At 58.3% G+C, this 56701-nt stretch carries 55 protein-coding genes and 1 other RNA gene (1 of these 56 only partly in view); 32 read left to right on the forward strand and 24 right to left on the reverse strand.

Going from position 1 to position 56701, the window contains the following annotated elements; genetic code table 11:
• The first annotated feature begins 152 nt into the window (after positions 1–152).
• Entirely contained in the window at positions 153–1262 is a 1110-nt protein-coding gene (locus K5R89_RS06750; RefSeq protein ID WP_023288632.1) for an ABC transporter ATP-binding protein, read from the forward strand.
• A gap of 235 nt (positions 1263–1497) precedes the next feature.
• Entirely contained in the window at positions 1498–3057 is a 1560-nt protein-coding gene (locus K5R89_RS06755) for an EAL domain-containing protein (RefSeq protein ID WP_217259259.1), read from the forward strand.
• Between the two features lie 62 nt (positions 3058–3119).
• Here K5R89_RS06755 and K5R89_RS06760 read toward each other — a convergent pair whose 3' ends face one another.
• A complete protein-coding gene (locus K5R89_RS06760; protein ID WP_004204767.1) occupies positions 3120–3392 on the reverse strand; it encodes a metal-sensing transcriptional repressor in 273 nt (90 codons plus the stop codon).
• 164 nt (positions 3393–3556) lie between these two features.
• Here K5R89_RS06760 and K5R89_RS06765 point away from each other — a divergent pair, with 164 nt between their 5' ends.
• A complete protein-coding gene (locus K5R89_RS06765) occupies positions 3557–4405 on the forward strand; it encodes a nickel/cobalt efflux protein RcnA (protein WP_072420846.1) in 849 nt (282 codons plus the stop codon).
• Positions 4406–4449: 44 nt separating this feature from the next.
• On the opposite strand, the gene K5R89_RS06770 is transcribed toward K5R89_RS06765, so the two are convergent.
• Positions 4450–5064: a YitT family protein gene (locus K5R89_RS06770; protein WP_032453862.1), complete on the reverse strand. Its 615-nt coding sequence runs from the start codon at positions 5062–5064 to the stop codon at positions 4450–4452.
• A gap of 88 nt (positions 5065–5152) precedes the next feature.
• Between K5R89_RS06770 and K5R89_RS06775 the strand changes: the two genes are divergently transcribed.
• Positions 5153–6580: a PLP-dependent aminotransferase family protein gene (locus K5R89_RS06775; protein ID WP_217259260.1), complete on the forward strand. Its 1428-nt coding sequence runs from the start codon at positions 5153–5155 to the stop codon at positions 6578–6580.
• 134 nt (positions 6581–6714) lie between these two features.
• Here the strand turns inward: K5R89_RS06775 and K5R89_RS06780 are convergent, their stop codons facing one another.
• The 3 genes from K5R89_RS06780 to ffs all read right to left on the reverse strand — a co-directional run bounded on the left by K5R89_RS06780 (position 6715) and on the right by ffs (position 7590).
• Positions 6715–6930: a hypothetical protein gene (locus K5R89_RS06780; protein ID WP_004142688.1), complete on the reverse strand. Its 216-nt coding sequence runs from the start codon at positions 6928–6930 to the stop codon at positions 6715–6717.
• On the reverse strand, positions 6927–7184 hold the full coding sequence (locus K5R89_RS06785; RefSeq protein ID WP_023288627.1) for a hypothetical protein: 258 nt from the start codon (positions 7182–7184) through the stop codon (positions 6927–6929). Before K5R89_RS06785 ends, K5R89_RS06780 begins: the two co-directional genes overlap by 4 nt.
• A gap of 309 nt (positions 7185–7493) precedes the next feature.
• An RNA gene (gene ffs / locus K5R89_RS06790) (signal recognition particle sRNA small type) lies at positions 7494–7590 on the reverse strand.
• Between the two features lie 241 nt (positions 7591–7831).
• Here ffs and K5R89_RS06795 point away from each other — a divergent pair.
• Positions 7832–8239, forward strand: a complete 408-nt coding sequence (locus K5R89_RS06795) for a hypothetical protein (RefSeq protein ID WP_017898905.1) — start codon at positions 7832–7834, stop codon at positions 8237–8239.
• Between the two features lie 65 nt (positions 8240–8304).
• Entirely contained in the window at positions 8305–8616 is a 312-nt protein-coding gene (locus tag K5R89_RS06800; protein WP_049013787.1) for an MGMT family protein, read from the forward strand.
• Between the two features lie 38 nt (positions 8617–8654).
• Here the strand turns inward: K5R89_RS06800 and K5R89_RS06805 are convergent, their stop codons facing one another.
• Entirely contained in the window at positions 8655–9146 is a 492-nt protein-coding gene (locus K5R89_RS06805) for a YbaY family lipoprotein (RefSeq protein WP_023288625.1), read from the reverse strand.
• Positions 9147–9362: 216 nt separating this feature from the next.
• Here K5R89_RS06805 and tesB point away from each other — a divergent pair, with 216 nt between their 5' ends.
• Positions 9363–10226, forward strand: a complete 864-nt coding sequence (gene tesB / locus K5R89_RS06810; protein WP_023288624.1) for an acyl-CoA thioesterase II — start codon at positions 9363–9365, stop codon at positions 10224–10226.
• Between the two features lie 51 nt (positions 10227–10277).
• Here tesB and amtB read toward each other — a convergent pair whose 3' ends face one another.
• The 5 genes from amtB to K5R89_RS06835 form a co-directional block, all read right to left on the reverse strand.
• Positions 10278–11564 carry an ammonium transporter AmtB gene (gene amtB / locus K5R89_RS06815; protein ID WP_004204781.1) on the reverse strand — a complete coding sequence of 429 codons (1287 nt, stop codon included), beginning with the start codon at positions 11562–11564 and terminating at the stop codon, positions 10278–10280.
• 33 nt (positions 11565–11597) lie between these two features.
• Entirely contained in the window at positions 11598–11936 is a 339-nt protein-coding gene (glnK, locus tag K5R89_RS06820) for a P-II family nitrogen regulator (protein WP_002891893.1), read from the reverse strand.
• A 243-nt stretch (positions 11937–12179) separates the two neighbouring features.
• Entirely contained in the window at positions 12180–13958 is a 1779-nt protein-coding gene (locus K5R89_RS06825; RefSeq protein WP_217259261.1) for a SmdB family multidrug efflux ABC transporter permease/ATP-binding protein, read from the reverse strand.
• On the reverse strand, positions 13951–15723 hold the full coding sequence (locus tag K5R89_RS06830) for a SmdA family multidrug ABC transporter permease/ATP-binding protein (protein WP_023288622.1): 1773 nt from the start codon (positions 15721–15723) through the stop codon (positions 13951–13953). Before K5R89_RS06830 ends, K5R89_RS06825 begins: the two co-directional genes overlap by 8 nt.
• 43 nt (positions 15724–15766) lie before the next feature.
• Complete coding sequence (locus K5R89_RS06835; protein WP_004204786.1) at positions 15767–16225, reverse strand: Lrp/AsnC family transcriptional regulator; 459 nt, start codon at positions 16223–16225, stop codon at positions 15767–15769.
• A 115-nt stretch (positions 16226–16340) separates the two neighbouring features.
• Here K5R89_RS06835 and K5R89_RS06840 point away from each other — a divergent pair, with 115 nt between their 5' ends.
• Entirely contained in the window at positions 16341–17393 is a 1053-nt protein-coding gene (locus tag K5R89_RS06840) for a PLP-dependent cysteine synthase family protein (RefSeq protein WP_023288621.1), read from the forward strand.
• A 44-nt stretch (positions 17394–17437) separates the two neighbouring features.
• Here K5R89_RS06840 and cof read toward each other — a convergent pair whose 3' ends face one another.
• Positions 17438–18256, reverse strand: a complete 819-nt coding sequence (gene cof / locus K5R89_RS06845) for an HMP-PP phosphatase (RefSeq protein WP_044521268.1) — start codon at positions 18254–18256, stop codon at positions 17438–17440.
• A 127-nt stretch (positions 18257–18383) separates the two neighbouring features.
• Between cof and K5R89_RS06850 the strand changes: the two genes are divergently transcribed.
• Together K5R89_RS06850 and queC are read left to right on the forward strand one after the other, a co-directional pair.
• Positions 18384–20081 carry an SgrR family transcriptional regulator gene (locus tag K5R89_RS06850; RefSeq protein ID WP_217259262.1) on the forward strand — a complete coding sequence of 566 codons (1698 nt, stop codon included), beginning with the start codon at positions 18384–18386 and terminating at the stop codon, positions 20079–20081.
• 66 nt (positions 20082–20147) lie between these two features.
• Positions 20148–20849 (forward strand): 7-cyano-7-deazaguanine synthase QueC, encoded by a 702-nt coding sequence (gene queC, locus K5R89_RS06855; protein WP_023288618.1) that lies wholly within the window; start codon positions 20148–20150, stop codon positions 20847–20849.
• A gap of 127 nt (positions 20850–20976) precedes the next feature.
• Here queC and K5R89_RS06860 read toward each other — a convergent pair whose 3' ends face one another.
• The 9 genes from K5R89_RS06860 to bolA form a co-directional block, all read right to left on the reverse strand.
• Entirely contained in the window at positions 20977–21378 is a 402-nt protein-coding gene (locus K5R89_RS06860; protein WP_023288617.1) for a YbgC/FadM family acyl-CoA thioesterase, read from the reverse strand.
• 111 nt (positions 21379–21489) lie between these two features.
• Complete coding sequence (locus K5R89_RS06865) at positions 21490–21858, reverse strand: helix-hairpin-helix domain-containing protein (protein WP_023288616.1); 369 nt, start codon at positions 21856–21858, stop codon at positions 21490–21492.
• Positions 21859–22006: 148 nt separating this feature from the next.
• Entirely contained in the window at positions 22007–23881 is a 1875-nt protein-coding gene (gene ppiD, locus K5R89_RS06870; RefSeq protein ID WP_217259263.1) for a peptidylprolyl isomerase, read from the reverse strand.
• Positions 23882–24095: 214 nt separating this feature from the next.
• Positions 24096–24368 carry a nucleoid-associated protein HU-beta gene (gene hupB / locus K5R89_RS06875; RefSeq protein WP_002444653.1) on the reverse strand — a complete coding sequence of 91 codons (273 nt, stop codon included), beginning with the start codon at positions 24366–24368 and terminating at the stop codon, positions 24096–24098.
• A 209-nt stretch (positions 24369–24577) separates the two neighbouring features.
• Entirely contained in the window at positions 24578–26932 is a 2355-nt protein-coding gene (lon, locus tag K5R89_RS06880; RefSeq protein ID WP_023288614.1) for an endopeptidase La, read from the reverse strand.
• Positions 26933–27115: 183 nt separating this feature from the next.
• Positions 27116–28390 (reverse strand): ATP-dependent protease ATP-binding subunit ClpX, encoded by a 1275-nt coding sequence (clpX, locus tag K5R89_RS06885; protein ID WP_002891807.1) that lies wholly within the window; start codon positions 28388–28390, stop codon positions 27116–27118.
• Positions 28391–28639: 249 nt separating this feature from the next.
• Complete coding sequence (gene clpP, locus K5R89_RS06890) at positions 28640–29263, reverse strand: ATP-dependent Clp endopeptidase proteolytic subunit ClpP (protein WP_002891804.1); 624 nt, start codon at positions 29261–29263, stop codon at positions 28640–28642.
• A 309-nt stretch (positions 29264–29572) separates the two neighbouring features.
• A complete protein-coding gene (gene tig, locus K5R89_RS06895) occupies positions 29573–30871 on the reverse strand; it encodes a trigger factor (RefSeq protein ID WP_049013792.1) in 1299 nt (432 codons plus the stop codon).
• Positions 30872–31216: 345 nt separating this feature from the next.
• Positions 31217–31534 (reverse strand): transcriptional regulator BolA, encoded by a 318-nt coding sequence (gene bolA / locus K5R89_RS06900; protein WP_002891649.1) that lies wholly within the window; start codon positions 31532–31534, stop codon positions 31217–31219.
• 302 nt (positions 31535–31836) lie between these two features.
• Here bolA and K5R89_RS06905 point away from each other — a divergent pair, with 302 nt between their 5' ends.
• The 8 genes from K5R89_RS06905 to K5R89_RS06940 all read left to right on the forward strand — a co-directional run bounded on the left by K5R89_RS06905 (position 31837) and on the right by K5R89_RS06940 (position 39780).
• On the forward strand, positions 31837–32415 hold the full coding sequence (locus K5R89_RS06905; RefSeq protein ID WP_004204800.1) for a lipoprotein: 579 nt from the start codon (positions 31837–31839) through the stop codon (positions 32413–32415).
• 43 nt (positions 32416–32458) lie between these two features.
• A complete protein-coding gene (gene ampG, locus K5R89_RS06910) occupies positions 32459–33934 on the forward strand; it encodes a muropeptide MFS transporter AmpG (RefSeq protein ID WP_032453853.1) in 1476 nt (491 codons plus the stop codon).
• Positions 33935–34413: 479 nt separating this feature from the next.
• Entirely contained in the window at positions 34414–35358 is a 945-nt protein-coding gene (gene cyoA / locus K5R89_RS06915) for a cytochrome o ubiquinol oxidase subunit II (RefSeq protein ID WP_004204802.1), read from the forward strand.
• A 19-nt stretch (positions 35359–35377) separates the two neighbouring features.
• Positions 35378–37369: a cytochrome o ubiquinol oxidase subunit I gene (cyoB, locus tag K5R89_RS06920; RefSeq protein WP_004204804.1), complete on the forward strand. Its 1992-nt coding sequence runs from the start codon at positions 35378–35380 to the stop codon at positions 37367–37369.
• Complete coding sequence (locus K5R89_RS06925) at positions 37359–37970, forward strand: cytochrome o ubiquinol oxidase subunit III (RefSeq protein ID WP_002891635.1); 612 nt, start codon at positions 37359–37361, stop codon at positions 37968–37970. The genes cyoB and K5R89_RS06925 overlap by 11 nt, the downstream gene beginning before the upstream one ends.
• Positions 37970–38299 (forward strand): cytochrome o ubiquinol oxidase subunit IV, encoded by a 330-nt coding sequence (locus tag K5R89_RS06930; RefSeq protein WP_002891634.1) that lies wholly within the window; start codon positions 37970–37972, stop codon positions 38297–38299. The genes K5R89_RS06925 and K5R89_RS06930 overlap by 1 nt, the downstream gene beginning before the upstream one ends.
• Positions 38300–38310: 11 nt before the next feature.
• Entirely contained in the window at positions 38311–39198 is an 888-nt protein-coding gene (cyoE, locus tag K5R89_RS06935; RefSeq protein ID WP_002891629.1) for a heme o synthase, read from the forward strand.
• 249 nt (positions 39199–39447) lie between these two features.
• On the forward strand, positions 39448–39780 hold the full coding sequence (locus K5R89_RS06940; protein WP_023288611.1) for a hypothetical protein: 333 nt from the start codon (positions 39448–39450) through the stop codon (positions 39778–39780).
• A gap of 38 nt (positions 39781–39818) precedes the next feature.
• Here the strand turns inward: K5R89_RS06940 and K5R89_RS06945 are convergent, their stop codons facing one another.
• Positions 39819–40577: an IclR family transcriptional regulator C-terminal domain-containing protein gene (locus tag K5R89_RS06945; RefSeq protein ID WP_217220203.1), complete on the reverse strand. Its 759-nt coding sequence runs from the start codon at positions 40575–40577 to the stop codon at positions 39819–39821.
• Positions 40578–40729: 152 nt separating this feature from the next.
• On the opposite strand from K5R89_RS06945, the gene K5R89_RS06950 reads away from it, so the two are divergent.
• From K5R89_RS06950 to K5R89_RS06985, 8 genes are all read left to right on the forward strand, one after another.
• On the forward strand, positions 40730–41551 hold the full coding sequence (locus K5R89_RS06950; protein ID WP_044521259.1) for a shikimate dehydrogenase: 822 nt from the start codon (positions 40730–40732) through the stop codon (positions 41549–41551).
• Positions 41548–43224: an FAD-dependent oxidoreductase gene (locus K5R89_RS06955; RefSeq protein WP_217220207.1), complete on the forward strand. Its 1677-nt coding sequence runs from the start codon at positions 41548–41550 to the stop codon at positions 43222–43224. The genes K5R89_RS06950 and K5R89_RS06955 overlap by 4 nt, the downstream gene beginning before the upstream one ends.
• 13 nt (positions 43225–43237) lie before the next feature.
• Complete coding sequence (locus K5R89_RS06960; RefSeq protein ID WP_004204812.1) at positions 43238–43558, forward strand: NIPSNAP family protein; 321 nt, start codon at positions 43238–43240, stop codon at positions 43556–43558.
• Between the two features lie 10 nt (positions 43559–43568).
• The gene (locus K5R89_RS06965; protein WP_217220209.1) at positions 43569–45260 is read left to right on the forward strand and encodes an FAD-dependent oxidoreductase; all 1692 of its coding nucleotides are present in this window, start codon (positions 43569–43571) and stop codon (positions 45258–45260) included.
• Positions 45261–45318: 58 nt separating this feature from the next.
• Positions 45319–46137: a sugar phosphate isomerase/epimerase gene (locus tag K5R89_RS06970; protein WP_217220211.1), complete on the forward strand. Its 819-nt coding sequence runs from the start codon at positions 45319–45321 to the stop codon at positions 46135–46137.
• A 10-nt stretch (positions 46138–46147) separates the two neighbouring features.
• A complete protein-coding gene (locus K5R89_RS06975; protein WP_017898923.1) occupies positions 46148–47509 on the forward strand; it encodes an aromatic acid/H+ symport family MFS transporter in 1362 nt (453 codons plus the stop codon).
• Between the two features lie 333 nt (positions 47510–47842).
• Positions 47843–49021, forward strand: a complete 1179-nt coding sequence (locus tag K5R89_RS06980) for a Gfo/Idh/MocA family protein (protein WP_023288604.1) — start codon at positions 47843–47845, stop codon at positions 49019–49021.
• Between the two features lie 159 nt (positions 49022–49180).
• On the forward strand, positions 49181–50545 hold the full coding sequence (locus K5R89_RS06985; protein WP_023288603.1) for an MFS transporter: 1365 nt from the start codon (positions 49181–49183) through the stop codon (positions 50543–50545).
• Between the two features lie 43 nt (positions 50546–50588).
• On the opposite strand, the gene K5R89_RS06990 is transcribed toward K5R89_RS06985, so the two are convergent.
• The gene (locus K5R89_RS06990; protein ID WP_002891465.1) at positions 50589–51080 is read right to left on the reverse strand and encodes a YajQ family cyclic di-GMP-binding protein; all 492 of its coding nucleotides are present in this window, start codon (positions 51078–51080) and stop codon (positions 50589–50591) included.
• 218 nt (positions 51081–51298) lie between these two features.
• On the opposite strand from K5R89_RS06990, the gene panE reads away from it, so the two are divergent.
• Genes panE through K5R89_RS07005 form a run of 3 tightly spaced genes read left to right on the forward strand, consistent with a single transcriptional unit; the run spans position 51299 to position 53294 of the window.
• Complete coding sequence (panE, locus tag K5R89_RS06995) at positions 51299–52210, forward strand: 2-dehydropantoate 2-reductase (protein ID WP_064155202.1); 912 nt, start codon at positions 51299–51301, stop codon at positions 52208–52210.
• Entirely contained in the window at positions 52173–52766 is a 594-nt protein-coding gene (gene yajL, locus K5R89_RS07000) for a protein deglycase YajL (protein ID WP_023288601.1), read from the forward strand. Before panE ends, yajL begins: the two co-directional genes overlap by 38 nt.
• A 51-nt stretch (positions 52767–52817) precedes the next feature.
• Positions 52818–53294: an SRPBCC family protein gene (locus tag K5R89_RS07005; RefSeq protein ID WP_060591754.1), complete on the forward strand. Its 477-nt coding sequence runs from the start codon at positions 52818–52820 to the stop codon at positions 53292–53294.
• Positions 53295–53360: 66 nt separating this feature from the next.
• Here K5R89_RS07005 and thiI read toward each other — a convergent pair whose 3' ends face one another.
• Positions 53361–54809 (reverse strand): tRNA uracil 4-sulfurtransferase ThiI, encoded by a 1449-nt coding sequence (gene thiI / locus K5R89_RS07010; RefSeq protein WP_004151340.1) that lies wholly within the window; start codon positions 54807–54809, stop codon positions 53361–53363.
• A 181-nt stretch (positions 54810–54990) separates the two neighbouring features.
• Here thiI and xseB point away from each other — a divergent pair, with 181 nt between their 5' ends.
• The 3 genes in view from xseB to dxs are tightly spaced (at most 18 nt apart) and all read left to right on the forward strand, a layout consistent with a single transcriptional unit that may run on beyond the window.
• Positions 54991–55233 (forward strand): exodeoxyribonuclease VII small subunit, encoded by a 243-nt coding sequence (xseB, locus tag K5R89_RS07015; RefSeq protein ID WP_004204824.1) that lies wholly within the window; start codon positions 54991–54993, stop codon positions 55231–55233.
• The gene (gene ispA / locus K5R89_RS07020) at positions 55234–56133 is read left to right on the forward strand and encodes a (2E,6E)-farnesyl diphosphate synthase (RefSeq protein WP_004204826.1); all 900 of its coding nucleotides are present in this window, start codon (positions 55234–55236) and stop codon (positions 56131–56133) included.
• Positions 56134–56151: 18 nt separating this feature from the next.
• Positions 56152–56701: the 5' portion of a 1-deoxy-D-xylulose-5-phosphate synthase gene (gene dxs, locus K5R89_RS07025; RefSeq protein WP_217220213.1), read on the forward strand. It continues 1313 nt past the right edge of the window; the window shows 550 of its 1863 coding nt (coding positions 1–550); it begins with the start codon at positions 56152–56154; the stop codon falls past the right edge of the window.

Here is a 56701-nt window from a genome sequence, read left to right on the forward strand (position 1 = left end):
CTGTATGGCGCAAATTCCGCGGAAGTTATAGTCAGGACATGATTTTAGCGCTGTTGAATATCGTCACGCTGTTTTGTTACACGTAATACAATTTCACTCAACTCAGCGACACGCCAACGGCAAACAACGGCTACTCACTTCGGGGAATGTGGATGTCCAATATACGACTGAGGAATGTCACCAAAAGGTTCGGCAGCACGGTGACGCTGCACCAGGTCAATCTCGATATTGAAGATGGCGAGTTTGCGGTCTTCGTCGGCCCTTCCGGCTGTGGAAAATCGACGCTGTTACGTATGATTGCCGGGCTGGAAGAGGTTAGCGACGGGGAAGTGCTGATCGGCGATGAGGTGATGAACGATGTGGTCCCCGCCCGCCGCGGCGTGGCGATGGTTTTTCAGTCCTATGCGCTCTACCCGCACATGACGGTGGCGGAGAATATGGGCTACGGGCTGAAGGTGAATAAAGTGCCGAAAGCGGAGATCCGTCGCCAGGTGGAAATGGTGGCCAAAACGCTGCAGCTCTCTCACCTGCTGGACCGTAAACCGAAGCAGCTCTCCGGCGGCCAGCGGCAGCGCGTGGCCATTGGCCGCGCTATCGTGCGTAATCCCCGGGTGTTTATGTTCGATGAGCCGCTTTCTAACCTCGACGCGGAACTGCGCGTCGATATGCGCCTGCATATTGCCCGCCTGCACCAGGAGCTGAAGACCACCATGGTGTATGTCACGCACGATCAGGTGGAGGCGATGACTCTCGCTGATAAAATCGTGGTCATGAACTACGGAAAGGTTGAACAAATGGGTTCGCCGATGGCGCTTTACTACAATCCGGTCAACAAATTCGTCGCCGGTTTTATCGGCTCGCCAAAGATGAACTTTTTACCCGCCACCGTCAGCGACTGGCAGCCAGAGCGTTTAACGGTCACCCTCGCCCAGGACCATCAGCTCACCCTGAACGTTGCCACCCAACCGCTTAACCCCGGCGCCGCGGTAACGCTGGGGATCCGGCCAGAGCACCTCACGCCTGAAGTCTCCACCGGTACCGTGGTGGAGTTTCAATGTGAAGTGGTGGAACGTCTGGGCAACAATACCTACCTGTTCGGCCAGTGCTATGGTCACGATAACGTCAAGGTTCTGCTGCCCGGCGACGTCCATTTCCGCCCGTGGCAGAAGATTAATCTGGCCTTCGATGACCGCTTCTGCATGGTGTTTGATGAGAACGATCTGCGCATCAGCGCCGATATCACGGCGCCAGACGCGCACTAAGCCAACATATTGCTGTCATCTGCGCAGCGTATGCTGCGACTGAATGCCGGAATACATCCTGCCCGGCATTCACACCCTCATTTTTATTCTGCTGCATCGGAATCATCCTTCTCTCCCGGCATCGCAGGCTATTGTGATGCCGGTTTTTTTCCCCGCACAGCGCGATTTCTCCCACTGCGCCCGGTTTATCTTTCGCATATACTGATGACACCCGGCGAACGATAAGGACACAGGCATGAGGACCCGGCATCTGATGGCGCTGTTTACAGGGGTGCTGATACTGGCCATCATCCTGCCCATCTCGCTCAGCATCTGGCAGGCGGCGCGGCAGGCCAAAATGCAGTTCTATCGTGAACTGGATGATTATTCCAACCGCATCGTCGTCCGCACGCTGCAGGTCGCCGATCAGGCCCGGGAAGCGCTGCGGGAGGCCGATGCACATACAGCCTCGTCCTGTAGCCCTGAACATCTGCTCATGCTCCGCCGGATCGCCTATACCCACCGCTACGTTCAGGAAGTGCTCTGGCTGCGGGATTCCGTGCCGCAATGCTCCTCCCTGGAAGACCACAGCGTCGCGGTGACCTTCCCGCCACCGGACCACATTGCCTCCGACGGCTATCGCACCTGGCTGACCTCGATTAACGATCTTGGCCTCAATCACCAGATGACGGCCATGGCCAGCCAGCAGCATATGGTAATGATCGATCCCATCTCCTTCATTGATGTGGCGCCCGTCAGCGAGGAGAAGATCCATAGCATGCTGTTTGGTTTGGACCATCTGAAAATGGTGATCAGCAGCCAGCCGCTGCCGGCGAAGGCCTGGCAACGGATTAAAGACCCGCACCTGAATATGCTTACCCTGGATAATACGGTCTACCGGATCCAGCGCATTCCCGAGCTGGGATCCGGCATTGTGACCTGGTCATCCACCCTGCCCCTGCAGCAGCACATACGGCAGCAGTTGATCTTCTGGCTCCCGGCCGGCATCTTCACCAGCCTGCTTGCCACCTGGCTGCTGCTGCGCCTGCTGAGACACCTGCGTTCACCGCGTAACAGTATGCTGGACGCCCTCCATTCCCAGGCGATTCAGGTTCACTATCAACCGATTATTTCATTGCAGGACGGGAAAATCGCCGGAGCCGAAGCGCTGGCGCGCTGGCAGCAACCCGACGGTACCTATTTATCGCCGAATATCTTTATTCCCCTGGCCGAGCAGACCGGGCTGATCACCCAGCTGACGGAAGATATCGTCAGGAAAATTTTCGCCGATCTGGGCCCCTGGCTGAGGCAGCGGCCGGAAGTGCATATCTCCATCAACCTGTCGGTGGATGACTTACGCTCTCCCACCCTGCCCACGCTGTTACACGATCAGCTGCAGCACTGGGGGATCGCCGCCGAACAGATCATCCTTGAGATCACCGAGCGCGGGTTTGTCGACCCGGAGACCACCATGCCGGTGATCGCTCACTACCGTCAGGCTGGCCATCGGATCTCGATTGACGATTTCGGTACCGGCTACTCCAGTCTGAGCTATCTGCAGAAGCTGGACGTCGACACGCTGAAAATCGATAAATCCTTTGTCGATACCCTCGAGTACCGGCCGCTGACGCCGCACATTATTGAAATGGCCAAGGCGCTCAATCTGACCACCGTCGCCGAAGGGGTGGAAACCGAAAGCCAGCGCGACTGGCTGCGACAGCATGGCGTTCAGTACGCCCAGGGATGGCTGTACAGCAAAGCGCTGCCAAAAGAGTCATTTATTCAGTGGGCGGAAGATAATCTCCATGCGCATTAAGCGGCAGGCAGCCTGCGCAGAAGGTCAGCGGGCGCAGCCTCTTCGCCGCCCTCTGCCGGAGGCTACTTCAGATAGGATTTAATCACCTGCATCACCGTCTCCAGATCCGCTTCACGCTGCGTCTCATCTGGCTCTTTCACCACATGGTCGGTCAAATGCCCCTGGATAACCTGCAGCATCATGCCATTGACCGCGCCGCGGATCGCCGCCAGCTGCTGTAGCACCTCAGCGCACTCATGCTCGCGATTAAGCATTTTCTCTAATGCGGTACTCTGCCCCTGAATTTTCTTCAGCCGGGTCAGTAACTTCTTTTTGTCTCTCACTGTGTGTGACATTGCGCGATCCACCGTTTTATTCTGCCGTCATTGCCCGACCTTCGACGCCGGCAACGCTTGCCAGCATAGCATGATCCCTTTTATCAGCCTCTTTTTCTACTGGGGGGTAGTATTTTACTACTGGGGGGGAGTAGCATAGAGCCACTTTTGGCAAGGATCCCGATATGAACGATTTCACTTCCCTTCTGCAGCAGGGCAATGCCTGGCTGTTTATTCCCAGCGCGATACTGCTCGGCGCGCTGCACGGCCTCGAACCCGGCCACTCAAAAACGATGATGGCCGCCTTTATCGTGGCGGTACGGGGAACCTTAAAGCAGGCGGTTCTGTTAGGGCTGGCGGCGACGGTCTCGCATACCGCGGTGGTCTGGCTGATCGCCATGGCCGGCCTGTGGTTTGGCCGCGGCTGGAACGCCCAGACTTCTGAGCCCTGGTTTCAGCTGATCTCGGGGATTGTCATTGTGTTGATTGCCTGCTGGATGCTCTGGCGCACCTGGCGCGAATCGCGGCCCCACGCCCACCACCATCATCCTCAGCACGGGCACGACCATGACCATGACCATGACCATGACCATCATCATCATGAACATCATGACCACCATCATTCTCACTCCCCTGGCGCGCCGCTGGTGGCGGAGGAGTGGCAGGACGCGCATCAGCGGGCCCATGCTCAGGAGATTAACCGGCGCTTCGATGGCCGCCAGGTGACGACCGGGCAGATTGTGATGTTTGGCCTGACCGGCGGGCTGATCCCCTGCCCGGCGTCCATTACCGTACTGCTTATCTGTTTACAGCTGAAGAAATTCTCGCTGGGCGCCACGCTGGTACTCGGCTTTAGCGTCGGTCTGGCGCTGACGCTGGTGGCTTCCGGGGCTATCGCCGCCCTGAGCATGAAACATGCCACCCGCCGCTGGCCGTGGCTTAACGACATCTCGCGCAAAGCGCCCTGGATCTCAGGCTTACTGATTATTGTGGTAGGGATCTACATGATGCTTCATGGCCTGAGCGGCCTGTAAACCACAATGCGCCCTCTTCTTGACGACGAGGGCGCGGGTTCCCTTCAGGAGACGCTCTCCCGGGGAGTGCTGACCGCCCGGCGGCGGACGGGCTGGCTGAACCACGGCAGGCACAGCTGGATCAGCGGCCCAATCGACAGCGCGTAAATGACGGTTCCGACGCCAAACTTGCCCCCCAGCAGACAGCCAATCAGCAGCACGGAGAGCTCGATCGCCGTACGGATACCGCGCAATGACCAGCCGGTGCGAGCGTGCAGGCCGGTCATCAGGCCATCGCGCGGACCCGGGCCAAAGCCCGCGCCAATGTACATCCCGGTGGCGATAGCGTTCATCACAATCGCCACCACCAGCAGCGCACTGCGCGCCACCAGCGACTCCAGCGGAGGCAGGACGGCCAGCGTGGCGTCCGCCGCCAGCCCCAGCACGATAACATTACTCACCGTGCCGAGCCCCGGCATCTGCCGAATCGGGATCCATAGCAGCAGCACCGCGGCGCCGGTCAGGATAATCACGGTCCCGAAACTGATCCCCAGCTGTTTAGCCACCCCAAGATGAAAAACGTCCCACGGATCGGCGCCGAGATTAGCATGCACGAAGAGCGCCGTGGACACGCCGTAGAGCACCAGACCGATATATAACTGCAGCAGGCGACGAAGCATATTTTTTCCTCAACATCATTGCGAATGCCCTCATCATCAGCAAAAATGGACTGATAATTAATGGCCAGTTTTGGAAAAGTGGATCGCTATGTCAGCCCGACGCTTTGGAACACAGTCCCTGGTACGCCTGCTTGGCAACTGGCAGGAGTCCAGTTCCCGCACACCGCTATGGCGCCAGCTGGCGGAAGCGCTCCGCCTGCTGATCCTCGATGGCCGTCTGACGCTACAGACGCGCCTGCCCGGCGAGCGCGAGCTGGCGGCAGCCCTCAACGTCAGCCGGACGACCATCGCCAGCGCCCTCGGCCAACTGCGGGAGGAGGGGTTTCTCCATAGCCGCCAGGGGAGCGGGTCGCGCATTGTCCTGCCGGAACGCCCTGCCGATCTGCCGCTGCCCTCTGCGACCCCCTCGACGATCAATCTCTCTACCGCCGCCCTCAGCGCCGGTCCGGAGGTCCATCAGGCCTTCCAGCACGCCATGACCTTGCTGCCGCCCTATCTCACCCAGACCGGCTACGATCAGCAGGGGCTCCCGGTGCTGCGGGAAGCGATTGCCCGGCGCTACAGCGAACGTGGCCTGCCGACGCGGCCCGATGAAGTGATGGTGGTCAACGGCGCGCTCAGCGCCTTCGCGCTGATCCTGCGTCTGTTCACCGGCCCCGGTGACCGGGTGGTCATTGACGCCCCGACCTATCCAATGGCCATCAGCGCCATTCAGGGCGCCTCCTGCCGGCCCGTTGGGGTCGCACTCCCCCTGCAGGGATGGGACTGTGATGGATTAGCGGCGACCATTGCGCAGACCGCGCCGCGTCTGGCATGGCTGATGCCGGATTTTCACAACCCTACCGGGCGCTGTATGGATGCCCCTACCCGCCAGCGAGTCGCGGACATCGCGGCCAGGACGCGAACAACGCTGGTGATCGATGAGACCATGGTCGACCTCTGGTATAACGCCCCGCCCCCGCCGCCGCTGGCCTGCTTTAATCCCGACGCCGCGGTGATCACTATCGGTTCGGCCGGGAAAAGTTTCTGGGGGGGACTGCGCATCGGCTGGATCCGCGCCAGCGCGCGAACGATCGCCTCGCTGATTCAGGCCCGCGACTCTCTGGACCTGGGTACGCCGCTGCTGGAGCAGTTGGCCTGCAGCTGGCTGCTGGCAAACGCCGCCACGCTGCTGCCGCCGCGACGGGAGATGCTGCAGGCGCGCCGGGACATGTGCGAAGTGCTGATGAAAGAGTATTTTCCCCGCTGGCGCTTTACGCCACCGGAAGGCGGACTCTCTTTTTGGGTGGAACTCCCTGACATGCTGGCCACCCTGTTCTCTGCGCGGGCGGAAAGCCAGGGGATCCATATCGGCACCGGGACGCGGTTTGGTCTGGAGGGCGCGTTCGATCGCTATTTACGTCTGCCGTTTACCTTGCCGGACGAAGCATTGCGCCAGGCCTTCTCCACGCTACAACCATTGTGGCATAGCCTTGCAGAACAGCGGGAAAATACGCGTTTGCGGAAAATAATATAAGAAAATATCGACGGGCTGGCTTCAGCCCGTCAAAAGTCCGTCATCCATGAGGTATATGAGATGTTTTTATAAAATTGCCTGGGTATCCTGCCATCTGGTTATGGCAACCCGGTGACGGAAATAAGGCAATTTCATTAATGCTGGCGCGGAATAGGAAACCCTTTCAGGGAAATAATAAAGCCATCTTCATCTTTTTTAATTTTAGCGCCGGTGTCACACCAGTCGGAGGCAATGCGAAAGAACTCATCACTACCGATATTCCAGTTCAGGCGGACGTGTTTTACGTATCCTGAGCGCAACATATCGCAGGCTTCGCTATAGTTGCTGGCTGTAGAGAATTGTTGTTTCATTTTTTCTTCTTCAGAAGTTTTCTTAATGCTTTGATTTCTTTAGGGGTTAATGGCGTCGCTTCCTCTTCGGTATGCTGGCTGTCAATGTCCTCTTCCGTCACCCCCGCCTCACCTGCTGATGCCTCCAGCTGAAAAGCCAGCTGCAGCAGCTTTTCCGTTGCCGTACCCAGGTTCTCGTTATTCACTTCCGCATAATGACGCAACTTCTCTTTTAACTCAGCGTCAATTTTTACATTCAAAACCACTGTGGTCATAGCTACGCTTCCCGTGCAATAAAATCATCATAATTAATACACGAAGTTAACATGCTGATCCAGAGATATATTTTATAGCATGGATCTGGCAACAAATTCCCAGCAATAAGATGCGCTTTATTTATGACACGCAAATGACATTAATATTGCAGTAGCATTTCAGATTTATGACAAGTCAATATTATGGAATAAAAACGGGTTGTTTTAGCAACAAAAAATAATATGTGATCTGTATCAGGTATTAAATATAGCAGGAATAAAGACCGGGAAAATATAAGGGATATATCATGAGGGCGAAATGGGTGGGGGCCCTGCCAGCTACATCCCGGCACACACGTCGTCTGCTCTGGCTGCTTCCTTCCGGACCTGACCTGGTAAACAGAGTAGCGTTGCGGGAGAACCAACAGAGCCCCCATTGAGAGCGTTGTTACCCAACGCGCTGGCGCATTATCCCTGCTGACCTGGTGAATTGCAAGCGCGCCCCGACTGCCTGCTGGTTTATTGCGCAATAACGCGAATAAAACCAGTCACTCACGCTCAATCTGTGAGAGTGAGAGCGTGCGCTCAGCACACAGCCGGGATATCCACCATACTTATCCACCTTATGTTCTCTTTTATCATCAGCGCATTGTCTCTACGGTAATCGAATGACTGACTCATCACCACAGACCATCACTCTGCCTTTGCCCGCCATTGAAGGGATGACCATCGCCTTTCAGGGGGTGAATTATCTGCGCCCTGAAAAAATGCTCGACTTCGTGACTATCAGTCAGGCGCCGGTGCGGGCGGTCACGCCGCTGGCGCTGCTCTATTCCACCGTCGGCGTGCTGCGTCAGGTGGAACTGCGCAAGCTACCGGTCTACATCAGCGGTCGGGTGGTATACCCCATCTCGTCGCTGACCATGCCGGGCCTGCGCGCGAAGCTGATCATCAACGCTACCTCGCAGCGGTTAAAATTCCTGGAGAGCCTCATCGCCAGTTCACCTTCCGACAATGTCCATGGCATGCAGATCCTCGGCCTGGCCCTGACGTTCACCGTCGAACAGCCCGCCTGATCTGCAGGCTGTACAGCCTGCAGATCAGCGCTTATGCTGGCGTTTTTCGGGTAACAGGACTAAATATGGAGCCGCTCGATACATTTCCCCAACGTGTCTGGCACATTGTGGCGTCAATACCGGAAGGGTATGTCACGACCTATGGCGATGTCGCCAGGCTGGCCGGTTCTCCGCGCGCGGCGCGCCAGGTGGGCGGTGTGCTGAAGCGTCTGCCGGAAGGGTCCACTCTGCCCTGGCATCGGGTGGTCAATCGCCATGGCGATATCTCCCTCACCGGCCCCGATCTGCAGCGGCAGCGTCAGGCATTGCTGGCCGAAGGGGTACAGGTCTCAGGCAGCGGCCATATCGATCTCCAGCACTATCGCTGGGTTTACTGAAGACCAAAAAAAAGCCCCCATCCGGGGGCTCATCGAGCTTACTGTGCGACAGGCACGGCGGTCTGCTGAACCGGAACCAGCGTCAGGTCGGCATGGGTGCCCCCCTGGTTGATTACCGTCTGCACGGTATCGGTAATGAACATCAGCTGGCCATTAACCGTAATCGCTGCGCTCAACAAAATGCGGGCGTTCGGTTGAATATCTGCCGGGTTGTAAGGCAGGGCAAAGTTAAATGGCGCCTGCTTGCCTTCGGTACGCACCGCTTTTTGCGACAATACGCGGGCTGGCGCATCTGCCAGAGAAGCATCCGACAGGGTCACCGTCAGCACCGCATCCGGCGGTAATGCGATTCTCTGGCGGATATTAATCGTCCCCGTGACGCTCGGCTGCTGCTGCGCCACGCTCAGCGTCGCAATACCGTAAGGGTCGGGTGCGGCTGCCTGAGCGGAAGAACTGGTGGAGTGGTGATTAGCACAGGCGGTCAGCGTCGCGGCGACGGCTAAGGCACTAAACATATAGGCAAATTTCATGATGTTCTCCTTATCATCCCTTTATACCCAGGAGGATGTTCCGCCGCTTCGCCGGCAGGAACTTTCGTGTCGTCAATAAGTGTGGCACAGATCTCAGATTTCTTCCTGTTGACCGGTTGTTATTCAGATTATTACACCCATCGGACCACTTGCGATTCCAGGTTATACTTTGCCACATTACGCGCACGGCGCCGCCATTGTTAATTGAGGATAAGTATGAGTCAGGCACTCTCTAACCTGCTGGCATTATTAGATCTGGAAAAAATTGAGGAAGGGTTGTTCCGTGGACAGAGCGAAGACCTGGGATTGCGCCAGGTTTTTGGCGGCCAGGTGGTGGGCCAGGCGCTGTATGCCGCAAAAGAGACCGTGCCCGTTGAACGTCTGGTGCATTCGTTTCACAGCTACTTTCTGCGCCCCGGCGACAGTCAAAAACCGATCGTCTACGATGTGGAGGTCCTGCGCGACGGCAACAGCTTTAGCGCCCGCCGGGTCGCCGCCATCCAGAACGGGAAGCCGATCTTCTATATGACCGCCTCCTTCCAGGCGCCAGAGCACGGCTATGAGCATCAGAAAGCGATGCCGGCCGCCCCCTCCCCTGACGGACTGCCTTCGGAAACCGACATCGCCCGCAAGCTGGCGCATCTCCTGCCGCCGCAGGTGAAAGACAAATTCCTCTGCGATAAGCCGCTGGAGATCCGCCCGGTGGAATTTCATAACCCAATGAAAGGCCATATCGCCGAGCCGGCGCGCCAGGTCTGGCTGCGCGCCAACGGCGCCGTTCCCGACGATCTGCGCATTCATCAGTATCTGCTGGGCTATGCCTCGGACTTTAACTTCCTGCCGGTGGCGCTGCAGCCGCACGGCGTTGGTTTCCTTGAGCCCGGCATGCAGGTCGCCACCATCGACCACTCAATGTGGTTCCATCGGCCGTTTAATATCAATGAGTGGCTGCTGTACAGCGTTGAAAGCACCTCGGCCTCCAGCGCCCGCGGCTTCGTTCGCGGCGAGTTTTACACGCAGGATGGCACGCTGGTTGCCTCAACGGTCCAGGAAGGGGTGATGCGCAACCGCAACGCATAAAAAAAGCCTCCCTGACGGGAGGCTTTTTGCTACATGGAGAAGGGTTTTCTGTCAGGCGTTGTAGGCGTTTTCGCCATGGCTGTTGACGTCCAGCCCTTCGCGCTCCTGCTCTTCCGGTACGCGCAGCCCTACGGTCATATCCGCCACTTTGTAGCCGATGAAAGCGACGACGCCGGACCAGACCACGGTAATGCCGATACTTTCCAGCTGCACCAGCAGCTGATGGCCCATGGTGACGCCTTCCGCATAACCGACGCCGCCCAGAGACGTCGCCGCGAAGATACCGGTCAGGATGCAGCCGACGATGCCGCAGACGCCGTGGACGCCGAAGACGTCGCAAGGGTCATCCACACGCAGCCAGCGTTTCAGCGCAGTCACGCCCCAGATGCCCGCCAGGCCAGAGGCGATACCGACGATCAGCGCGCCGCCGACACCGATATAACCACACGCCGGCGTAACGCCAACCAGACCGGCAATTGCCCCGGAGCAGGCGCCCAGCAGTGAAGGTTTGCCGCGCAGAGCCCATTCGCCAAAGGTCCACGCCAGGATAGCCGCGGCGGTCGCCACGACGGTGTTAACGAACGCCAGGGCCGCAATTTCATTCGCTGCGCTGGCAGAGCCGGCGTTGAAGCCGAACCAGCCCACATAGAGGATAGCGGTGCCGGTGAACACCATCGGCAGGTTATGCGGTTTGAACGCTTCTTTGCCGAAGCCCACGCGTTTGCCCATCATATAGGCGCCCACCAGCCCGGCGACCGCGGCGTTGATGTGCACAACGGTGCCGCCGGCGAAATCCAGCGCGCCATGGGTCGCCAGCAGACCGCCGCCCCAGACCATATGCGCAATCGGCACGTAGGAGAGCGTCATCCACACCACCACGAAAATCAGCACCGCGGAGAAACGGATACGTTCAGCCAGCGCGCCGACGATCAGCCCGACGGTGATGCAGGCGAACGAGCCCTGGAAGGCGACGTGGATATACTGATAGAAGGTGCCCATCAGCGCTTTCAGTTCAATATTTTTCAGCATCACCCAGTCAAAGCTGCCGAAGAAGCTGCCGCCAGTGCCGAAGGCCAGGGTATAGCCATAAATGACCCACAGTACGCAGACGAGGCCAAAGGTGACAATCACCTGCGTCAGCATGGAAAGAACGTTCTTACCGCGGATCAGCCCGCCGTAAAACAGCGCAATCCCCGGGATAGTCATAAACAGAACCAGCGCGGTGCAAATCATCATAAACGCATTATCGGCTTTGTCCGCCACCGCAGGCGCGGCCATCGCCAGCCCCGGAAGAAGGGCTAACGCCCCCAGACCCGATTTCATTGTTGCCATTTTCATTGTTTCGTTCCCCATCACTGTGTGGTCTGGAAATTACAGTGCCGCTTCGTCAGCTTCGCCGGTACGGATGCGAATGACGCGCTGCAATTCAGCGACAAAAATTTTGCCGTCGCCAATTTTTCCGGTGTAAGCCGCTTTGCTGATGACATCGATAACTTCATCCAGCTGATCGTCGGCGATCGCCACATCAATCTTCACTTTTGGCAGAAAGTTGACGCTATACTCGGCGCCGCGGTAGAGCTCCGCATGACCTTTCTGACGGCCAAATCCTTTGACTTCAGTGACCGTCAGGCCCTGAATGCCGATGGAAGACAAGGCTTCACGCACGTCTTCCAGTTTGAATGGTTTGATTACCACGGTAACCAGCTTCATAAGTCCCCTCCAGTCAGTATTCGGTAATGGCCGCAGCTAACACGATGTATATAAAGCAAGGGCTATGCCAGAAATGAAAAAAGGCCGCTGAGCGGCCCTTTGATGGCAAAAAACAGGCGAGAGGTCAGGCATTAGCCTGCGTAAAGACGTTTAACGGGCAAAAATGCACCACGGCGGTGCATTTGATGTAACGTTTTTGCACCACGACAGGCCGACCCGCCTTCGCTGCCTGCTGGTGGTGCATCAGGCGCTGAGCGACTCTTCTCTGGCGCTGGCCGCCAGCTCTTCACCAGCCAGCTGTAGCTGATACATCTGCCAGTAGCGGCCTTTCGCCGCCAGCAGTTGCTGATGGTTGCCCCGCTCGACGGCCTGACCGCGATGCAGGACCAGAATGGAATCCGCCTCAACGATGGTCGACAGGCGATGGGCAATGACCACCAGAGTGGTATGCTGGCGAACCTTCGCCAGCGCCTGCTGGATCGCCTGCTCGGTGCCGGAGTCGATGTTCGCCGTCGCCTCATCCAGAATCAGAACCTGCGGGGTCTCCACCAGCACGCGCGCCAGCGCCAGCAGCTGCTTCTGTCCGACGGAGAGATTATTGCCCTGCTCGCCCAGCTGGGTGTACAGGCCGTCGCTCATGCTGCGCGCCACCGCCGCCAGCTGCACCGCCTCCAGCGCTTCCCAGACCTGTGTTTCGCTGATGTCCCGGCCCAGCGCGACGTTGGCGTAGAAGGTATCCGCCAGCACCACCGGATCCTGTTGCACCATCGCGATGCCCCGACGCAACGCGCTGTGGCTGAGAGAAGAGAGCCGCCGGCCATCGATGCGGATCTCCCCGTGGGTTAACGGGTAATAGCCCATCATCAGACTGGCGAGGGTACTCTTCCCACTGCCGGTATGCCCGACCAGCGCCACAAAACTGCGGGAAGGTATATCCAGCGTGATATCCTGTAGGACCAGACGATCCCCGCGGTAGGCAAAGGAGAGATGGTCGATTTCCACCCGACCGCTGCTCAGCGGCGCGTCATCGGCGCCCCACGCCTGGCGCGGACGGTCCATCAGTTCGAAAACGCGTTCGCCGGCGACCACCGCCTGCTGCAGCATCGACTGCTGGGTGGTCAGCTCAATGAGCGGCTCGTTGAGGCGTCCGAGATAGCTGATAAACGCGTACAGCACCCCGACCTCAATCGTGCCCGCCGCGCTAAAGCCGAACAGCATCAGCAGCCCGCACAGCACCAGCGAGGAAAAGAGGCTCAGCAGCGGACGCAGCAGAAAACCGTCCAGGCGCAGCGTCTGCATCCGCGCCAGGTAGTGGGCGTAGCTGGCCTCGCGCATCCGTTCGCCAAAGCGCGCCTGCTGGCGGAACTGCTGGATGACCCCCATGCCGTTGATCACTTCGTTAAAGCCATCGTTGATGTCGGCAAGCCAGGCGCGCACCCGGCGCACGATCGGCGTGCTATAGCGCTGATAAATGATCATCACGATCAGCACCGCCGGGAAAATCGCGATCGCCACCAGCGCCATCCGCCAGTCGAGGCTAAACATCGCCACCAGCATCGCGCCGATCAGCGCCGCGCTGCGCAGCACCGTCGCCACTACCGTCACATACAGGTCACGAATGACTTCGGTATCGTTGGTCACGCGTGAGATCAGCTGCCCGACCGGCTGAGTATCAAACTCGCTGAGCGGCTGATGCAGGGCGGCATCCATCACATCGCTGCGTAACTGCTGGACCACGCCGACCGCGGCGCGGTTAAACAGCAGCGACTGGTTATAATGCAGTAGCGCCGCCAGCAGCTGCAGACCGATATAGGCTGCCGCCAGGCCTGCCACCAGCTTCAGCGGCAGAGTCTGTTTCGCCACCATATTGTCGATGAAATAGCTGATAAGCAGCGGGCCGCTCACCTCCGCCGCCGCCGCGATCCACATCATCGCCACCGCGATGGCCAGCGGCTTACGCCACGGTGAACCATAGGCCAGCAGGCGTTTAAGCGTCGGCCAGAGTTCGGTAAAGCTACGCATCCAGGGCCTCCTCTTGCTCCTGGGGAACCTCGTCGAGCGCGGCTTCCAGCTGCTGATACCGATACATGTCGCGGTACCAGCCGGGCTGCACCGCCAGCGCCTCATGGCGGCCGCGCTGGGCGACATGCCCATGCTGCAGCACCAGGATTTCGCTGGCCTCAGTCAGCGCCGACAGGCGGTGGGCGCTGATGATCACCGTCCGCCCCTCTCCCCACTGGCGCAGGTTATGCAGGATCTGGTGTTCGGTGCGGCCATCCACCGCGGATAAAGCATCATCAAGGATCAGAATTTCGGCCTCCAGCAGCAGGGCGCGGGCAATCGAGATGCGCTGTTTCTGGCCGCCGGAGAGCATCACGCCGCGCTCACCCACTTCGGTATCGTACCCCTGGGGCAGACGCAGAATGTCGTCATGCACGCTGGCCAGCCGCGCCACCCGCTCAATCTGTTCCGGCGTCGCGTCCGGTTTTCCCAGCGCGATATTATTGGCGACGGTATCGGAGAATAAAAACGGCGTCTGATTGACCACCGCCAGCCGTTCGCGCCAGCTGTCGAGCTGCAGACGCGGTAGCGGCAGATCGTGAAAGCGGATCTCGCCGCTGGTGACGTCAAAATGGCGCTGCAGCAGGGCCAGAATGGTGCTTTTGCCAGCGCCCGTCGGCCCGCAGATGCCCAGCATTTGCCCCGGCTGCAGGGTAAAATTAACCTGTTCCAGCGAAGGCTTGCTCGCCTGCGGATAGATGAAATCGCGGATAGCGACCTGCAGGACGCCGCGGCCAGCCGGTACCGTCTCGGTCCCGTCGTCCACCGCCGGCGCCTCTTCGAGCATGGTGCGAATACGACCATAGGCCGCGCTACCGCGCTCCACGATGTTAAACATCCACGCCAGCGCCAGCATCGGCCAGATCATCAGACCAAGGTACATCACAAAGCTGGTGAGCTGACCCAGCGTCAGGCTACCGTGGATCACCATCCAGCTGCCGCCGCCGATGGCCAGCAGATTCGCCGCCCCGATGGCGATATAGATAGTAGGGTCGAAGCGAGCGTCAATGCGCGCCACGCGCATATTTTTCGCTCCGGTATCGGCCGCATCGGCGGCAAACTGCGCCGACTGGCGATCCTCCAGCCCGAACGCCTTAATCATGCGGATGCTGGTCAGACTCTCCTGCGTGCGATCGTTGAGGCTGGAAAAGGCCGCCTGGGCAACGCGAAAACGTTCGTGAAGGGCATCGCCGTTGCGTTTGATCGCCAGGGCCATCAGCGGCATCGGCAGCAGCGCCAGCAGAGTGAGCTGCCAGCTAATCTGCGTCGACATCACAATCAACACCGCACAGCCCATCACCAGGGAATCCACCAGGGTTAACACCCCTTCACCGGCGGCAAACACCACCCGGTCCACGTCGTTGGTGGCGCGGGCGATCAGATCCCCGGTGCGATGGCGCAAATAGAACGCCGGATGCTGGCGGCTCAGCTGCCGGTAAAAATCTTCCCGCAGTTCAACCGCCAGCTGGTAAGAGGCGCCGAACAGCAGCACGCGCCAGACATAGCGCAGCAGGTAAACCATCACCGCGATCAGCACCAGCGCGCCGATCCACATCCACACCTTCTCCGCGGTGTAATGTTGTTGCGTCACGCCGTCGACCACAATGCCCACCACCTTCGGCGGAACAAGCTGCAGGACGGCAATAATGGCCAGCAGGGCAATGGCGCCAAGATAGCGGCGCCACTCCCGGCGGAAATACCAGCTGAGTTGTGCAAATAATCGCAAGCAGTAAGATCCTGATTTTGTTATGGGTTACGGCGCAATACCGTTATTCGACAGGCAAGGCGGTGGTGTATTTTATCTGTTCCATGGCAAAACTCGAAGTGACATCCGACAGCCCCGGCACGCTGTTCACCAAACGTTTATAAAAGTCGTCATAGCGCTTCATATCGGCGACCTGCACCCGCAGCAGATAATCATACTCCCCCGCCATCCGCCAGAAGCCGAGCACTTCAGCCATCTGCGTCACTTCGCTCACAAAATGGCAATACCAGTCGCTGCTGTGATGTTGGGTCTTGATCAGGACAAACGCCGTCAGCCCCAGCCCCACCTTTTCCGCATCGAGTAAGGCGACGCGCCCGCGGAGAATACCCTCATCCTCGAGTCGTTTCAGGCGTTTCCAGCAAGGGGTCGTGGTCAGATTAACGGCATCAGCCAGCGCCTGCAAAGAGAGGGTGCAATCTTCCTGCAGCAGCGCCAGCAGCTTACGGTCAATTTTATCTAACATAAGGCCACCAGAGAGAATAATTTACTCCCGCAATTGTAATTGAAAGGCTAAATAGCAACAATTTTTCCCGCACAATCCGCTAAGCTGGGCACAAAATGACAAACAGGAATCCGAGATGAATAGCGCCTGGGTAAAACACGCCATTAGTGAAATTAACGCCGACTATCAGCGTTCCGCCGATACACACCTGATTCGCCTGGCGCTGCCTGGTTTTCCCGGGATCCCGATTTATCTGAAGGATGAAAGTACGCATCCGACCGGTAGCCTCAAACACCGTCTGGCGCGGTCGCTGTTTCTCTATGGCCTGTGCAACGGCTGGATCAAAGAAGGCACCACGATTATCGAATCGTCTTCGGGTTCGACCGCGGTTTCTGAAGCCTATTTCGCCCGCCTGCTGGGGCTGCCGTTTATCGCCGTGATGCCCTCCTGCACCGCCAGACGCAAAATCGAACAGATCGAGTTCTACGGCGGACGCTGCCATTTTGTGCAGAACGCCTGCGAAATCTACGCGGCTTCCGAAACGCTGGCGCGCGAGCTGAACGGTCACTATATGGATCAGTTTACCTTCGCCGAGCGGGCCACCGACTGGCGCGGCAATAACAATATCGCCGACAGTATTTTCCGCCAGATGAGCCATGAGCCGCACCCGCAGCCATCGTGGATCGTGATGAGCGCCGGCACCGGCGGCACCTCAGCGACCATTGGCCGCTATATTCGCAGCCAGGGCTACGAGACGCAGCTGATGGTTGTCGACCCGCAAAATTCGGTGTTCCTCGATTACTGGCAGACTCGCGACGCCAGCCTGCGCAGCCCGGTCGGCAGCAAAATTGAAGGCATCGGCCGCCCGCGGGTCGAGCCATCATTTATTCCCGACGTTGTCGATGAGATGCTGCGCGTGCCGGATGCGGCGAGCGTGGCCACTGCTTTGTGGCTGGAAACGCAGCTTGGACGAAAAGTCGGCGCCTCGACCGGGACCAATATGTGGGGGGTGCTGCAGCTGGCCGCGCGGATGCGCGAGGAAGGACGCACGGGTTCTCTCGTGACCCTGCTGTGCGACAGCGGCGAGCGTTATCTGGAAAGCTATTACAACCCACAGTGGGTGGCGGCCAACATCGGCGATATCGCCCCCTGGCAGGCGGAGCTCGCCCGGCTGGTCGGCAGAACATAAAAAAAGCCAGATAGAATGCTATCTGGCTTGCTGGAAGGGTCTCTCTATTCGGGGGAATAAGGAAGATCAGGATTATCCAGCCAATGCGTTAAAAAATGGGAGACCGCCTGATGCCGGCAGTCGCCGATAACCGGGAGATGCGGCAGCTCGGCTTTCAGCTGCGGCATCGCGTTGCCCATGATGAACCCCCGCCCGACGCTGCGAAGCATCTCGCGATCGTTCATCGCATCGCCGAAGGCCATGCACTCCTGTAGGGTGAGGCCCAGGTGCTGGCTCAGCCTCGCCAGCGCCGCGCCTTTATTGCAGCCAACCGGCAGCACTTCCAGACAGTCCATCGCCGAGAAGCAGAGAAACGCGCGCTGGCCCAGCGCCTCATTCAGTTGGATCCGCAGGCGGCGCAGATCGTCATGATCGCCGCAGAAGCAGATCTTGGTGACATGATGCGCCGACATACGTTTCGGATCGCACAGTTGATAGCGAAACCCGCTAAAGACATGCGCCTTCAGCAGCTCAGGCCTTGCCTGGCCGGTGAACCAACCGCCGTCATTAAACACGTGCATGCTGGCCCGGGTATCCCATCGACTATGCAGCACTTCTTCCGCTACCTCGGGATTGAGATCCTGACGGTACAGCTCCTCCCCTTCCAGCGAGTGGATGCGCGTCCCGTTGCCCGTGATCAGAAAGGCGTCCAGGGAAAACTCACCCATCACATGGTGCATCTCCAGCGCATGGCGGCCGGTGGCGAACGTCAGGGTGATATCGCGTTCCCGCAGCCGTTTAAGCGCGGTGAGCGTCTTTTCTCCGAGACGATGGTCCGGCATCAGCAAGGTGCCGTCCATATCAAATGCTGCCAGTTTTGCCATGGTGTTTTCCCCAATGTGTGATGGGCTTCGCTTGTGCTGCAGTATCACCTGGGATATACGGAAGTAATAGTGAATAGATAATATAAATTGTTCCGGGTTTATTACGGCCCGGTGGACGACAGCGCTTATGCGACTCTTACACCGTTTAAATCAGTACCAGCGGCTGTGGCAACCCTCAGCCGGGGCGCCGCAGCAGGTCACCGTCGGCGAACTGGCGGAACGCTGTTTTTGCAGCGAACGCCACGTCCGTACCCTGCTGCGTCAGGCGCAAGAGGCCGGATGGTTAAGCTGGCAGGCCCGCTCCGGGCGCGGCAAGCGCGGACTGCTCTCTTTTTATAAAACGCCGGAACGTTTGCGCAATGAGATGATGGAGCTGGCGCTGCATAAAGGTCAGCAGCAAAACGCGCTGGAGCTGGCGCAGCTGGCCCCGGTGGAGCTGAAAGCCCTGCTCCACCCCTTTCTGGGCGGTCAGTGGCAAAACAATACCCCGACGCTGCGTATTCCATACTATCGCCCGCTGGAGCCGCTACGCCCCGGCTTTCTGCCCGGACGCGCCGAGCAGCATCTGGCCGGGCAGATCTATGCCGGGCTGACGCGCTTCGACGAAGGCGACACTATGCCGATCGGCGATCTGGCGCACCACTGGCAGATCTCCCCTGACGGCCTGCGCTGGCAGTTTTATATCCGCTCCACGCTGTGCTGGCACAACGGCGATGCGGTGGAAACCGCACAGCTGCGGCAGCGCTTACTGCTGCTGCTGGATCTGCCCGCCTTGCGGACCCTCTTCGCCAGCATCAGCCGCATCGATGTCACTCACGCGCAGTGCCTCACCATCACGCTGCATCGTCCTGACTACTGGCTGCCGTTCCGCCTCGCCAGCTATTGCAGCGTGCTGGCCCATCCTGACGATCCGGCCATCGGCTGCGGACCGTTCCGCCTGAAGCGGTTTAGTCCGGAACTCGTCCGCCTGGAGAACCATCCCCGCTACCATCTGCGGCATCCGCTGATCCAGGCGGTGGAGTACTGGATCACCCCCCAGCTCTTCGATCGCGATCTCGGGACCAGCTGCCGCCACCCGGTGCAGATCACGATTGGCGATCGCGAAGAGCTCCATAACCTGCGTCAGGTCAGCAACAGCATCAGTCTTGGCTTCTGCTATCTGACCCTGCGTCACAGCCCTCGGCTTAGCAAAGCGCAGGCCCAGCGGCTGGTATCGATAATTCACCGCTCATCGTTGCTGGAAACGCTGCCGCTCGACGAGGATCTGATTACGCCAAGCCATGAGGTGTTGCCGGGATGGTCCATCCCGCAGGGGCCGGAAAACAGCGCGGTGCCGCTGCCGGCCAGGCTCACGCTGCTCTACCATCTGCCGGTCGAACTCCACGCCATGGCCGAACAGCTGAGACAGCGGCTGGCTGTGCTGGGCTGCGAGCTGACGCTTCTGTTTCATGACGCCAAAAACTGGGAGGGCTGCCAGCATCTGAGGCAGGCCGACCTGATGATGGGCGACCGCCTGATCGGCGAAGCGCCAGAGTATGCCCTGGAGCAGTGGCTGCGCTGCGATATGCTGTGGCCCAATTTGCTGACCGGGGCGCAATATGCCCATCTGCAGGCGACATTAGACGCGGTACAGGCGCAGCCGGAAGCCCGCAGCCGCAACGATGCGCTGCGCAACGTATTCAACAACCTGATGGAAGACGCCATCATGACGCCGCTGTTTAAATACAACTATCGGATCAGCGCCCCGCCGGGTGTCAATGGCTTGCGCCTCAACGCCCGCGGCTGGTTCGACTTCGCCAGCGCCTGGCTGCCGGCGTCGACGTGAGAGAGCTGGTGGTGGCGGGCGTCTGGCGCTACCATATCGCCTTTACTCATTAAGTCAGGAATTGCCATGAAACGCGCCGTAGTTGTCTTCAGCGGAGGACAAGATTCAACCACCTGTCTGGTGCAGGCTCTGCAACAGTATGATGAAGTGCATTGCGTCACTTTTGATTATGGCCAACGCCACCGCGCGGAAATCGACGTTGCGCGCGAACTCGCCCTGAAACTTGGCGCCGTCGCGCATAAAGTGCTGGACGTTACCCTGCTCAATGAACTGGCGGTCAGCAGCCTGACCCGCGATAACATTCCGGTACCGGACTATCAGCCTGATGCCGAGGGCATTCCCAATACTTTTGTCCCGGGGCGCAATATTCTGTTTTTAACCCTGACGGCAATCTACGCCTATCAGGTAAAAGCCGACGCTATCATCACCGGCGTGTGCGAGACCGATTTCTCCGGCTACCCGGACTGCCGCGATGAGTTTGTCAAAGCGCTGCACCACGCCGTCAGCCTTGGGATGGCGAAAGACATTCGCTTTGAAACCCCGCTGATGTGGCTGAACAAAGCCGAGACCTGGGCGCTGGCCGACTACTGGGGTCAGCTGGATCTGGTGCGCCGGGAAACCCTCACCTGCTACAACGGCATTAAGGGCGATGGCTGCGGCCAGTGCGCCGCCTGCAACCTGCGCGCTAACGGGCTCAACCAGTATCTGGCCGATAAGGTGGGGGTAATGGCGGTGATGAAGCAAAAAACCGGCTTGACACAGGCATAGCCTCCGAGAGATATCTGCCCGAAGCTTCAGTCCAAATTCCCCGGTGGCGCTACGCATACCGGGGCAAGGGGTTCATCACCTTCCGCGGGGCGAGGCGCGCCACCGCCCGGCACGCACGCGACGGTTGTCAGCGCAAGTTCATCTGGTCGAGTTTCTCACGCAGTTCCCCTTCCAGCGGCAGCGCCTTCTGGGTTTTCAAATCAATACAGACGAAGGTGATCAGCGCATCGGCCACCACCTCACCATTGGGGTTGAGGGTGACCACCTGGCTGAGCGTGCCGCTTTTGCCGTTGAGTTGCTCCAGTTTGCTGCTCACCGTCAGCACATCGCCAAGGACCGCCGGACGGCGGTAGTTGATATTAATATTCACCACCACGAAGGCGATGTTTTTCTCGGTCATCCACTGAAACGCCGGGCTATTTTCCAGACCATCCCAGCGGGCCTCCTCAAGGAACTCCAGGTAGCGTGCGTTATTCACATGCTGGTAGACGTCCAGATGATAGCCGCGAACTTTAATTTGTGTTTGCATAGCATCAATGCCTTTCTGTTATTGTTGTTTGTGAGGTAAGAGGTCACACCACTTAATGCAACCTCTTTATCCTGGCAAAAAATCACCGCTGTGCAAGCGCTGGCATAAAATTTACAGCGTCAGATGGGCTAAATTCCGCTCCACCAGCGCACTGCCCATCCCCGGGACCTGCTTCAGGTCATCAAGGGTTTTAAACGGCCCGTACTCCTCACGGTAGCTGACAATCGCCTGGGCTTTTTTCAACCCCACGCCATTCAGAGCCTGCGCCAGCTGCTCGGCGCTGGCGTGGTTAATGCTGACTTTGGTCGCCCCGTTGTCGGCCTCGCCGGGTTCCGCTTTCGCTTTCGCCGAAGAGGACGCCGGGACATGCTCTTTGGTTACCACCGCTTTGCCGCTGGCGGGGGCGGCCAGCGCGCCCTGTGCGCCTACCGCGAAAACCAGAACGCCCGCGGCCATCAGTGCTTTTATTCCATATTTCATGCTGATATCTCCTTGTGTGTAGACAGCAAGGCTACGATAGCGTCAGTGCGGATGGCCGACAAAAGGCAAATCACAGAAATGGAAAGGGCCGCGAAAGCGGCCCCTGAGGATTACATGGTGTTGCGTATTTTTGCGAAACGACGCGAAATTACTGCTGCTGGTCGATGCTGTCGCCCAGCTTAATTTTCGCCGCCTTGCGCAGGTTGCTCATCAGCGCTTCGAAAGCGATTTGGGCATTGTTCTGGGTAATCCCCTGAACCATAGCCTTCTTCTGCTCTTCCGGCATGCTGCCTGCTTTCACTTCATCCAGCGCCACCAGCACCACATCGCCTTGCATGTTGCTGCCAACGCCATAGACCGGTTTGCCCTGCTGCGGCAGCGGCAGAGTGAATGCCAGCTGGCTCAGCGGATCCTGGCCGGTACGGGAAAGCGTCTGCGGCGCGCCAAAGCTCAGGCCAGCCGCCTTCATCGCCTCATCGCCTTTGCCGTCTTTCAGCGCCGCCAGCAGCTTATCGGCATCCAGCTTCGCCTGCTGTTCCGCTTTATTGTGCTTAACGATATCGCTGACCTGCGCCTTCACTTCGGCCAGCGGTTTCACCGCCTCGGCTTTGTGCTCGCTGATACGCAGAACAAAGGCGCGATCGCCATCAACGGTAATGATGTCAGAGTTGCTGCCCGGCGCGCCGTTCACACCGACCAGACCGCCGTTGAAGATAGCGTCAGCGACCGGTTTAAAGTTCAGCTCTTCCGGCAGGTTATCGCGGCCAAACCAGCCGGTTTCCGCCACCTGCACTCCGGCGACCTGCGCCGCGCCCGCCAGCGATTCATTATCGTTGCTGGCCGCATCGCTCACCTTCTGCTGCAGCGCATAGTAAGCATCTAGCGCTTTCTCCTGCTTCACTTTCGCCGCAATGTCATTGCGCACGTCAGCCAGCGGTTTGACCTGCGCCGGCTGGACGTCGTCCAGACGGGCCACCAGGAAGCCAACCGAGGATTTGATCACCCCGGAGAGCTGGCCTTTCTCTTTCAGTCCGGCCTCTTTCAGCTCAGGCACGGTAGAGGCATCTTCCATCCACCCCATATCGCCGCCGTTGCGGGCAGAGATAATATCGGTCGATTTTTCTTTTGCCAGCGTGGCGAAATCAGCGCCTTTTTGCAGCTCGGCCAGCACCGCTTTCGCGTCGGCTTCAGTTTTAGTCTGAATCACGCTGTAGCGATTACGCTGCGGCTGAGTGAACTGATCTTTATGCTGGTCATACCATGACTGGATTTCTTCGTCAGAGGCGTTTTCCTGCATGCTGGCGGCATCCATCTTGATGTAGCTCACGCGGAACTGCTCCGGCGCCATAAAACGGGCCTGATTCTGCTGCCAGAAAGCGTTGATTTCCTCATCGCTGGCGGTCTGTTTTGCCGCCAGAGCGTTGACGTTGATGGTCGCTTCGCGGACGACACGCTGCTGAGACACCAGCGCCGCCAGCTGATCGGACTCGCCCGGCAGCATGAAGTCGGTACCCGCAATGGCGTTAATCAGCTGCTGCGTGGTCAGCTGGTTACGCAGCGCCTGGGCGTACTGATCGGTGGTCATTCCCATCTGGGCGACAATACCGCTGAAACGCTGGTTGTCGAACTTACCGTTCGTCTGGAACGCCTGGGTCTGGAAGATCGCCTGCTTCACCTGCTCATCGCTGATGCTGAGGCCCAGCTCGCGGGCATACTGATCCAGAAGCGACTCATCGATCAGGCGGTTCAGCACCTGCTGGCGCATGGTTTTCATGTAGTTTTCGTTCGCCGCCAGCTCGGAGAACTGGTCGCCAAGCTGCTGCTGCATACGGTTACGTTCGCTGGCGACGGCGTTTTCAAACTGCCCACGGCCAATCTCCTGGCCATTCACTTTTGCGGCATAGTTTTTGCCACCGCCAATCAGGTAACCACTCACCCCGGTCAAAATGAACGAGACGATAATGATACCGAAAATAATCTTGAGCACGACGCTGTTGGCGGCCGTGCGTAGGTTGTCCATCATGGTGTAACAACGCTCCGCTGTAGATGACTTTAGCTCGCGCAGCATAGCACGTGATGGCCGCCGCGCGTGAGGACGTATTTTGACAAGAAAACAGGGTGATTGTCAGCCCACAAGTGGCGATAAACACACATAAAGTGGTCTGAAAAGGCAATAAAAAAGGCACATCTCACGATGCGCCCTTGTACTTCGTCACATTCCCTGACGGGAAAGCCGATCAGTTCACCGCGTCTTTCAGCGCTTTACCAGCACGGAAGCCCGGCACTTTTGCGGCAGCGATAGTAATTTCTTTACCTGTTTGTGGGTTGCGACCAGTACGGGCGGCACGTTCTTTAACAGCAAAGGTACCGAAACCTACCAGCGCAACGTCATCCCCAGCCTGCAGAGATTCAGTAACAGAAGCGATTAAAGCATCTAACGCACGTCCAGCTGCAGCTTTAGAAATGTCCGCACCCGCAGCAATTTTGTCAATCAGTTGAGATTTATTCACTGTTCTCTTCCTCTCTTTATAATTTATATCGCACCAGAGTCCTTCATAGTGCGACCGCGCAGCAGTTATATCAGGACTGTCATGCCCTTACAACAGCAGTTGTCGATGACCCCCCTGCCAGCGATCTAAGTTAGCTACACAAAAAAAGGCTGGCAAGTCCGAAATGACTTACCAGCCCTATTTTTATTAGCGCAATTTGCGCAGAATCACTATTTCGCGGTCACAACCTGCATGCCGAACGGTTCGTTCTGCAGCGCAAGTGTCAGAACTTCCTCGATTCGTTTCACCGGATGGATATCCAAATCGGCGATAACGTTATCCGGAATTTCTTCAAGGTCGCGTTTGTTCTCATCAGGAATCAGAACAGTCTTAATACCGCCGCGATGCGCCGCGAGCAGTTTTTCCTTCAGACCGCCGATCGGCAGCACCTGACCACGCAGCGTAATCTCCCCGGTCATCGCCACATCGGCGCGTACCGGGTTGCCGGTCAGGCAGGAGACCAGCGCCGTACACATGGCGATACCCGCGCTCGGGCCATCCTTCGGCGTCGCCCCTTCCGGTACGTGGACGTGAATATCACGCTTCTCGTAGAAGTCGGCGTTAATGCCCAGCTTGTCCGCCCGCGAACGTACCACGGTCAGCGCAGCCTGAATCGACTCCTGCATCACCTCGCCCAGCGAGCCGGTGTAGGTCAGTTTGCCTTTACCCGGTACGCAGGCGGTTTCGATGGTCAGCAGATCGCCGCCCACTTCCGTCCACGCCAGACCGGTCACCTGACCGACGCGGTTCTCACTATCGGCGCGGCCATAGTCGAAGCGCTGCACGCCGAGATAATCATGCAGATTCTCACCGTTAATTTCGATGTGTTTCAGCGTCTTATCCAGCAACAGCTGCTTAACGGCCTTACGGCACAGCTTGGAGATTTCACGCTCCAGGCTACGAACGCCCGCTTCACGGGTGTAGTAACGAATAATGCCGATAATGGCGCTATCGTCGACGGTCAGTTCGCCTTTCTTCAGCGCGTTGCGTTCGATCTGCTTCGGCAGCAGGTGACGCTTGGCGATGTTCAGTTTTTCATCTTCGGTGTAACCCGAGAGGCGAATTACTTCCATACGGTCCAGCAGCGGCGCCGGAATGTTCATGGAGTTGGACGTCGCCACGAACATCACGTCGCTGAGATCGTAATCCACTTCCAGATAGTGGTCGTTAAAGGCCACGTTCTGTTCCGGATCCAGCACCTCAAGCAACGCGGAAGCCGGGTCGCCGCGCATGTCGGAAGACATTTTGTCGATCTCATCCAGCAGGAACAGCGGGTTTTTCACCCCCACTTTCGCCATTTTCTGGATCAGTTTGCCCGGCATCGAGCCAATATAGGTCCGACGATGACCGCGAATTTCCGCTTCATCGCGCACGCCGCCCAGCGCCATGCGGACGTATTTCCGGCCGGTCGCTTTGGCGATAGATTGACCCAATGAGGTTTTACCTACCCCCGGCGGTCCCACCAGGCAGAGGATCGGCCCCTTGATTTTGTTGACCCGGCTCTGCACCGCGAGATACTCAAGGATGCGGTCCTTCACGCGCTCCAGACCATAGTGATCGGTATCGAGGATCTCCTGGGCCTGACGCAGGTCTTTTTTGACCTTACTGCGCGCATTCCACGGCACCTGCACCATCCAGTCGATGTAGCCACGCACGACGGTCGCTTCCGCAGACATCGGCGACATCATCTTCAGCTTCTGCAGTTCCGCTTCGGTTTTCTCTTTCGCCTCTTTCGGCATTTTCGCCGCGTCGATCTTGCGCTTCAGCGCTTCGTTTTCGTCCGGGGCGTCGTCCATCTCGCCGAGTTCTTTCTGAATCGCTTTCATTTGCTCGTTCAGATAGTACTCGCGCTGGGATTTCTCCATCTGCTTTTTGACGCGGTTGCGAATGCGCTTCTCAACCTGCAGCAGATCGATTTCCGATTCCATCATCGCCATCAGATATTCCAGACGTTCGTTGACGTCGGACATCTCCAGCACGGACTGCTTGTCCGCCAGCTTCAGCGGCATATGCGCCGCGATGGTATCCGCCAGGCGCGCCGGATCGTCGATGCTGTTCAGCGACGTCAGCACTTCCGGTGGGATCTTTTTATTCAGCTTGATATAGCCTTCAAACTGGCTGATAGCGGTACGAACCAGCACTTCCTGCTCACGTTCGTCAATCGCCGGCGAGTCGAGATACTCCGCTTTCGCCGAGAAATGTTCGCCATTATCAGACAGCGCAGAAATGCGTGCACGCTGTAGCCCTTCGACCAGCACCTTCACGGTGCCGTCCGGCAGCTTCAGCATCTGCAAAATAGACGCCACGGTTCCAACGGTGAAAAGATCGTTTACACCCGGCTCATCCGTCGACGCTTCTTTCTGCGCAACCAGCATGATTTTTTTATCATGGTCCATGGCCGCTTCGAGGCAACGGATAGATTTTTCCCGCCCTACGAACAGGGGTATGACCATGTGCGGATAAACCACCACATCGCGCAACGGCAATACGGGGATTTCAATGCGTTCAGAACGCTCAGGATTCATAGAGCTCTCTCTTAGTTTAAAGTCCGCCAGGTAGCCGACGACGCCACACTCCACTGCATCGTCGTTAATATGTAATCCAGTATATGGGGATGTATTCCACACATTCAACGGCGGGAATGCAGGAAAAATAAAAGGGGAGATAAAATCCCCCCTTTTTGTTAACTGCTTGAGTGAAATGGCTAATTATTCGCCAGATGCCTGCTGAGCTTCCGGTTTGCCGTAGATCAGCAACGGTTTGCTCTGCCCGGCGATAACCGACTCATCAATGACCACTTTTTCGACATCTTCCATCGAAGGCAGGTCATACATGGTGTCCAGCAGCGCCGCTTCCACAATGGAACGCAGGCCACGGGCGCCGGTTTTACGCGCCATCGCTTTCTTGGCGATGGCATCCAGCGCTTCGTCGCGGAATTCAAGCTCTGCGCCTTCCAGGCTAAACAGCGCCTGATACTGCTTGGTCAGGGCGTTTTTCGGCTCTTTCAGGATCTGGATCAGCGCTTCTTCGCTCAGCTCGTTCAGGGTTGCCACTACCGGCAGACGGCCAATGAATTCCGGAATCAAACCAAACTTGATCAGATCTTCCGGCTCGACCTGGGCCAGCAGTTCGCCTTCGCTCGCTTTGTCGGACTTCGCTTTAACCGTCGCGCCAAAACCAATGCCGGAGCCGGTTTCCACACGGTGGGAAATCACTTTATCCAGACCGGCAAACGCGCCGCCGCAGATAAACAGGATCTTGGAGGTATCAACCTGCAGGAACTCCTGCTGCGGGTGTTTGCGCCCGCCCTGCGGCGGAACGGCGGCGACGGTGCCTTCGATAAGCTTCAGCAGCGCCTGCTGCACGCCTTCGCCGGAGACGTCGCGGGTAATCGACGGGTTGTCGGATTTACGCGAAATTTTGTCGATTTCGTCGATATAGACGATGCCGCGCTGCGCTTTCTGCACGTCGTAGTCGCACTTCTGCAGCAGTTTCTGAATGATATTTTCGACGTCCTCACCCACATAACCGGCTTCGGTCAGGGTGGTGGCGTCCGCCATGGTAAACGGCACATCCAGCAGGCGCGCCAGCGTTTCCGCCAGCAGCGTTTTACCGGAGCCGGTCGGCCCGATCAGCAGAATGTTACTTTTACCCAGCTCTACGCCATTGCTGGTATCGCCATTGCGCAGACGTTTGTAGTGGTTGTATACCGCGACCGCCAACACTTTTTTCGCCTGTTCCTGACCGATGACGTAGTCATCAAGGTGGTGGCGAATCTCGTGCGGCGTCGGCAGCGCGCTGCGCTCGCGGTGCGGCGCAACTTCTTTAATCTCTTCGCGAATGATGTCGTTACATAAATCAACGCATTCGTCGCAGATATACACGGATGGCCCGGCGATCAGCTTACGCACTTCATGCTGGCTTTTGCCGCAAAAAGAGCAATACAACAATTTGCCCGATCCATCTTTGCGTTTATCTGTCATGAGTCCAAACCTCTTTTTAAGTTCTTTGTGCCGCACACGACGACGCAAATGCCATTCTCAGGCGCAAGCCGCCATATAGCGTTGTGCCGCCCTTCATTAGTATATACACAAAATCCTTCGCGCTACATCGAGGCGGTAGCGAAGCTACCGGCCGCCTGCCTGCCCGGCAAGCCTCCGGAAAAATGCCAACCGCTTAGCAGACGTGGCGAGAAGGATGCAGCATAAAGCGGCACCCTTGCGCCTCGGGCATCAATTACGATGGGTCAAAATAGAGTCGACCAGTCCGTACTCCACGGCTTCCGCAGCAGAGAGGAAGCGGTCACGCTCGGTGTCACGCTCAATCTGCTCAAGAGACTGGCCGGTATGATGCGCCATCAGCTCATTCATGCGTCCTTTCACCTTCAGGATTTCACGGGCGTGGATCTCAATATCCGTCGCCTGCCCCTGATAGCCGCCCAGCGGCTGGTGGATCATCACGCGGGAGTTCGGCAGGCAGAAACGCTTGCCCTTCGCCCCGGCGGTCAACAGGAACGCGCCCATGGACGCGGCCTGTCCCATACAGATGGTGCTGACGTCCGGCTTGATGAACTGCATGGTGTCATAGATCGACATCCCGGCGGTGATCACCCCGCCCGGAGAGTTAATGTACAGGTAAATGTCTTTTTCCGGGTTTTCCGCTTCCAGAAACAGCATCTGCGCCACGATCAGGTTTGCCATGTGGTCTTCGACCTGGCCGGTCAGAAAAATGACGCGTTCCTTAAGCAGACGGGAGTAGATATCAAAAGAACGTTCACCGCGTGAGGTCTGTTCAATGACCATCGGCACCAGGGCCATATGGGGTGCAAAGTTGTCTCGTTCGCCACTGTATGACATTTCCGTCTCCTGGAGTAATTTTAAAATACCTGCTGCACTGATTGTAACCTTACGGACGGATTATCAGCCACAGTTTCTATCCGCTGAACGCGTCACCGCCTCTTCAACACGCGTGCAATTGCGGATGCAGTTGCCTCCCCCGGTAATGGGGATGGCGTTGCCATATTTCAAGCATAACAAGCTTTTGCTGTAACGCTATCATGGTAAATGCGTTTTAGCACCGTGCCTGAGGCTGGCATTATCCTAAAAAAAAACCCGCCGCCTTTCGGCAACGGGTTTTTGCACGAACCTTACACCATCGCGGCGAAATTACGCCTGCTGGTTCATCAGTTCGTTGAAGGAAGTGGCTTTTTCAGACACTTTGGCTTTCGCCAGCACGGCTTCAACAGCCTGCTCTTCCAGCGCCACGTTGCGCATGTTGTCCATCAGCTCTTTGTTCTTGCTGTAGAACTCAACCACTTCTGACGGATCTTCGTAAGCAGAAGCCATCTCTTCGATCAGGCCTTTCACGCGCTCTTCGTCAGCTTTCAGCTCGTTGGTGCGAATCACTTCGCCCAGCAGCAGGCCAACCACTACGCGGCGTTTAGCCTGCTCTTCGAACAGCTCACGCGGCAGTTCCAGAGCCTGTTTCTCGTTGCCACCGAAACGCTGAGCAGCCTGGCGACGCAGCACGTCGATTTCGCTGTCGATCAGGGCCGCCGGAACGTCGATTTCGTTAGCTTTAACCAGACCTTCGATAGCCTGAGACTTCACACGGTTACGCACAGCGCCTTTCAGCTCGCGTTCCATGTTTTTACGCACTTCAGCGCGCAGGCCAGCGACGGAACCATCTTCCACGCCGAAACGTTTGATGAATTCTTCGGTCAGCTCCGGCAGTTCACGTTCTTCAACTTTCTTCAGGTTGATAACGAACTTAGCCGCTTTACCTTTCAGGTTTTCAGCGTGGTACTCTTCCGGGAAGGTCACGTCGATGGTGAACTCGTCACCCGCTTTGTGGCCTTTGATACCGTCTTCGAAGCCCGGGATCATACGACCCTGACCCATCGCCAGTACGAAGTCAGACGCTTTGCCGCCTTCGAACTCTTCGCCGTCTACGGAACCGGTGAAGTCGATGGTTACGCGATCTTCAGCTTCAACTGCGCCTTCTTTGTCTTTCCAGGTGGCCTGCTGCTTGCGCAGGGTTTCCAGCATGGTGTCAACGTCAGCGTCGGTCACTTCAACAACCGGTTTTTCTACTTCGATCGCTTCCAGACCCTGCAGTTCAACTTCCGGGTACACTTCGAACTCTACCGCGTAGGTGAAGTCTTCGCCCAGTTTGTATTCGCCCGGAACGTAGTTCGGCGCGCCGGCCGGATTGATTTTTTCTTTGATGATCGCGTCAACGAAATGACGGCTCATCAGGTCGCCCAGCACGTCCTGGCGAACGGATGCGCCATAACGCTGAGCAACAACATTCATCGGCACTTTGCCTTTACGGAAGCCGTCAATGCGAACTTTTTTCGCTACGTTGACCAGCTCGCTTTTGACAGCATTCTCGATGCTGTCAGCGGCGATAGTAATCGTTACACGGCGCCCAAGGCCCTGAGTGGTTTCAACTGAAACTTGCATCTTGTTACCTCAAAAAAATCACAGTGCTCGGTCAACTCTGGAAGCGCGTGTAGGTGGCTTCGCAGAACCGGGATGCCCTCTTCAAATCAGAAACACATTCCCTGTCGTCAGAATCATCCCGAAGACATTCATATATAAGACGCGGCATTATAGCGGCATCACTTTTGTGAGTCGAGAACGGTTGTCGCCTGGTGCTGCGGCATTTTTCACATTTCCCGCTCAATTTTGTCCGCAAAAGCGCTGACTTTGCGCATTTTCCAGGCAAAACAAAACGGCCCGTAGGCCGTTTTTGCTAAATCTGCAAGCAACATACTGGAAAAGCGCCAGCGGTTGCAAATGGGATTTCTAGGCGATGCTCCCCGCGCCGCGGCACGGCGGCGAGGCGAAAACCGTATCCTGTAGCGCTTCCCATTCTTTAATCGTGTAGGTGTGCAACGCCAGGGCGTGCACCGTATTCGACAGCTCCTCGGTTAGCGTGCCGTAGATCATACGGTGGCGATTAAGGAAACGCTCGCCAGTGAAGCGATCGCTCACTAACACCACTTTAAAATGACTTTCAGAGCCCGCAGGGACGTTGTGACGATAACTTTCATCCACGACTTCGAGATACATCGGGTCGAACGCTGCTCTAAGTTTTGCTTCGATCTGTTCACGTATCATCATGAATTTTCTCCTCCGACAACGCTGAGATGCCGCCACTCCTTTTAAATGTTAGCCGCTTTTACCGCTTCCATTAGGAGAAAACAACAAAAAATTAGCATTGTTCTGATATTTTCATTCAAAAGTATCACGTTTACTGGCTCTGGTCGCCAGATCCGCCGGTGAAAGAGCGATTAACCGTAGCGGGGCGCTCAGAAAACCGCCAGGGCGATGGATTTACACGCGTTGCCACTTCCCCTTGCCGTTGGCAATGCTATGATGGCGGTAATTTTCCTTATAACAACACCATGCGTTGAGACCTGAACATGCTTAAGAAGATCCTTTTCCCGTTGGTCGCCATGTTTATGCTGGCAGGATGCGCCACGCCGCCGACCACCATTGAAGTATCGCCGAAAATCACGCTGCCGCAGCAGGATCCGAGCCTGATGGGCGTGACCGTCAGCATCAACGGCGCCGACCAGCGTCCGGACCAGGCGCTGGCGAAAGTGACGCGCGACAACCAACAGGTCACCCTCACCGCCTCCCGCGACCTGCGCTTCCTGCTGCAGGAAGTGCTGGAGAAACAAATGACCGCGCGCGGCTATATGATTGGCCCGAACGGCGCAGTCGATCTGCAGATCATCGTCAACAAACTCTACGCTGACGTCTCCCAGGGCAACGTGCGCTACAACATCGCCACCAAAGCCGATATCGCCATCATCGCCACCGCGGCAAACGGCACGAAGATGACCAAAAACTACCGCGCCAGCTACTCGGTTGAAGGCGCCTTCCAGGCCTCGAACAAAAACATCGCTGATGCCGTTAACAGCGTCCTGACCGATACCATCGCCGATATGGCGCAGGACACCAGCATTCACGATTTCATCAAGCAAAACGCGCGTTAATGCCACCACGAACCCGGCCTCCGCCGGGTTCGTGCTTTATGCTATGTCCAGTCATTACTTACGCATTTTTCAGCAGCCTAAATCAGCGATTTTGCTGATCCTCGGCTTCGCCTCCGGTCTGCCGCTGGCCCTCACCTCCGGTACCCTGCAGGCCTGGATGACGGTGGAAAATATCGATCTGAAAACGATCGGTTTTTTCTCGCTGGTCGGCCAGGCCTATGTCTTTAAATTTCTCTGGTCCCCGCTGATGGACCGCTACACGCCGCCGTTTCTCGGCCGACGTCGCGGCTGGCTGGTCACCACCCAGATCCTGCTCCTGCTGGCCATCGCGGCGATGGGCTTTCTTGAACCCGTCTCCCAGCTGCGCTGGATGGCGGCGCTGGCGGTGGTGATCGCCTTCTGTTCAGCGTCGCAGGATATTGTCTTTGACGCCTGGAAAACCGACGTTCTGCCGGCGGAAGAGCGCGGCGCCGGCGCCGCGATCAGCGTGCTGGGCTATCGCCTCGGGATGCTGGTCTCCGGCGGTCTGGCCCTGTGGCTCGCCGACCGCTATCTCGGCTGGCAGGGGATGTACTGGCTGATGGCGGCGCTGCTGGTGCCCTGCATCATCGCCACGCTGCTGGCGCCCGAGCCGAGCGACGTCATCCCGGTTCCCCGATCGCTGGAGCAGGCGGTGGTTGCACCGCTGCGCGATTTTTTCGGCCGCAACAACGCCTGGCTTATTCTGTTGCTCATCGTTCTTTATAAGCTTGGCGATGCGTTTGCCATGAGCCTGACCACCACCTTTCTCATCCGCGGCGTCGGTTTTGACGCCGGTGAAGTGGGGATGGTGAACAAAACCTTAGGCCTCTTCGCCACCATTCTCGGCGCCCTGTACGGCGGCGTCCTGATGCAGCGGCTGACGCTGTTCCGGGCGCTGCTGATCTTCGGTCTGCTGCAGGGGGTCTCCAACGCCGGCTACTGGCTGCTGTCGATTACCGATAAGCACCTCTATTCCATGGCGACCGCGGTATTCTTTGAGAACCTGTGCGGGGGAATGGGCACGGCGGCGTTTGTGGCGCTGCTGATGACGCTGTGCAACAAGTCCTTCTCCGCCACCCAGTTCGCGCTGCTCTCGGCGCTGTCCGCGGTTGGCCGCGTGTACGTCGGGCCGATCGCCGGCTGGTTCGTCGAGGCCCACGGCTGGTCCACCTTCTATCTCTTCTCTGTGGTCGCGGCGGTGCCGGGGATCGCGCTGCTGCTGCTGTGCCGGCAAACGCTCGAGCATACCCAACGCACGGCAAGCTTTATACCGCGTAGCGAATACCCGCAGGCCTATGCGCTGGCGCTGGGGATCCTGACGCTGGGCTGCCTGCTGCTGGCGGTATGGCTGGGTCTGCTGATCCTCAACGCGCTGGATTATACGTCGTTCAGCTTCCTGTCCGGCCTGCTGGAGGTTGCCGCGCTGACGGCCGTTGGCGGTATTTTGCTCGGCGGCCTGCTCGACTACCTGGCGCTGCGTAAAACCCACCTGATTTAAGGACGCTGCATCATTATTAGCCGTTGTAATTACGAAACGTAATTATAACGGCTTATTAACGCTTTTATATTGCCCGCCGCGCTATTTGTTGTTTTGTGCGTTTTTGTTTTCTGGAAATTATTGACAGTTTTTATTCGATTCTTTAAATAATTTAACCGATTCAGCTAAGCCGATTTTATTTTACGTTTCCACAATGTCTTTTATTTGATAATTAAATGTTAAACAATTGTTCTAATTTTTGGGTGGTTATGCCCATTCGCCGCTAAGCACTCCTTTTCTTATCCCTTTCGTTATCGATCCCACGAAAATCAGGCTTTGCAAGCGATTACGTAACACTACGTAACATATGTGACAAAGCAAGCAGAAGCCGCTAACACAGAACTGACAGAGATCCAATCATGTTTACAGTAATGCAACCTTACCGTAAAATGCCCGTACACTTTAAACGCCACCAGATCCCGTGGAATTGAGGTCGTTCAATGAGACTCAGGAAATACAATAAAAGTTTGGGATGGATGTCATTAATCGCAGGTACTGTATTACTCAGTGGTTGTGATTCTGCACTCCTTGACCCAAAAGGACAGATTGGACTGGAGCAACGCTCTTTGATTCTGACGGCCTTCGGCCTGATGATGATTGTCGTTATTCCCGCCGTCTTGATGGCAGTAGGATTTGCCTGGAAGTATCGCGCGAGCAATAAAGATGCGAAGTATAGCCCGAACTGGTCACACTCCAATAAAGTGGAAGCTGTGGTCTGGACGGTACCTATTCTGATCATCCTGTTCCTGGCCGTTCTGACCTGGAAAACCACTCACGCACTGGAGCCAAGCAAACCGCTTGTCCATGACGAGAAACCAATCACCATCGAAGTCGTATCGATGGACTGGAAATGGTTCTTTATCTATCCGGAACAGGGTATTGCTACCGTTAACGAAATCGCCTTCCCGGCGAACGTACCGGTACACTTCAAAGTGACCTCTAACTCGGTGATGAACTCGTTCTTTATTCCGCGCTTAGGCAGCCAGATCTACGCAATGGCCGGGATGCAGACTCAGCTGCACCTCATTGCTGACGAAGCTGGTACTTATGACGGTATCTCCGCTAGCTACAGTGGCCCGGGCTTCTCTGGTATGAAGTTCAAAGCGATTGCTACCCCGGATCGTGCAACTTTCGATCAGTGGGTTGAAAAAGCGAAACAGTCTCCGAACGCTATGGACTCTATGGCCGCGTTCGAGAAAGTGGCTGTGCCTAGCGAATATAACAAAGTGGAATACTTCTCTAACGTGAAGCCGGATCTGTTCAAAGATGTTGTGAACAAATTCATGTCTCACGAGAGCATGAACATGTCCAAACCTGAAGGCGAGCATGCCGCTCACGACGGGATGGAAGGCATGGACATGAGCCACGCGGAAACCGCTCACTAAGGGGCCGAGGAAGAAAACGATGTTCGGAAAACTTACACTGGATGCAGTGCCCTACCACGAACCTATTATCGTGGTAACGGTGGCTGCGATTATCATTGGGGGACTGGCGCTTCTGGCGGCCATCACTTACTTCGGTAAGTGGTCCTACCTATGGAACGAGTGGCTGACCTCTGTCGACCACAAACGTCTCGGTATCATGTACGTTATCGTGGCAATCGTCATGCTGCTGCGTGGCTTTGCTGACGCCATCATGATGCGTAGCCAGCAGGTGCTGGCCTCGGCTGGGGAAGCAGGCTTCCTGCCGCCTCATCACTACGATCAGATCTTTACCGCCCACGGCGTTATCATGATCTTCTTCGTGGCGATGCCGTTCGTTATCGGTCTGATGAACCTGGTGGTTCCGCTTCAGCTCGGCGCACGCGACGTAGCCTTCCCGTTCCTCAACAACCTGAGCTTCTGGTTCACCGTTGTGGGCGTGATTCTGGTTAACCTGTCTCTGGGCGTCGGTGAGTTCGCGCAGACCGGTTGGCTGGCCTATCCGCCGCTGTCGGGAATTGAGTACAGTCCTGGCGTAGGGGTCGACTACTGGATTTGGGCGCTGCAGCTCTCCGGTATCGGTACTACCCTGACCGGTATTAACTTCTTCGTGACCATTATCAAGATGCGCGCCCCGGGCATGACCATGTTCAAGATGCCGGTATTCTCCTGGGCATCTCTGTGCGCTAACATCCTGATTATCGCCTCTTTCCCAATTCTGACCGTCACCATCGCGCTGCTGACCCTGGATCGTTACCTGGGCACCCATTTCTTTACCAACGATATGGGTGGCAACATGATGATGTACATCAACCTGATTTGGGCCTGGGGTCACCCGGAAGTGTACATCCTGGTTCTGCCGGTGTTCGGGGTCTTCTCCGAAATCGCCGCGACCTTCTCGCGTAAGCGTCTGTTCGGTTACACCTCTCTGGTGTGGGCAACCGTCTGTATTACCGTTCTGTCGTTCATCGTTTGGCTGCACCACTTCTTCACCATGGGTGCCGGCGCGAACGTAAACGCCTTCTTCGGTATTACCACCATGATTATCGCGATCCCGACCGGGGTTAAGATCTTCAACTGGCTGTTCACCATGTATCAGGGTCGCATCGTCTTCAACTCGGCGATGATGTGGACTATCGGCTTTATCGTGACCTTCTCCGTAGGTGGGATGACCGGCGTGCTGCTGGCGGTACCGGGCGCGGACTTCGTTCTGCACAACAGCCTGTTCCTGATCGCGCACTTCCATAACGTTATCATCGGCGGCGTGGTATTCGGTTGCTTCGCAGGTCTGACCTACTGGTGGCCGAAAGCCTTTGGCTTCACCCTGAACGAAACCTGGGGCAAACGCGCTTTCTGGTTCTGGATCATCGGCTTCTTCGTAGCATTTATGCCGCTGTACGTGCTGGGCTTCATGGGGATGACCCGTCGTCTGAGCCAGCAGATCGATCCGCAGTTCCACCCGATGCTGGTTGTTGCAGCTTGCGGTGCGGCGCTGATCGCCTGCGGTATCCTGTGCCAGCTGATTCAGTTCTACGTCTCTATTCGCGACCGCGATCAGAACCGTGACCTGACCGGTGACCCGTGGGGTGGCCGTACGCTGGAGTGGGCAACCTCTTCTCCACCGCCGTTCTACAACTTCGCTATCGTTCCTCAGGTTCACGAGCGTGACGCCTTCTGGGAAATGAAAGAGAAAGGTGAAGCGTACAAACAGCCTGCTCACTATGAAGAAATTCATATGCCGAAAAACAGCGGCGCCGGCATCGTCATTGCCGCCTTCGCGACGGTATTTGGTTTCGCCATGATCTGGCATATCTGGTGGATGGCGATCGCCAGCTTCATCGGCATCGTAGCGACCTGGATTATTAAGAGCTTTGACGAGGACGTGGATTACTACGTACCGGTTGCAGAAGTCGAAAAACTGGAAAAACAGCATTTCGATGAGATTAACAAAGCAGGGCTGAAAAATGGCAACTGATACTCTTGCGCATACTGCCCACGCGCATGAACACGGGCACCATGATACAGGACCGATGAAGGTATTCGGTTTCTGGATCTACCTGATGAGCGACTGCATTATCTTCGCTACGCTGTTTGCTACCTATGCCGTTCTGGTGAACGGCACGGCCGGCGGACCGACTGGCAAAGATATTTTCGAACTGCCGTTCGTTCTGGTTGAAACCGCACTGCTGCTGTTCAGCTCCATCACCTACGGCATGGCGGCTATCGCCATGTACAAAAACAACAAGAGCCAGGTGGTTTCCTGGCTGGCGTTGACCTGGCTGTTTGGCGCCGGATTTATCGGGATGGAAATCTATGAATTCCATCACCTGATCATGGAAGGCTTTGGTCCGGATCGTAGTGGCTTCCTGTCCGCGTTCTTCGCGCTGGTCGGCACCCACGGTCTGCACGTGACCTCTGGCCTTATCTGGATGGCGGTGCTGATGTTCCAGGTTTCACGTCGTGGCCTGACCAGCACTAACCGCACGCGTATCCTGTGCCTGAGCCTGTTCTGGCACTTCCTGGACGTCGTGTGGATCTGCGTGTTCTCGGTTGTCTATCTGATGGGGGCGATGTAATGAGTCATTCTACCGATCATAGCGGCGCTTCTCACGGCAGCGTGAAGAGCTACATGACAGGATTTATCCTGTCCATCATCCTGACGGTCATTCCGTTCGCCATGGTGATGAGTGGCTCCGCCTCGCATGCGGTTATCCTTGGCACCATTCTGGTGACCGCTGTGGTGCAGATCGTGGTACACCTCGTGTACTTCCTGCATATGAACAGCAAGTCCGATGAAGGCTGGAACCTGACCGCATTTATCTTCACCGTAATCATCATTGCGATCGTGGTTGTCGGCTCCATCTGGATTATGTGGAACCTGAACTACAACATGATGATGCACTAAGAGCGGCGAGTATGTTTAAGCAATACCTGCAAGTTACGAAACCAGGCATTATTTTTGGCAACCTGATCTCCGTGATCGGCGGTTTCCTGCTGGCCTCCAAAGGCCACATCGACTATCCGCTGTTCGTCTGGACGCTCCTCGGAGTATCCCTGGTGGTCGCCTCGGGTTGTGTATTCAACAACTACATCGACCGGGACATCGATCGTAAGATGGAACGGACGAAAAACCGGGTGCTGGTCAAAGGGCTGATCTCGCCAGAAGCTTCGCTGGTGTACGCCACCTTGCTGGGTATTGCTGGCTTTATGCTGCTGTGGTTCGGCGCAAATCCGCTGGCCTGCTGGCTGGGGGTGATGGGGTTCGTGGTTTATGTCGGCGTCTACAGCCTGTACATGAAACGCCACTCTGTCTACGGCACGCTGATTGGCTCACTCTCCGGCGCAGCGCCGCCGGTGATTGGCTACTGCGCGGTCACCGGTGATTTCGACAGCGGTGCGGCGATCCTGCTGGCTATCTTTAGCCTGTGGCAGATGCCTCACTCCTACGCCATCGCGATTTTCCGCTTTAAGGATTATCAGGCGGCGAATATTCCGGTGCTGCCGGTGGTGAAAGGCATTTCGGTCGCCAAAAACCATATTACGCTGTACATCGTCGCCTTTGCCGTTGCGACCCTGATGCTCTCGCTGGGCGGTTACGCCGGGTATAAATACCTGGTCGTGGCGGCAGCGGTCAGCGTCTGGTGGCTGGGCATGGCGCTGCGTGGCTACAAAGTGGCAGATGACAAAGTCTGGGCGCGCAAGCTGTTCGTCTTTTCCATCGTCGCCATCACTGCGCTGTCCGTGATGATGTCCGTTGACTTTATGGTGCCGGATTCACATAGCCTGCTGGCTTACGTGAGATAATCGCGCTCTCCAGTACGATATAAAGCCCCGTTTTGACGGGGCTTTTTCTTTTCTGTTGCAAATTGGTTCCTTTCTCATTTCATACTTCCCCTCCCCTCCCCCGCATCGGTTTCGCTATCTCACGCCCAAAAAATGAGGAAAAAATGAGCTTGTGCTAACCGGGTATCGCTCGCGCCGCACGCGCCCGCGATGCTACTTTTCGCCTCGGGTTTACACCCGTTTGGGAAATATTCACTACAAGGAATCGCAATGAAAGAATTAACACTGAACGAAATGGAGTACATCTCCGGCGGCTTTAACCTGTTCGGCGCGGCCAACGGCTTCGCCAGCTTTGTCGCCAACTCTGCCGTCGGCTTCACCTCGTTTGTCCTCACCTCCGGTACCGCCTTCGCCTCATTCGTTGGCGACAGCGCGATGGCGTTTGGTTCCTTCCTGACCGGTCAGACAAACTGGGAAACCTTCGTGACCACCGGTAAGGAAAACTGGGGTAGCTTCGTCAATACCGCCGGCACCAGCTGGAACACCTTTGTCGATAACGCCGCCAGCGACTGGAGCAGCTTCCTCAACAAAGCGTCAGCCTAAACGACGTCTCGCCGAGGGCAGCGCATCGGCTGCCCTGTTTAACCCACCAGCATCGCCTGCGCGCTATAGAGCAGATCAAGGTGGTCGCGGCATAACGCGTCCAGCGAAGTCCGCGATTGATGACTGGTCAGACTTAACGCTCCCCACCAGGTCCCTTCCCTGTCGGTTAACGGTACCGCCAGCACCAGCATACCAATCTCAAACTCCTGCTCGATAGTGGCATACCCCTGACGCCGCACCTGGGCAATCTTCTCCATCAACAACGCGACGTCGGTCACCGTATAGGGCGTGCGTTGTTCCCGGGTAATGCGCTGTAGAACCGCTTCACACTCTGCTTCCGGCAGCGAAGCCAGCCATAACCGCCCCCCGGCGGTACAAAAGATGGGCACCCGCTCCCCAAGCCGAACCGACGTGGAGTTAAATGGCGTGTGACGGCTGCGGGCGATATAGACCAGCTCATCTTCATCCACCACCCCCACCGAGGCGTGCTCCTCAGTCCGGCTGGCGATGTATTCGACAATCGGCCGCACCATGCGGGGAAACTGCGCCGAATCGACGTAGGCCTGACCAAGCCGCAGCGTCTTCGGGGTAAGCCAGTAATAGCGCCCATCGGTTTGCAAATAGCGCTCATGCAGCAGCGTCAACACAAAACGTCGTGCCGCGCTTTGCGTCAGGCCGCTCATTTTCGCCGCCTGAGCGACGGTGAGCTTTGGGCAGGTTTTAGAAAAAAGCTGGATGAGCGCCAACCCTTTTTGTAAACCGACGATCAGATCGCGAGGATGAATGGTGTTTTGCATATTCGCTCACATTTTTGCAACATCATTATCGATTTCCTGCGATTATCGCAGCGATCGTGCGATTAACAACCGACATGTCCGAATTCTGCGTTGTCGCTCCCAGCTTCCACTGAAATACTTTCACAACATTCATTTAACAAATGAGGTTTGCAATGGTCAGTGGAACTACCCAGGTTGTCGCCGTGATTGGTCATCCGATTGCCCAAGTGAAATCACCGGATAACTTCAACCGCTACTTTGCCGAACAGCACATGGACAGCGTCATGATCCCGGTGGATATCGCCCCTGACGCGGTGGCCGCCTACCTCAACGCCCTGCGCGGCTGGCAGAACATGAGCGGCGTGCTGGTGACGGTGCCGCATAAACAACGCGCCGCCGCGCTGGTCGACGAGCTTACGCCGCGCGCCCGCCGACTCAACGCCATCAATGTGATCCGCAAGCTGGCGGATGGCCGGTTACAGGGCGATATGCTGGACGGCGTCGGCTTTCTGCTCGCCGCCGAGGCACAGGGTTTTCAGCCGGCGGGTAAGCAGGCGCTGCTCTCCGGTTGCGGCGGCGTCGGCAGCGCCATCGCCTGGGGATTGTGCGAGGCGGGGCTCCGTCAGCTGGCTCTGCACGATCAAAACCCCGCCACCCGGCAACGCCTGCACGACCTTCTGGCTGAAGCCTTTCCGGCGGTGCGACTGAGCGCGCTGCCGGACACCCTGCACGGCGTCGATCTGCTGGTCAACGGCTCGCCGGCCGGCATGGCCGGATTTGATGCGCTGCCCCTGCCGCAGGCGCTGCTGGAGACCCTCGACAGCGCCACCCACGTGGCTGACGTTGTCACCGCCCCGGTGATGACGCCGTTGCTCACCTTCGCCGCCGCCCGCGGCTGCCGGGTACAGACCGGGCCGGAAATGGCGCTGGCGCAGATGACGCTGATGGGCCAGTTTATCGGCGCCATCCCGCCGGCGCAGGGAGCGGCGGCATGAAGAGCTGGGACGTGATCGTCATCGGCAGCGGCGCCGCTGGCTTTGCCGCCGCGGTCACCGCCAGCTGCAAAGGGCTGTCGGTACTGATGCTGGAGAAAGCCGGTCAGTTCGGCGGCACCTCGGCCATCTCTGGCGGCGCCGTGTGGCTGCACGATACCGACCAGGCGCGCGCCGCGGGCAAAAGCGGTAGCGCCGAAGCGATCAAAACCTATCTGCGAACCATTATCGGCGAGGCCCACTACCGCGAAGATATCGCCGAGGCGTTTGTCAGCGCCGGGCGAGAGGCCCTCGCCTTTCTGGAGCGCGTGGGGGCGGTGAAGTATAGCCTGCGCCCACTCTCACCTGATTACTATCCGGATGAGCCCGGCGCCGTCGACGTCGGTCGGGCGCTGGAGGTGGTGGAGTATGACGGCCGTGAACTGGGTGACGCGTTTCGCGACCTGCGCTCGCCGCCGCCGGGGATGCTGCTGTTTGGCGGAATGATGGTCAACCGCGTCGACATTCAACATTTTCTCGATATGCGTCGCTCGCTGCGCTCCCTGGCCCATTGCACCCGACTGCTGCTGCGCTACGCCCGCGACCGGGTGACATACCCTCGCGGCACCCGCCTGGCGATGGGCAATGCGCTGATTGCCCGCATGGCGACCACGGCGCTGCGTAAAGGCATGAGCCTGCGGCTGAATGTCAATGTTCTGGCGCTGTGCGAAGCGCAAGGCGCGGTCACCGGGGTAGAGATTGAGTGTCAGGGGCAAAGAGAGACGCTGCACGCCCGGCGCGGGGTGGTGCTGGCCGCAGGCGGTTTTGCCGCTGGCGCGCTGGCGGCGCGCTATCGGCCTGACACCCGAGAGCACTTCACCATGTCGCCGCCGGCCAATGATGGCGCTGCGCTGCGTCTCGCGGCGGCGCTTAACGCTCGCGAGGGAGCCGATCGGGCATCCAACTTTTTCTGGGCGCCGGTATCGGTGCTGACCCGGGCCGACGGCAGCGAGGAGCGCTTCCCCCACCTGGTGACCGACCGGGCCAAGCCGGGCGTGATTGCCGTCAATCAGCGGGCGGTACGCTTCGTTAATGAGTCCAGCTCCTATCACCATTTTGCCAGCGCGATGCAGCGTGCTGCGGAGAATGCCCCCTGCTTTTTACTGTGCGACGCCCAGGCGATGAAGCGTTACGGCCTCGGGCTGGCGCGCCCGGCGCCGGTGAACAATGACGCCCTGATCGCCGCCGGCTATCTGCACAAAGCCGACACCCTGGCCGCGCTGGCGCAGCAGCTTGGGCTGGATGCCCACACCCTGAGCGAGACGGTCGCCCGCTACAATCGTGACGCCGCGCAGGGCGTGGACCGTGAGTTTGCCAAAGGCGGCAACAGCTATAACCGGGCGATGGGCGATCCGGGCCATCACCCTGACGCCTGCAACGCTCCCCTGCTCAGCACGCCGTTCTATGCCATCAAACTCTATACCGGCGATCTGGGGACTTCCCGGGGTCTGGTCACCACCGCCGATGCCCAGGTCGTCAACGCCGAAGGAAAGCCTATCGCGGGGCTGTACGCGGTGGGAAACGACATGGATTCGCTGATGGCCGGCACCTACCCGGGTCCCGGCATCACCCTTGGCCCGGGGCTGACGTTTGGCTACCTCGCCGCCTGCCATCTGGCGCAACCCGCCACCCACTAATCAGGAAAACATCATGATCTACGAAAAACGCACCTACACCATCAATCCGCTGAAAATGGCCGACTGGCTGGCGCTGTACCAAAGCGATGCCCTGGCGGTGCAAACTGACCATCTCGGCAAACTGATCGGCTTCTTTTTTACCGAGATCGGCGTGGTCAATCAGGTAGTGCACATCTGGGCTTACGAAAGCCTGGACGATCGCCTGGTACGCCGCGCGCGGATGGCCCAGGACGAGCGCTGGCAGACCTTCTCGCGGAAAAATCGCGAACTGGCCGCCGTGGAGCGCCTCGAGTCGGTGCTGATGCGCCCCACCGCTTTTTCACCATTGCAGTAAGGAGTCCATCATGAGCGGGCCTGTGAAGGTGGATATGCTGGTGGTCGGCTCCGGCGCGGCGGGACTCTCTGCCGCGGTCACCGCGGCAATGCACGGCGCCAGCGTCATGGTGGCGGAGAAGGCGTCAGTGCTCGGCGGAACCAGCGCCTGGTCCGGCGGCTGGCTGTGGATCCCCCGCAACCCGCTGGCGCGGGCGGAGGGCATCGACGAAGCGGCCGATGCTCCGCTGACCTATCTGCAGCATGAGATGGGGGGCGAAGCCGCCGACGAACGGCTGCAGACTTTCCTCCGTCACGGGCCGGAAATGGTGGAGTTTTTTCATCAGCGTACGGCGGTGAAGTTTCTGTCGGGCAGCGCCATGCCGGACTTTCACGCGTCGCCGGGCGCGGCGAACGGTGGGCGGTCGGTGACCGCTCAGCCCTACGATGGCCGCCTGCTCGGCGACTGGCTCCACCGACTGCGCCCGCCGCTGGAGACCATCAGCCTGGCCGGGATGGGCATCGCCGGCGGCGCGGACATGGCGCATTTTTTTAACGCCACCCGCTCGCCGCGCTCCGCGCTGTATGCCGCCCGCCGCCTGCTGCGCCACGGCTGGCAGCGGCTGCTCGCCGGACGGGGGCAGCATCTGGTCAATGGCAATGCGCTGGTCGCCCGTCTGCTGCGATCCGCCCTCGACGCCGGAGTGCGCTTTCAACTCAATGCGCCTGCGGTTCGGCTGCTGCAGGGGCCGCAGGGCGTGTCCGGCGCGGTGCTGCGCAGCGATGACGGGGAGATGCACGTCGAAGCGGGCGCCGTGGTGCTGGCCTGCGGCGGTTTTCCCCACGATCGGCAGCGCCTGGCGCAGGTGGTGCCTCACGCCGCGGAGGGCTACGGCCATTTCTCCGCCGCGCCGCCTGACAATCAGGGCGAGGGGATCCGCCTTGGCGAATCCGTCGGCGGCCAGTTCGATACCCGCCTGCGCCACCCGCTGGCCTGGGCGCCGGTGTCCCGCGTCACCCTCGCCAGCGGCCAGCAGCTGATGTTTCCCCATCTGGTGGAGCGAGCCAAGCCCGGGGTGATCGCCGTCCTGCCTAACGGCAAACGCTTTGTTAACGAGGCCGATTCCTATCACGACTTTATCGCCGCCCTGCTGGCGGCGACGCCCGTGGGCGACACGCCGCAGGCCTGGCTGCTGGCCGATCGGCGCGCGCTGCGCCGCTATGGCCTGGGCCACGCCAGGCCCTTCCCGTTCACCCCTACCGCCTGGCTGCGTACCGGCTATCTGCTGCGAGGAAACACCCTGGCCGAGCTGGCGAAACGGTGCGCCATCGATACCGATGCGCTGGCGGAAACCGTTGAACGCTTTAATCACTTCGCCAGCACCGGTGAAGACGTCGATTTTCACCGCGGCGCATCGGCCTATAACCGCGCGCAGGGTGACCATCAGGTGACGCTCGGACCGCTGCGCGAAGGGCCGTTCTACGCGGTGCGCATTCTGCCCGGCTCGCTGGGCACCTTCAGCGGATTGCAAACCGACGAACACGCTCGGGTGCTGGACGGGCAGCAGCAGCCGATACCGGGCCTGTTCGCCATCGGCAACGACATGTCGAGCGTGATGCGCGGCTATTACCCCAGCGGAGGGATCACCCTCGGGCCGGCGATGACCTTCGGCTACCTGGTGGGCAAAAAACTGGCTGAAAACACAATAAAAACAGAGCAATAACAACCAGGGACGGCAATAACCCTGGCTAACTTCACCTGCAACTGAACCGGAGCCATTTATGAACATGCGTACCCTATCGCTCGCCGCGCTGAGCCTGCTCGATGTCTCTCCCCCCGAACAGGTGCGGATAGCGGCCAGAACCGGTTTTACCCACGTGGGTCTGCGGCTGCTGCCCGCCACCCCCGCCGACCCGGACTACGATATGCTGGGCGATACCCCCGCCGTCCGCGCGACCCTGGCCGCGCTGATGGAAACCGGCATCCGCGTCTCGGACGTGGAGATCGTCCGCCTGAGCCCGGGGTTTACCCTCGACGATCGGCTGCAGCGCTTTATGGAGACCGCCGCGCGGCTTGGCGCCGGGCAGGTGTTAGTCGCCGGGAATGACGACAACCTGCAGCGCAGCGCCGACAACCTGGCCACTCTCGCCGCGGCCGGCCGCCCGTTTGGCCTGACCATGAACCTTGAGCCAATGCCCTGGACCCAGCTGCGCACGATCGCCGATGCGCAGGCGCTGATCGCCGCCAGCGGGCGGGAGGATATCGGCATCCTGGTGGACGCCCTTCATTTCTGGCGCGCGGGAGAATCGCTCGCCGCCCTCTCCAGCCTGCCCGCGCATCATCTGAACTATATGCAGCTCTGCGATGGCGCGGCGCAGCGGCCGGAAAGCGAGCAGGAGCTCATCCGCCAGGCCCGCTCAGCGCGCAACGTGCCGGGGGAAGGCGGTTTGGATCTGCACGGTCTGATGTCGGCTCTGCCGGCGACGCTGCCGGTCTCCCTCGAGGTGCCGCTCGACGGCGAGCAGGGCGCCCTGCCGCCCCTCCAGCGGGCACAATTACTGTTCACTGCCGCGCAGCCCTACCTGCGCTCCTGCACATAAGGAATCCGCTATGACACAGACTCAACGCCTGGATGTCAGAGAGTTAATTAACCGTAACCCGCTGAGCCGCTTTCAAAAGCAGATTATTTTTCTCGGCTTTTGCGTTATCGCTCTCGATGGGTTTGATATCGCGATCATGGGCTTTATCGCCCCGACGCTGAAGCTGGAGTGGGGGGTAAGCAACCACCAGCTGGGCCTGGTGATCAGCGCCGCGCTGATCGGCCTCGCGCTGGGCGCTATTTTCTCTGGCCCGCTCGCCGACTGGCTGGGACGCAAAAAGATCATCATCAACAGCGTCTTCTTCTTCGGCTTCTGGACCATCGCCACCGCCTTCTCGCACAACATTGAGCAGATGATGTTCTTCCGCTTTATGACCGGCCTTGGACTGGGCGCCGCGATGCCGAACATCGGGACGCTGGTGTCGGAATACGCCCCGGAACGCCAGCGCTCATTTATTATTACCGTCATCTTCTGCGGCTTCACCTTCGGCGCGGCGGCCGGAGGATTTACCGCATCATGGCTGATCCCGCAGTTTGGCTGGCACTCGCTGATGGCGCTCGGCGGCATTCTGCCGCTGCTGTTCGCCCCCCTGCTTATCTGGCGGCTGCCGGAATCGGTTCGTTTTCTGGTGATCAAACAAGCGCCAGCGGCGCGCATTCGCGCCATCCTTAATCGTCTTTATCCCGGACAAATCAGCGACAACGTGACGTTTATCCTGCCGGCGCAGCCGGCGGCCGGCAACGCGATGCGCATTGTGCTCTCCCGCCAGTACGGCTTTGGCTCGTTGATGCTATGGCTGGTCTACTTTATGGGGCTGTTCCTGGTCTATATTCTCGGCAGCTGGCTGCCAACGCTGGTTAAGGAGGTCGGCCTTACCGTCAGCCAGGCGGCCGTGATGACGGCGATCTACCAGGCGGGAGGCACCCTCGGCTCGCTGTTTGCCGGCTGGCTGATGGACCGCATCAATCCCCATCGCGCGCTGGGAATGATCTACGCCGTCGGCGGCCTGTTTACCATGGCGATGGGCTACGCCGCGGGCAGCTTTGCCTTGCTCTGCATGCTGGCGTTTATCAGCGGCGCCTGCCTGAACGGCGCCAATACGGGCATGAACGCCCTCTCCGCCCGTTACTACCCCACGCAGGCGCGGGCGACCGGCTCCAGCTGGATGCACGGCGTCGGGCGGATCGGCGCGATCCTCAGCGCCTTTGCCGGCGCTGAGATGATGGCGCTCAACCTGCCCTTCGAAAGCGTCTTTTTGATCCTCGGCATCCCGGCTGCCCTCACCGTCGCAGGCCTGGCGGCGAAGGGCATCTTCGCCGCAGGTAATCCTCCCGCCGCTTCGCCAGCCCCCGCGTCTGTGCGCGGAGCGTAATGCGGTATCCTTCCTCCGGTGCAATCTGCGGATTGCACCGCGCGCTGCGGCTAAAAAGAACATTTATTTCATCTTGCCGTGTAACGAAAAGTACTCCACAACCGTCCGGCCTGCACCCATTGCCGTTGTTTCCCCTCTCCTCTTTTCAAGCCAGCAGAAAATAAACTTCTGCTTATTCGATCCCCTTCGCATATATGAAAAATAAATTCCACACAACAATTGAAACAGAACAAACATTTCCTTAAGTTTAGGTCAGTTTATCCGGATGCGCGTTGCCGCAGGCGTCGGCATTGAGCGCCTCAGAGTGCGAATGATTTCAAAAAGGAGAGCACCATGTTAAACGGTCTGAAACCCTTATCCCGTTCCCTGCGTTGGGGCATGGTCGGCGGCGGGGGAACCAGCCAGATCGGCTACAGCCACCGCTGTGCGGCGCTGCGTGACAATGTTTACACCCTGCTGGCCGGCGCGCTTGACGTTGATGCCGAGCGCGGGCGCGCGTTTGGTGAACAGCTGGGCATCGCGCCGGAGCGCTGCTACGCCGACTACCAGACCCTGTTTCGTGAAGAAGCCCGCCGTCCTGACGGGATCGAGGTCGTCTCGGTCACCACCCCGAACAATACCCATTTCGCCATCACCAAAGCGGCGCTGGAAGCGGGCCTCCACGTCATCTGTGAAAAGCCCCTCTGCTTTACCGCCGAAGAGGCGCGCGAGCTGGTGGACCTGAGCAAAAAACAGAACAAAATCGTCGGCGTCACCTACGGCTACGCCGGCTATCAGATGATCCAGCAGGCGCGGCAGATGATTGCCGATGGGCTGCTCGGCGAGATCCGCATCGTCAATATGCAGTTCGCCCACGGCTTTCATAACCAGGCCGTCGAGCTGCAGGCAGAATCCACCCGCTGGCGCGTAACGCCGAAGTTCGCCGGGCCCAGCTATGTGCTGGGGGATCTGGCCACCCATCCGCTGTTTGTCGCCGAAACCATGGCGCCGCAGCTCAATATCAAACGGCTGATGTGCTCCCGCCAGAGCTTTGTCCCCTCCCGCGCGCCGCTGGAAGATAACGCCTTTGTCCTGATGGAGTATGACAACGGCGCGGTTGGCTCGATGTGGACCAGCGCGGTGAACAGCGGCGCCATGCACTCGCAAAAAGTGCGCATCGTCGGCGAAAAGGCGAGTATCGAATGGTGGGATGAGCATCCTAACCAGCTCAGCTATGAGGTGCAGGGCGAGCCGGCGCGCATTCTGGAACGCGGGATGCCCTACCTGAGCGCAAACGCGCTGGCGGACGATCGCATCGGCGGCGGCCACCCGGAAGGGCTGTTTGAAGCCTGGGCCAATCTCTATCGCCGCTATGCGCAGGCGATTGACGCCACGGACCGTGACGATCGCGCCTTCCTGCAAGACTTCTGGTATCCGGACGTCGAAGCCGGGCTACACGGCGTCTACTGGGTCGAGCAGTGCGTCAAATCGGCTGATGCCGGCAGCCAGTGGGTTGACTTTACTTTACCTTAATTTTCCCCCTCGCCAGTGGAGTCCCCCTCCACTGGTTTATTGATTTTTACCAACTTGTCGCATCACGCAACAGCCCCGTAATATCTGTTAAACAAACATTTATTTACGCTTCTTACCCCCCGCCGCTACACTAGGCGCAGTTTTTATATTGAGGTGGTAATGAACGATAACAAAATGACGCCAGGGGAACTGCGCGCGACCTGGGGTTTGGGGACGGTATTCTCCCTGCGCATGCTTGGCATGTTTATGGTCCTGCCAGTTCTGACCACGTATGGCATGGCATTGCAGGGCGCCAGTGAAGCGCTGATTGGCCTGGCGATCGGCATCTACGGTCTGGCGCAGGCGGTGTTCCAGATCCCCTTCGGACTGTTATCTGACCGTATTGGCCGCAAGCCGTTGATCGTCGGCGGCCTGCTTATCTTCGTGCTCGGCAGCGTCATCGCCGCGCTCACCGACTCCATTTGGGGCATCATTCTTGGCCGCGCCCTGCAGGGTTCCGGCGCCATCGCCGCCGCGGTCATGGCCCTGCTCTCCGATCTCACCCGCGAACAGAACCGCACCAAAGCGATGGCGTTTATTGGCGTCAGCTTCGGCGTCACTTTCGCTATCGCCATGGTGCTGGGGCCGATTATTACCCATCAGCTGGGCCTGCACGCCCTGTTCTGGATGATCGCCATCCTGGCGACCGTCGGCATCCTGCTCACCCTGTGGGTGGTTCCCAACAGCCAGAATCATGTGCTTAACCGCGAATCCGGGATGGTGAAGGGCTGCTTTAGCAAGGTGCTGGCGGAGCCGCGCCTGCTGAAGCTCAACTTTGGCATCATGTGCCTGCACATCATGCTGATGTCCACGTTTGTCGCGCTGCCCGGACAGCTGGAGGCTGCCGGCTTCCCGGCCGCCGAGCACTGGAAGATTTACCTGGTCACCATGGTTATCTCCTTCATCTCGGTGGTGCCGTTTATTATCTACGCCGAAGTGAAGCGCAAGATGAAGCGCGTCTTTTTGCTCTGCGTGGCCATCCTGCTGATTGCGGAAATTGTCCTCTGGGGCGCCGGAGGCTACTTCTGGGAACTGGTAGCGGGCGTTCAGCTCTTCTTCCTGGCGTTTAACCTGCTGGAAGCGCTACTGCCGTCATTGATTAGCAAAGAGTCGCCGGCGGGCTATAAAGGCACCGCGATGGGCGTCTACTCCACCAGCCAGTTCCTCGGGGTGGCGATTGGCGGCGCCCTTGGCGGCTGGGTCGATGGTTTCTTTGATTCACAGACCGTGTTTCTGCTGGGCGCGCTGCTGGCGATGCTGTGGCTGCTGGTGGCCAGCACCATGAGCGAGCCGCCCTACGTCAGCAGTCTGCGGGTGGAGGTACCGGACGGCGTGGTGGTCGACAGCGCGCTGCAGGCGCGTCTGCTCAGCGCCAGCGGGGTTCATCAGGCGCTGGTGGTGCCCGAGGAGCGCTCGGTGTATATCAAAATCGACAGCAAGGTCACCAACCGCTTCGAGATAGAGCAGCTCATCAAAGGGGTATAAAAAAAGCGGGGAATTCCCCGCTTTTTGCTGTCAGTCTGCCGCCTTAGTCGCGGAAGTTTTTGAACTGGAACGGTTGTCCCAGATCGCCACCGCGCACCAGCGCCATCACCGACTGCAGATCGTCGCGGGACTTACCGGTCACGCGGATCTCTTCGCCCTGAATCTGGGCCTGCACTTTCAGCTTGCTGTCTTTGATCAGTTTAACGATCTTCTTCTGCACCGCGCTTTCAATGCCCTGTTTCAGCTTCGCTTCAACAAACCAGGTTTTACCGCTGTGTACGATATCTTCCGGCACGTCGAGGGAGGTGCCTTCAATGCCGCGCTTGAGCAGCTTGGCGCGCAGGATATCCAGCAGCTGATTCACCTGGAAGTCAGACTCGCTCAGCACTTTAATGGTCTTGTTGGCGTCGTTTAATTCAAACGTGGCTTCAACGCCACGAAAATCAAAACGCGACTCGACTTCGCGGCTCGCGTTGTCCACCGCGTTACGGGCTTCCTGAAGATCAACTTCAGAGACAATATCGAAAGATGGCATCTTTTCCTCTCCTTCCGTTTCTTTTGCGTTGCATAATACCTGCAACGCGGCATAACTCAACTTGTTATCCCGGAAGCTTAGCTGATTACGCAACGCTCGCGCTATTTTCCCCATGCTGCCCGACGACGCCGAAACCCCCTTTCCGTCCGACGATGCGAAAAGCGACGAGATATACTTTAGCCATCAGCGCCTGGGGTAGCGGCAGATGAGGAGGAACAATGAAAGTAACCGTACTGGGATGCGGTGCACTGGGACAACTATGGCTGACCGCGTTGTGCAAACAGGGACATGAAGTCCAGGGCTGGCTACGCGTACCGCAGCCATTCTGTAGCGTCAACGTCATTGAAACCGACGGCTCGGTGTTCAACGAGTCGCTGACGGCCAACGACCCCGATTTTCTTGCCAGCAGCGAGCTGCTGATTGTCACCTTAAAAGCCTGGCAGGTTTCAAACGCGGTGAAGCACCTGGCCGCGATCCTGCCGGTCACCACGCCGATTGTGCTGGTGCATAACGGCATGGGAACCGTCGAGGAGCTGCGCAGCGTGAAACAGCCGTTGCTGCTGGCCTCCACCACCCAGGCGGCGCGCCGCGACGGGAATGTCATCATCCACGTCGCCCAGGGCACCACGCATATCGGGCCGGCAAAAAGCTACGAAGAGGACTACAGCTACCTCGCTGAAGTGCTGCAGAGCGTGCTGCCGGATGTCGCCTGGCACAACAATATCTTCTCGGCCACCTGGCGCAAGCTGGCGGTTAACTGCGTGATTAACCCCCTGACCGCGCTAAAAGGGTGTAAAAACGGCGATCTGCGCGACTATCCGCAGGAAATTGCGGCCATTTGTCGCGAGGTGGCGGCAGTGATGGAGCGCGAAGGTATTCATACCTCGGCGGAAAACCTGCTATTTTATGTCGAACAGGTGATTGAAAGTACGGCAGAAAATATCTCATCCATGCTGCAGGACGTTCGCGCCCAGCGGCACACCGAGATCGACTATATCACCGGTTTTCTGCTCAACCGTGCCCGCGCCCACGGCGTTGCCGTACCGGAAAACGCCCGCTTATTTGAACTGGTCAAGCGTAAGGAGAATGAATATGAGCGCGTCGGCACTGATTTGCCTCGCCCCTGGTAGCGAAGAGACCGAAGCGGTCACCACCATCGACCTGCTGGTCCGCGGCGGAGTCAAAGTGACCACCGCCAGCGTCGCCAGCGACGGCAACCTGACCATCGTCTGCTCGCGCGGCGTCAAACTGCTGGCGGATGCCCCGCTGGTCGAGGTGGCCGATGGCGATTTCGATATCATCGTCCTCCCGGGCGGTATCAAGGGCGCAGAGTGCTTCCGCGACAGCCCGTTGCTGGTGGAAACCGTCCGACAGTTCCATCTCTCCGGGCGCATTGTGGCCGCCATCTGTGCCGCCCCGGCGACCGTACTGGTGCCCCATCAGCTGTTCCCGATCGGCAACATGACCGGTTTTCCGGCGCTGAAGGATCATATCCCCGCCGATCAGTGGCAGGATAAACGGGTGGTCTGGGATCCACGGGTGAATCTGTTAACCAGCCAGGCGCCGGGAACATCGATTGATTTCGCCCTGAAAATGATCGATCTGCTGGTGGGGCGCGAGAAAGCGTATGAGGTCGCCTCGCAGCTGGTGATGGCCGCCGGCATCTATAATTACTACGAAGCCTGATAGCCGGTCCGCGCCGCGGACTGGCTCCCCCTTTTCCTGAGGAGTCGTAGCATGTCCCGAAGCGCAACCGATTCTCGCGATCTTGTTATCAGCCGCCAGCTCAGCGCGCCCGTCCCTGCCCTGTGGCGCGCGTGGGCCGACCCGGCATTACTCAAAACCTGGTGGTGCCCGAAGCCCTGGCAAACCGAGGTGCTGGCCTTTGATTTTCGCGCCGGCGGGGCCTTTCACACCGTGATGCACGGCCCTGACGGTGAACGCAGCGATAACCCCGGCTGTTTTCTTGAGGTTATCCCGCAACAAAAAATCGTCATGACCTCGATGCTGACGGCGGATTATCGTCCCGCCGTTTCCCCCTTCGCGATGACGGCCATCATCACCTTTGCCGATGAACAGGGCGGGTGTCGCTATACGGCCACGGTGCTGCATGCCGACGATGAAACCCGCGAGCAGCATGAGCAGATGGGATTTTTCGAGGGCTGGAATATTGTCATCGATCAGCTGAATGACCTGGCGCTGACCCTGCGCTAATACACGCCCCTGCCAATAGTAAAAAGGCCTTCCATCAGGGAAGGCCTTTTGCATCATAACAACCTGTTACGGGCGATAAACTTTTACGTTGCTGAAACCCTGCTCGCGCAGATAAAGCGCCTGCAGACGGCTCATCACCCCGCGTTCGCACCACAGCAGCCAGGTTTTGCTCTGATCAAGATCGCCAAATTTGGTGCTCAGCTTATAGAACGGCAGGGAAACGACCTCAACCCCCTCGACCTTCAGCGGCTTGTCTTCCTGCTCGTCGATGGAGCGAATGTCGAGGATCGCATCGTTGGCGCCAAAGCCGGTCACGGTTTCCACTTCCACCACCGTCTCTTCCGTCTGCTGGGCGATTTCGCGGATATCGATATTGCTCGCCTCTTCCACCACTTTATCGAGGATGCTGAAATCGAAGTGTTCTTCTTCCGCTTCAATCTTCGCCTTCACCGCCTTCACGGTCGGGCTTTTGGAGATCACGCCGCAGTACTCCGGCATGGTGCGGGCGAAATCTTCCGTGCCGATCTCGCGGGCCAGGTCGATGATGTGCTCTTTATCGTGCGAAATCAGCGGACGCAGGATCAGGGTATCGGAGACGTTGTCGATCAGGCGCAGGTTGGTGAGGGTCTGACTGGAGACCTGGCCCAGCGCTTCGCCGGTGACCAGCGCCTGCACGCCGTAGCGTTCCGCGACCTTTGACGCGGCGCGGACCATCATGCGCTTGAGCACCACGCCCATCTGACCGTCATCCACTTTTTCGAGGATTTCGCCGACCACCGGCTCAAAGTTAATCGCCACAAAGCGGACGCGGTGCGAGCTGCCGAAGCGGTTCCACAGATAATGCGCGACCTGGCGGACGCCAATCTCATGGGCGGCGCCGCCAAGGTTAAAGAAGCAGTAGTGCACACGGCAGCCGCGGCGCATCAACATGTAGCTGGAGACGCCGGAGTCAAAGCCGCCGGAAATCAGCGACAGCACATCTTCCTGCGTGCCGATCGGGAAGCCGCCGATACCTTCATAGCGGCCTTTCACCAGCAGCAGGCGATCGTTTTCAATCTCAAGATTGACGGTGACGTCCGGGTCGGTCAGCTTCACGCGCGCCGTTTCAATATGCTGATTCAGGCCGCCGCCAACGTAGCGCTCCACCTCAATTGAGGTGAATTCATGTTTGCCGCGACGCTTCACCCGCACGCAGAAGGTTTTGCCTTCCAGCGCCTCGCGCCACAGCGGCAGCGTCTGCTCAAAAATATCGTGCAGCGAGGTGAACGGTACGTCTTCGACTTCCAGAATATGGTGGATGCCGGGAATACGGGTCAGCGCATCGCGAATAGCCGGGCGCTGATTTTCATCTTTCGCGCGAACTTCGATATGATCCCAATGACGAACGACGGCCAGCGTCTCGTCATAGTTTTTGAGAACGTTACGAATGTTCCCGGTTAAGATTTTAATGAAGCGCAACCGCACAGATTGGCTTTTGATGGTGATTTCCGGGAACAATTTAATGATAAACTTCATGGCGACAATAGTTCGTTGGCAAGCCCGACGGGGCTTTAAGCAAAAGTTGTAAAGCAGCGCACACCGGTGCCTGCATCCTGGGCGCGGAGTATATCACCATTGCGCGTTATTTGCTTACACGCGTGACTTCGTTACCATACCCGGTATTGCCGTCGCGACATAACAAGAGTCTACATTCACTATGCCAAAGAAAAATGAGGCCCCGGCCAGCTTTGAAACTGCGCTGGGCGAACTGGAGCAGATCGTTAACCGTCTGGAAAGCGGCGATTTGCCGTTAGAAGAAGCGCTCAGCGAATTTGAGCGCGGGGTCCAGCTGGCCCGCCAGGGGCAAAGCCAGCTACAGCAGGCCGAACAGCGCGTGCAGATCCTGCTGGCGGATAGTGAAGATTCCCCGACCACGCCTTTTACGCCGGACGCTGAATAAATGGATTTCCCGCAACAATTGCAGGCCTGTGTGGAACAGGCTAACGAGGCGCTGCGCCGTTTTATCGCGCCGCAGCCCTTTCAGAACACTCCGCTGGTGGAAGCGATGCATTATGGCGCACTCTTAGGCGGTAAACGCCTGCGTCCCTTCCTTGTCTACGCTACCGGCGAGATGTTCGGCGTGAGCCGCACCACGCTGGACGCCCCTGCCGCCGCGGTCGAATGCATTCATGCTTATTCCCTGATGCATGATGATTTGCCGGCGATGGATGATGACGATCTGCGTCGCGGACTGCCGACCTGCCATATTAAATTTGGCGAAGCCAACGCAATTCTTGCGGGAGATGCCCTGCAAACGCTGGCGTTTTCTATACTCAGTGATGCGCCGATGACGGACGTCCCTGACCGGGATCGTCTGGCGATGGTTTCCGAACTGGCGCAGGCCAGCGGCGTGGCGGGCATGTGCGGCGGCCAGGCGCTGGATCTGCAGGCGGAAGGACAGCAGGTGAATCTGCAGGCGCTGGAGCGTATCCACCGCCATAAAACGGGCGCGCTGATCCGCGCCGCCGTCCGCATGGGGGCGCTGAGCGCCGGCGAACGTGGGCGCGCCGCCCTTCCCGCGCTGGATCGCTATGCGGAAAATATCGGCCTGGCCTTCCAGGTCCAGGATGACATTCTCGACGTGGTAGGGGATACTGCGACCCTTGGCAAACGTCAGGGTGCCGACCAGCAATTGGGTAAAAGCACCTATCCCGCCCTCCTGGGCCTTGAGCAAGCCCGGAAGAAAGCGCACGACCTGATCGCTGATGCCCGCCGGTCGTTAGATGAACTGGCCGCACAATCTCTGGATACTTCGGCACTGGAAGCGCTCGCGAATTACATTATTCAGCGCGATAAATAAACAATAAATGAGTCTCTGATGAGTTTTGATATTGCCAAATACCCGACCCTGGCGCTGGTAGATTCCACCCAGGAGTTGCGCCTGTTGCCAAAAGAGAGCCTGCCGAAGCTGTGTGATGAGCTGCGGCGCTACCTGCTGGACAGCGTCAGCCGCTCCAGCGGTCACTTTGCCTCTGGCCTCGGCACCGTGGAACTGACCGTGGCGCTGCACTACGTCTATAACACGCCCTTCGATCGCCTGATCTGGGACGTCGGCCACCAGGCCTACCCGCATAAAATTCTGACCGGCCGCCGCGACAAAATCGGCACCATTCGCCAGAAAGGCGGCCTGCACCCCTTCCCGTGGCGCGGTGAGAGCGAGTACGACGTACTGAGCGTCGGTCACTCCTCCACCTCCATTTCCGCTGGCATCGGGGTGGCTATCGCCGCCGCGAAAGAGGATAAGCAGCGGCGCGCGGTGTGCGTGATTGGCGACGGGGCGATCACCGCCGGCATGGCGTTTGAGGCGATGAACCACGCCGGAGATATCAAACCCGATCTGCTGGTGGTGCTGAATGACAATGAAATGT

Origin of the sequence: Klebsiella sp. TF21-TM (assembly GCF_019753495.1) — a bacterium.
Lineage (GTDB): Bacteria > Pseudomonadota > Gammaproteobacteria > Enterobacterales > Enterobacteriaceae > Klebsiella > Klebsiella quasipneumoniae.

Bases quoted from the DNA above. Each gene is read 5' to 3' on its own strand.
- ppiD (WP_217259263.1), bottom strand. From the start codon at position 23,881: ATGATGGACAACCTACGCACGGCCGCCAACAGCGTCGTGCTCAAGATT.
- yajL (WP_023288601.1), top strand. From the start codon at position 52,173: ATGAGCGCGTCGGCACTGATTTGCCTCGCCCCTGGTAGCGAAGAGACC.
- xseB (WP_004204824.1), top strand. From the start codon at position 54,991: ATGCCAAAGAAAAATGAGGCCCCGGCCAGCTTTGAAACTGCGCTGGGC.
- K5R89_RS06970 (WP_217220211.1), top strand. From the start codon at position 45,319: ATGAACATGCGTACCCTATCGCTCGCCGCGCTGAGCCTGCTCGATGTC.
- amtB (WP_004204781.1), bottom strand. From the start codon at position 11,564: ATGAAAATGGCAACAATGAAATCGGGTCTGGGGGCGTTAGCCCTTCTT.
- K5R89_RS06990 (WP_002891465.1), bottom strand. From the start codon at position 51,080: ATGCCATCTTTCGATATTGTCTCTGAAGTTGATCTTCAGGAAGCCCGT.
- K5R89_RS06785 (WP_023288627.1), bottom strand. From the start codon at position 7,184: ATGACCACAGTGGTTTTGAATGTAAAAATTGACGCTGAGTTAAAAGAG.
- ampG (WP_032453853.1), top strand. From the start codon at position 32,459: ATGTCCAGTCATTACTTACGCATTTTTCAGCAGCCTAAATCAGCGATT.
- thiI (WP_004151340.1), bottom strand. From the start codon at position 54,809: ATGAAGTTTATCATTAAATTGTTCCCGGAAATCACCATCAAAAGCCAA.
- K5R89_RS06925 (WP_002891635.1), top strand. From the start codon at position 37,359: ATGGCAACTGATACTCTTGCGCATACTGCCCACGCGCATGAACACGGG.
- K5R89_RS06760 (WP_004204767.1), bottom strand. From the start codon at position 3,392: ATGTCACACACAGTGAGAGACAAAAAGAAGTTACTGACCCGGCTGAAG.
- K5R89_RS06930 (WP_002891634.1), top strand. From the start codon at position 37,970: ATGAGTCATTCTACCGATCATAGCGGCGCTTCTCACGGCAGCGTGAAG.
- cyoB (WP_004204804.1), top strand. From the start codon at position 35,378: ATGTTCGGAAAACTTACACTGGATGCAGTGCCCTACCACGAACCTATT.
- cyoE (WP_002891629.1), top strand. From the start codon at position 38,311: ATGTTTAAGCAATACCTGCAAGTTACGAAACCAGGCATTATTTTTGGC.
- queC (WP_023288618.1), top strand. From the start codon at position 20,148: ATGAAACGCGCCGTAGTTGTCTTCAGCGGAGGACAAGATTCAACCACC.
- K5R89_RS06795 (WP_017898905.1), top strand. From the start codon at position 7,832: ATGACTGACTCATCACCACAGACCATCACTCTGCCTTTGCCCGCCATT.
- K5R89_RS06960 (WP_004204812.1), top strand. From the start codon at position 43,238: ATGATCTACGAAAAACGCACCTACACCATCAATCCGCTGAAAATGGCC.
- clpX (WP_002891807.1), bottom strand. From the start codon at position 28,390: ATGACAGATAAACGCAAAGATGGATCGGGCAAATTGTTGTATTGCTCT.
- K5R89_RS06835 (WP_004204786.1), bottom strand. From the start codon at position 16,225: ATGTTAGATAAAATTGACCGTAAGCTGCTGGCGCTGCTGCAGGAAGAT.
- cof (WP_044521268.1), bottom strand. From the start codon at position 18,256: ATGGCAAAACTGGCAGCATTTGATATGGACGGCACCTTGCTGATGCCG.
- K5R89_RS06805 (WP_023288625.1), bottom strand. From the start codon at position 9,146: ATGAAATTTGCCTATATGTTTAGTGCCTTAGCCGTCGCCGCGACGCTG.
- K5R89_RS06860 (WP_023288617.1), bottom strand. From the start codon at position 21,378: ATGCAAACACAAATTAAAGTTCGCGGCTATCATCTGGACGTCTACCAG.
- K5R89_RS06865 (WP_023288616.1), bottom strand. From the start codon at position 21,858: ATGAAATATGGAATAAAAGCACTGATGGCCGCGGGCGTTCTGGTTTTC.
- K5R89_RS06905 (WP_004204800.1), top strand. From the start codon at position 31,837: ATGCTTAAGAAGATCCTTTTCCCGTTGGTCGCCATGTTTATGCTGGCA.
- K5R89_RS06965 (WP_217220209.1), top strand. From the start codon at position 43,569: ATGAGCGGGCCTGTGAAGGTGGATATGCTGGTGGTCGGCTCCGGCGCG.
- tesB (WP_023288624.1), top strand. From the start codon at position 9,363: ATGAGTCAGGCACTCTCTAACCTGCTGGCATTATTAGATCTGGAAAAA.
- K5R89_RS06985 (WP_023288603.1), top strand. From the start codon at position 49,181: ATGAACGATAACAAAATGACGCCAGGGGAACTGCGCGCGACCTGGGGT.
- K5R89_RS06755 (WP_217259259.1), top strand. From the start codon at position 1,498: ATGAGGACCCGGCATCTGATGGCGCTGTTTACAGGGGTGCTGATACTG.
- K5R89_RS06955 (WP_217220207.1), top strand. From the start codon at position 41,548: ATGAAGAGCTGGGACGTGATCGTCATCGGCAGCGGCGCCGCTGGCTTT.
- clpP (WP_002891804.1), bottom strand. From the start codon at position 29,263: ATGTCATACAGTGGCGAACGAGACAACTTTGCACCCCATATGGCCCTG.
- K5R89_RS06975 (WP_017898923.1), top strand. From the start codon at position 46,148: ATGACACAGACTCAACGCCTGGATGTCAGAGAGTTAATTAACCGTAAC.
- ispA (WP_004204826.1), top strand. From the start codon at position 55,234: ATGGATTTCCCGCAACAATTGCAGGCCTGTGTGGAACAGGCTAACGAG.
- K5R89_RS06770 (WP_032453862.1), bottom strand. From the start codon at position 5,064: ATGCTTCGTCGCCTGCTGCAGTTATATATCGGTCTGGTGCTCTACGGC.
- K5R89_RS07005 (WP_060591754.1), top strand. From the start codon at position 52,818: ATGTCCCGAAGCGCAACCGATTCTCGCGATCTTGTTATCAGCCGCCAG.
- K5R89_RS06775 (WP_217259260.1), top strand. From the start codon at position 5,153: ATGTCAGCCCGACGCTTTGGAACACAGTCCCTGGTACGCCTGCTTGGC.
- bolA (WP_002891649.1), bottom strand. From the start codon at position 31,534: ATGATGATACGTGAACAGATCGAAGCAAAACTTAGAGCAGCGTTCGAC.
- cyoA (WP_004204802.1), top strand. From the start codon at position 34,414: ATGAGACTCAGGAAATACAATAAAAGTTTGGGATGGATGTCATTAATC.
- K5R89_RS06825 (WP_217259261.1), bottom strand. From the start codon at position 13,958: ATGCGTAGCTTTACCGAACTCTGGCCGACGCTTAAACGCCTGCTGGCC.
- K5R89_RS06750 (WP_023288632.1), top strand. From the start codon at position 153: ATGTCCAATATACGACTGAGGAATGTCACCAAAAGGTTCGGCAGCACG.
- K5R89_RS06850 (WP_217259262.1), top strand. From the start codon at position 18,384: ATGCGACTCTTACACCGTTTAAATCAGTACCAGCGGCTGTGGCAACCC.
- K5R89_RS06780 (WP_004142688.1), bottom strand. From the start codon at position 6,930: ATGAAACAACAATTCTCTACAGCCAGCAACTATAGCGAAGCCTGCGAT.
- K5R89_RS06940 (WP_023288611.1), top strand. From the start codon at position 39,448: ATGAAAGAATTAACACTGAACGAAATGGAGTACATCTCCGGCGGCTTT.
- K5R89_RS06945 (WP_217220203.1), bottom strand. From the start codon at position 40,577: ATGCAAAACACCATTCATCCTCGCGATCTGATCGTCGGTTTACAAAAA.
- lon (WP_023288614.1), bottom strand. From the start codon at position 26,932: ATGAATCCTGAGCGTTCTGAACGCATTGAAATCCCCGTATTGCCGTTG.
- tig (WP_049013792.1), bottom strand. From the start codon at position 30,871: ATGCAAGTTTCAGTTGAAACCACTCAGGGCCTTGGGCGCCGTGTAACG.
- K5R89_RS06765 (WP_072420846.1), top strand. From the start codon at position 3,557: ATGAACGATTTCACTTCCCTTCTGCAGCAGGGCAATGCCTGGCTGTTT.
- K5R89_RS06800 (WP_049013787.1), top strand. From the start codon at position 8,305: ATGGAGCCGCTCGATACATTTCCCCAACGTGTCTGGCACATTGTGGCG.
- K5R89_RS06840 (WP_023288621.1), top strand. From the start codon at position 16,341: ATGAATAGCGCCTGGGTAAAACACGCCATTAGTGAAATTAACGCCGAC.
- K5R89_RS06950 (WP_044521259.1), top strand. From the start codon at position 40,730: ATGGTCAGTGGAACTACCCAGGTTGTCGCCGTGATTGGTCATCCGATT.
- K5R89_RS06980 (WP_023288604.1), top strand. From the start codon at position 47,843: ATGTTAAACGGTCTGAAACCCTTATCCCGTTCCCTGCGTTGGGGCATG.
- glnK (WP_002891893.1), bottom strand. From the start codon at position 11,936: ATGAAGCTGGTTACCGTGGTAATCAAACCATTCAAACTGGAAGACGTG.
- panE (WP_064155202.1), top strand. From the start codon at position 51,299: ATGAAAGTAACCGTACTGGGATGCGGTGCACTGGGACAACTATGGCTG.